This is a genomic window from Komagataeibacter xylinus NBRC 15237 (assembly GCF_001571345.1).
Taxonomy (GTDB): domain Bacteria; phylum Pseudomonadota; class Alphaproteobacteria; order Acetobacterales; family Acetobacteraceae; genus Komagataeibacter; species Komagataeibacter xylinus.
Genome location: NZ_BCTP01000026.1, coordinates 1 through 42,625, shown reverse-complemented (window position 1 = coordinate 42,625; position 42,625 = coordinate 1). Strand labels below are relative to the sequence as shown.

Sequence of the window (42,625 nt, the reverse complement as noted above, 5' to 3'; positions counted from 1 at the left end):
ACTTAGAGACCGTTTGAAAAAAGGCGACAGCCAACCGCGTGACGCATACCGACCCGGTGCAAGGCCATTGCGTGATCGTGACATAAAATTGCCGCAGGCACTCCCGCATGCGGGTCAGGTCGGGTTATAGTCGCACGACCAGTCCTGCCAGCATCCGGGTACGCCGCCAACCATGCCTTCGCCTTCCCCCTTCCTTCCATCCGGCCCGTGGCGGCTGGCCGCGCGTGCGTTCGGGCGCAACAGGTCGGCCATGGGCGCGCTGGGCGTGCTGGCGTTCATTACCTGCGCCTGCCTGCTGGCCCCGCTTTATGCCCATGACGTGGCCCATAGCGATCCGTTCGCCTCAAACGTGGCGGGCAGCATCGTGCTCGGCGGCCAGGAGGTGGACATCATGCAGCCCAATGACAACCCGCTGCATCTTGGCCTCAGTCCCATCGGGCCAACGGGGCATGCGGCCTACCTGCTGGGTGCTGACAGCCAGGGCCGTGACCTTGCCGTCCGCCTGCTCTATGGCGGGCGCAATTCCCTGCTCATTGCGGCCTGTGCCGCCGTGCTGTGCCTTGTGGCTGCAACATTGACCGGCATCGTGGCCGGTTTTTGCGGCGGGGTGGTCGATGCTGTCCTGTCCCGCATCATGGACATCATGTGGGCGGTGCCGGTCTATCTGTTTGCCATCTCGCTTTCCATCGTCATGGTCAGCCAGAATATCCATCTCGGTCCGTTTACACTGGAGGCGGACAGCCTGCTCATTCCCATCTTCATCATAGCGCTGGTCTATGTGCCCTATGCCGCCCGGCCCATACGCGGGCGGGTGCTGGCGCTGCGGCAGGCAGAATTCGTCACCGCCGCGCGCAGCCTTGGCGTGCCGGGATGGCGCATCATGCTGCTGGACATCGTGCCCAATATCAGCACCACGCTGGCAACGCTCGGCCCGCTGCTCATGGCGCTGGCCCTGCTGGCGGAGAGCGCGTTGTCCTTCCTCTCGCTGGGCGTGCAGGCGCCACAGGCCTCGTGGGGCACCATCATTCAGGATGGCGAGGGCCTGATCTATACCCGCCCGCTGGTGGCCATAGCCCCGGGGCTTGCCATCGTGGCGGTGGTGCTGGCGCTCAATATCGTGGCCGATGGCCTGCGCGATGCGCTTGACGGGCGCGAGGGCGCACGATGATCCCCGCCCTGCTCCGTCGGCTGGGCCAGACGCTGCTCGTGCTGTTTGGCGTGTCGGTGCTGGTATTCGCGGTGTTTTTTGCAACGCCGGGGGCCGACCCGACCGCGCGCATCGCAGGCCGCAACGCCTCGCCGCAGATCATGGAAAAAGTGCGCCGTGAATACGGTTTCGACCGCGCCCTGCCGGTACAGTACGCCACCATGATGAAAAAGCTGTTCATCACCCGCGACCTTGCCTCCTACGCCGACCGGGGCGAGCTTGTGGTGCCCCAGATCGAGCAGGCAGCCCCGGTCACGGCCTGCCTGGTGTGCGGGGCCGCGTTCATCTGGGTGGGCGCTTCCATCATCATGGGCACGCTGGCCGCGGCCTTCAGGGATACGTGGGTGGACCGCACGTTCATGCTGGCGGGGCTGGTGGGCATTTCCATACCCGTGTTCTGGCTGGGGCAGGTCACCAACCTGATCACGCAGAGCCGCTATCACGACACATGGCTGTTCTCATGGGTGCCGGGTCTGGGCTATGTGCCGTTCAGCGAAGACCCCGGCGGATGGTTCCGCGCGCTGGTCATTCCGTGGGTGGTGCTGGCGGTGATGTTCATCGGCATCTACAGCCGGGTGCTGCGGGCTGATCTCGTAGCCCTTGCGGGCGAGGACTTCATGCGCACCGCCCGCGCCAAGGGGCTTTCGCCCACGCGGGTCATGCTGCGCCACGGGCTGCGCACGGCCCTTGTCACGTTCGTCTCGCTGTTCGGGCTGGATTTCGCGCAGCTTGTGGGCGGCGGCGCATTGCTGACCGAGGTGGTGTTCGGCCTGCCCGGCGTGGGGCGGCTGACCTATCGGGCGCTCACCAATCTTGACCTGCCGGTCATCATGGCCACGGTCATGTATTCCGCCATTTTCGTGGTGGTGGCCAATGCGGTGGTGGACATGGTGTATTTACTTCTCGACCCAAGGGTGCGTGATGCCCGCTGATCGCATGCCCCTGCTTGATGTGCGCAACCTGTGCGTCAGCGTGCCCGCCAATGGCGGCATGATCAGGCTGGTCGAGAACGTGTCCTTTTGCGTGGATGAAGCCGAAATTGTGGGGCTGGTGGGCGAATCAGGCTCGGGCAAGTCGGTCACGGCCATGGCGCTGATGGGCCTGATCGACAGCCCCGGGGTGCAGGTCCGTGGCTCGGCGCGCTTTCGCGGGCAGGAACTGGTGGGCATGGCCCCGCGCGCCCTGCGGGCCTTGCGGGGGCGTGACATTGCCATGATCTTTCAGGACCCCATGACGGCGTTCACGCCGGTCTATACCATTGGCTGGCAGATTGATGAGCAGATCCGCGCGCATGAGCGCCTCTCGCGCCGGGCCGCGCGGGCACGCACGGTGCAACTGCTGGCCGAGATGGGCGTGCCCGACCCCGCGCGCACGGCGCAACGCTACCCGCACCAGCTTTCAGGCGGGTTGCGCCAGCGTGCCATGATCGCCATGGCGCTGTCATGCAACCCCACATTGCTGATTGCCGATGAACCAACCACCGCCCTTGACGTAACCGTGCAGGCCCAGATCCTTGAGCTGCTGCGCGGGCTACGCCACAGCCACGGCTCCTCCGTGCTGCTCATCACGCACGACATGGGCGTGGTGGCCCAGACCTGTGCGCGCACGCTCGTGCTCTATTCCGGCCGCATGGCGGAAAGCGGGCCGACATCCACCCTGTTCGCCCGGCCTGCCCACCCCTATACCGCAGCCCTGCTGGACTCCATCCCCCCGCTTGACGGCCCACGCCCGCCCCGCCTGCCCGCCATTGCGGGCCTGCCGCCCACGCCGCGGGAACGCCCGGCAGGCTGCGCCTTCGGCCCGCGCTGCGCGCATGTGCATGCCACCTGCCTGCCTGCCCCGCCAGCGCTGGCCAGCATCGGGCCGGGGCAGCAGGCAGCCTGCGTGCTGCCCGCCGAGGGCACGCCCCTGCCACCCCGCGCCACCGCACAGGCCACGCGACCATGAACCCATCCACCCCCGTGCTGGAACTGCGCGACGTGCGCAAGACCTACCGCCTGCCGCGCGGGCAGAAGCTCAAGGCGGTTGATGGCATATCGCTGCGCGTCATGCCCGGCGAGATGCTGGGGCTGGTGGGAGAGTCAGGCTGCGGCAAATCCACGCTGGGGCGGTGCATGCTGCGCCTCGATGATGTTTCATCAGGGCAGGTGCTGTTTGAAGGCCGTGACATCACCACCCTGAGCGAACGAAAACTGCGCCCGCTACGTCCGGGCATGCAGATGGTGTTCCAGAATTCCACCGCTGCGCTCAACCCGTGCCGCCGCATTGGCGACCTGCTGGCCGAGCCGCTGCGCGTGCATCCTGCGCCCGACGGGCGCAGGCGCACGTCGGCCACGATTACCGCCAGGCTGCATGAACTCATGGCGCTGGTCGGCCTGCCTGCCTCGGCGCTTGCGCGGTATCCGCATGCCTTCTCGGGCGGGCAGCGCCAGCGCATCAATATTGCCCGCGCGCTCGCGCTGTCGCCCCGGCTGGTGGTGGCCGATGAACCGGTCTCGGCGCTTGATGTTTCGGTGCAGGCCCAGATCGTCAACCTGTTTGCCGACCTGCGCGCGCGGCTGGGGCTGACCTATGTGTTCGTGGCGCATGACCTTGCGGTGGTGCGGCAGATCTCCACGCGTGTCGCGGTCATGTATCTTGGCGCGATTGTGGAATGTGGCGAGACGGACGCCGTGCTGCATGCGCCCGCCCACCCCTACACCGCTGCCCTGACCGCCGCCGTGCCGCGCCCCGTGGTGGGAGCGGCCCCTGCCATGCTGCTGCGCGGCGATGTGCCCAGCCCCGTCAACCGGCCTGCGGGCTGCCGGTTTCACACGCGCTGCCCGCAGGCGCAGGCACGGTGTGGCGTGGAAGAACCCCTGCTGCGCGCCATCCGGCCCGGCCACGAAGCTGCCTGCCACTATCCGCTTGGCGGGGAACACCGGAAGGTTTGAAACAGAACAAGGTTTTTGGTGAAGCTTTTTTCAAAAAGGCGGCGCCCAAAAACTTCTATCCGTTTTTTTCAGGATTCCGTGGGTTCCACCGCCTGCCCCAGCGTGTGCATGAGCCGGTTGGCCCAGCCAAAAATGGCGCTGGCCAGCACAAGGTCGAGCGCCTGCAACGCGGTAAAGCCCAGATCGCGCACATGGTTCATGTCAGCCTGCGTGGCCGCAACCGGCGTTTTGGAAAGGGCAACCGCAAAGTCGAACAGGCCCTGTGAATACTCATCGATTTCCGCTTTGGTGCCATCGGCAAAGATCGTGTCCATGACCTCGGGCCGCCGGGTCAGTTCGATATAACGCGCGGCATGGACCGAGCCGCAGTAAATGCAGTGGTTCACCACCGATGTCGCCACCGCCGCGAGTTCACGCTCCGCGCGCGGCAGGCCGTCCTTGCCGTACATGATCAGGTTGAACAGCGGCGAGCGGTATTTCAGGCTCTCGGGGTCATGCGCCAGCGTGAGCGTGTATTTCGAGATCTTGCGGTGCGAAGGGGTTTCCTGCAGGGCCTCGCGCTGCGCAGGGGTTGCCGTGTCATAATCCACCGGGGTGATGTACGGCTCCCAGTCAAGCGTGTCGGTGGTAAAGCGGGTGACGGGCTTCATGCGAATGTCTCCTCGACCAGACGGACGCCTGCAAGCACGCGGGCCTGGAAATTGATGCATGCCACCAGTTCCGCCAGGCTGACCACGTCGCTATCGGTCAGGCCCGCGCCCAGCAGGGCGTCAATATGCGCGCGGCTGGCCTTTGCGGGCGTGAGCGTTACCGTATCGACATAGGACAGGATGGCTGCCCCGCGCGCATCCGCACCCCCGGCACCATCCGCAATGGCCGCGACTTCGGGAGTGGGCTGCATGGTGGCGAACAGGGTGGCGTACGTCGTGGCCAGTTCTTCACTGCCATTGGCCCGCGCAATGCGGATGGCAATGGCGCAGCGCTGGGCATGGGGCAGGTTGCCGCACGCGGCGGGGGTGACGACGGCCTGCCCGCTGGCATCACACAACTGCATGATCTTCGCGCGTTCGGCCAGCGCTGCCTGTACCTCGCCTGAACGGGATTGTGCCGATAAGGAACCGAATGTCGAGAATGGGTTGGACATTGCCTTCCACTTCCTGCTGGGCCGGTTACCCGAAGGGCCGGCAGTGGGGTGTCGGCGCAGGCTATCATGCGCTTCGTGCATCGCAATACATCAAATACCCAGATATGGATATTGCGACTTCCGCCACCAGGCAGCGCAAGGCGTTTGGAGCCATCAGGCCCGCTGGCAGCAGGCGGCCCGCGTCACCGCTGCCGCCCGCATGCCGGGCAGGATGTATGGCCATGCGCAGGGTGATATGCCACCATATGGATGACACCCAATAAACTGCGCCCCGGAAAAGACCCCATGCCCCCTTCCGCCCCGACCCGCCTGGCCGACCTGTTTCTTGCGGTAAGGCAGCAGAAAACCGACCCTCTCGCCAGCGTGCATGAAGCGCTGACCCCGCGCACCCTGGCCGATGCCTATGCGGTGCAGGATGCGGTGGGGCTGCATCTCGGGCCGATACGGGGGTGGAAGGTGGGCGCCGAAACCCCGCAGTCCGAGCCTTTCGCGGCCCCCATCCATGCCGCCACGATCTTTGAGGATGGCGACACCGTGCCCGCCTATGTCTGCCGCCACCTGGGCGTGGAAGCCGAAATCGGTTACCGCTTCGCCCACGCCCTGCCCCCACGCGCGGCGGACTGGACGGCGGATGAAGTGATGGCGGCCATCGGCTCGATCCACCCCATGATTGAGATCGTGGATACGCGGTTTGAGAAACCCGGCTCGCAGCACAAGCTGCTCCACACCGCCGACCACCAGAGCCATGGGGCGCTGATCGCAGGCCCCGGCCTTGCGGACTGGCGCGGCGTCAACCCCACTGGCGAGCCGGTCAGCCTGACCATCAATGGGCGCACGGTGGTCGAGCATGTGGGCGGCAACAGCGCGGGGGATCCGCTGCGCCTGCTGGTGTGGCTGGCCAATCATGCCGCGCGCCGTGGGCCGGGCATCGAGGCAGGGTGCCTGGTCACGACCGGCTCGACAACCGGCACGATGTTCGTGGTGCACGACACGGATGTGCGCGCAAGCTTTCCCTCCATTGGCACGGTGCGCGCCCACCTTGCCTGACCCTGCTGAAGACATGACCATGAAGCCCGAAATCCTGCTGCTTGACCCCATGATGGACGCCATCGAGAAACAGCTCGAGGCCGCTTATGTCGTGCACCGAGCGGGGCCTGCCGGGGTGCCGGCGGACGTTGCCGGGCGCATACGCGGCATTGCCACCGGGGGCGGCACGGGCGTGCCCCGCGCGGTGATGGACAGCCTGCCGGGGCTTGAAATCATCGCCATCAACGGCATCGGCACCGATGCGGTCGATCTGGTTGAAGCCCGCAGGCGGGGCATCCGGGTCACCACCACGCCGGGCGTGCTGACCGATGACGTGGCGGACATGGCCATGGGGCTGCTGCTGTCGCTGCTGCGCGGCCTGCCTGAATCGGATCGCTACGTGCGCGCGGGCGCATGGGGCCACGACCCGGCCCCGCCGCTGGGCCACAGGGTATCGGGCCGCCGCATGGGCATTTTTGGCATGGGGCATGTGGGCCAGGCCATCGCCGCGCGGGCGCGGGCATTCAACATGGCCATCGCCTATACCGACCGCCACGACAAGCACCTGCCGGGCTGCCTGTTCGTGCCGGACCTGCTCACGCTTGCGCAGGGCGTGGATACGCTGGTTATTGCGGCATCAGGGGGCGTGGGGTCGCGCAATCTGGTCAATGCGCCCGTACTCGCCGCCCTCGGGCCGGAAGGCGTGCTGATCAATATCGCGCGGGGTTCGATCGTGGATGAAGCAGCGCTGGTGGCCGCCCTGGCAGCGGGCACGCTGGGCGGCGCGGGGCTGGATGTCTTTGCGCATGAACCCGACGTGCCCGAGGCCCTGCGCACATCGCCGCGCACCGTGCTGCAACCCCACCGCGCCAGCGCCACGGTCGAAACCCGGCTTGCCATGGGGCAACTGGTGGTGGCCAACCTTGCCGCCCATTTTGCCGGCGGGCCCCTGCCCAGCCCTGTTGTCTGAGAGACTTTTTGAAAAGGCGGCGTTCGTTGAAGCTTTTTGAAAAAAGCTTCACCAGGAACTTCCTTATGATTGTGGGAAGTTTTCCGGACGGACTTTCCAGTCAGTCGCCGAGCCTGTAGCGCATCAGGCATGAAGCACTGAAAAACGGAAAACGCCCCCGCGCTACCGGTAGCCGGGTGGAACCATCCATAAGGGACCACGTTGGGTCAGCAGGCATTTTGCGGAGTACATCCCATGCTGACTCTTCTTGTCATCGCACTCATCATCTTCGCCATTGGCGGGGGTGGGTATGGCTATCGCTCCGGCTGGTACGGCGGCCCCCGAAGTACGGGGTTCAACGGGCTGGGACTGTTGCCCATCGTCATCCTGATTGTAGCACTGTTCCTGCTGTTCCACACGCCAAACACGACGCCCATGCCCTGACCATCCGGCACGGACGGGGCATGTGTTACGGCATGCCTCGTCCCTGTCACGGCAGGAACTGACAACACTAATCCGCCTGACTTCCCTTACGCGGTGGCCGCCCGGCCCACAAAGCCGCCAGCGCCGAGCCGGATATGTTGTGCCATACCGAAAAGACCGCGCCGGGCAATGCCGCGAGCGGCGAGAAATAGACCCGCCCCAGTGTCGCGGCCAGGCCCGAGTTCTGCATGCCCACCTCCAGCGCCAGCGTGCGGCATACGGACCCGTCAAACCCCAGCAGCCTGCCCCCCCAGTAGCCGCCCGCAAGCCCGATGGCGTTATGCAGTATCACGCCCAGCAGCACGATGGGGCCAACACTGGCCAGAGCGGGCCGCACGCCCGCCACGATACTGCCGATGATGATCATGATCGACACCATGGCCACCAGCGGCAACGCGGGCGAGACGCGGCGGATGAGGCGCGGGCACAGCGTATTGACCGCAACACCGCCGCACACCGGCAGGGCCACCATCTCCATGATGCTGCGAAACAGGCCCCAGCTATCCACGCTCACGCCCGCCGCAACATAAAGCCGGGTCAGCAGCGGGGTCGCGATGATGCCGACCAGTGTGGACAGCGTGCTGATGCTGACCGAAAGCGCCACGTCGCCGCGTGAAAGATAGATCATGACATTCGACGCCGTGCCGCTCGAGACACAGCCCACCAGCACCATGCCCGTGGCAATCATGGGCGGCATGCGCAGCATGTGCGCAATACCCCATGCCGCGAGCGGCATGACAAGATAATGCAGCCCCACCCCTGCCAGCACCGGCGCGGGCCTGCGCGCGATGCGCGCGAAATCAGCAGGCGTGAGGGTGACCCCCATGGTGAACATGATGAAGGCCAGCAACGGGGTAATGGCAGGCGTCACGCGCAGGAAGGGGCCGGGCATGAGCACCGCCGCGAGCGAAACCAGCACCGCCCATACGGGAAAAAGCCGCGTCAGCATGCGCCTGCACCGCACATCTGTCCTGCCCTGACATCAATCGCCACCATCTTCCTGCCCCCGCCAACCGGCCAACGGGGTGTGCATAGCGGCCCGCTCTGCGCGTGAACAGCCTGTATTGCGCCTGTCCTGACGTTACGAGGTTGCCACGGCGCACGGGCGGGTAGGTTTACGCCAGCACCCCTGCGTGCAACCCTGCGCCCCGCAGGCGGTTGAAACAGGGGTATGGTCCGGGACACGATGCCATCAATACGCCGCAATGCTGTCTCGCCATGTAACCTGCCTCTTATCCCCCTGGAGACCTGCGTGCCCGATACCATCTACCGCAATGCGCTATTTTTCGATGGCACGGGCGCCAGCCCTACCCGAACCGACATCGCCGTATCAGCAGGCAGGATCTCTGCCGTAGGCCATATGCTGGTCGCCGACAGCCACACGACCGAGATCGACTGCAACGGCATGTGGCTCATGCCCGGCCTGCTCGACATTCACACCCATCTCGACCTCGAGCTTGAACTCGACCCCGCCCTGCCCGAAGTCGTGCGCCACGGCACCACCACGGTCGTGATCGGGAACTGCTCCATTGGCGTGACCTATGGCAACCAGCGCCGCGAGGGCGAAGACCCGATCGTGGACTGCTTCGCCCGCGTGGAGAACATGCCCAAGACCGTGCTGGCCAAGGTGGCCGATGCGTGTGACTGGTCGGATTCACAAAGCTATCTCGACCACCTTTCGGGCCTGAAGCTTGGCCCCAACGTGGTGCCGCTCATTCCGCATTCCATGCTGCGCATCGAGGTGATGGGCCTGCGTGATTCCATCTCGCGCCGCCCGACACGGCGCGAGCGCGCGCGCATGGAGCGCCTGGTCGATGCAGGCATGGCGCAGGGTTATGCCGGTTTTTCAACCGATGCCCTGCCCTTTCATTTCCTGGCAAACGACCCGCACAAAAAACGCAAGATCCCCACGCAATATGCAAGCTTCCGCGAGCTGAAGCAGTTGACCGGGGTCGTGCGCCGCTACGGGCGCGTGTGGCAGGCCACGCCGCCCAAGGATGACGTTGTCGATGCCGTGCGCAGCTTCCTGCTCACCAGCGGCAGGCTGTTTGGCCGCCCGCTCAAGACCACGGTGCTGGCCGCGATCGACCTGCAGACCAACCGCGCCGCCGTCTCGATGTGCCTCATGCTCTCGGCCATGCTCAACTCAAGGCTGCTCGGCGGCATGTTCCGCTTTCAGGTGCTGGCCGCCTCGTTCCGGATCTGGAGTGATGGGGCGATCAACCCCATTGCCGATGAAATACCGCAACTGCGCGCCCTGAACGAACTCGAGCTTGATGACCGCGCGGGGCGTGCGCGCATTCTCAATGACCCGGAATGGATCGCAGGCTTTCGCGAGATGTGGCTCAAGGGCAAATCGGGCTGGACATTCGACCGCCTGCGCCGCCTGATGCGCCAGGAAGAAACCGTGCTGACCCGCAGTCTGGCCGACATGAAAGTGGCCGAATGCCCGCTTGCCAACTGGCAGGGCGAGACGCTGCTTGCCCCCTATGAGCGCCTTGTGCGCTGGCAGCACACGAAGGGCCGCCAGGGCGCTGCCAATATGGCGGAGGCTGCGTTCTTCGCCACCTTCCCCGACCCCGTGGGCGATGATGCCACCTTCATCCTGCACCTGCTGCGACAGTGGGATACGGACCTGCGGTGGGAAACCACTTTTGCCAACCGCGATCCCGCGCAACTGAAAAAACTGCTGTTCAACCCGCAGACCCTGCCCGGGTTCAACGATAGCGGGGCGCATCTGGCCAATATCGCGTTTTATGATGGCAACCTGCGCTTTCTCAAGATCGCCCAGCCTGACGGGCTGGAAAAGGTGGCCCTGGCCGTCCATCGCCTGACCGGCCTGCCGGCTGATTTCTTCAACCTCAACGCAGGCAGGCTGAGGGTGGGCGCGCAGGCCGATCTGTGCGTGATCGACCCCGAGGCCCTGCGGCGGTGGAACCCGGAGGCAACCTATGAATTCGTGCACCGCTCCGAATTTGGCTGCCGCCAGATCATCAACCGCCCCACAGGGGTGGTGCGCCATGTCATGATCGCGGGCCAGCCCGTGTGGACCGAAGGCCGTTATGAGCCGGACTTTGGCACGACGCGCCACGGCAGGGTGCTGCGCGCCAATGACCACCCGCTCGAGCACCAGCAGGCCTGCGCCGTTGACGAGCGCGTGGTCAATAACAGCGCGACCATCACATAACCTTCACCCACGCGCAGGCCATCCACGCAACTTTTTGATAGATACCCCGCCCTGCCTGTCATGCTATCCCGCCCCATCGGTCATGGCTGGAGAAAGCACGCACCCTTGGCATGTAGGCTGCAAACCGGATGCCTGGCATCCCTCTCGGTAGCAATCGCGGCAGCTTGTGTGCCGGTGGCGGCTCCGCACGCCCAGAGCGTGCCCGTGGTCAGGCTGCATGGCGTTACCATCCGGCCCTATGCCACTGACCAGCTTGATACGGGCGGCTTTGTCTCGGCAGGTCCCGCCCACCCCGGCACGGGCGCGCGCGGGGCACGGCTGCGCAATGGCGTGCGCGTCAATATTCATGACCAGGTGGAAATCGGAGCGATCTGGGATTTCGGGCCTGCCCCCAATGGCCCCATGAGGCTGTTCGAGGGGCAGGTCTCCTATACGGGGCTGAAACATTTTGTCTTTACCGCCGGTATCTTCAAACCCAGCTTCGGCCTTGAATCCATGCAGGCGCAGGGCGATACGGTTTTTGTCGAGCGCTCCAGCATTTCCACCATTACCCGCAACCTCGCCACCGGCATCGAACGCCAGGCCGTGCAGGCGGAGGCCTATGGCAGGCGCTACCATTTCGCCCTTTCCGCCACGGCTGGCACCGCCGGCCCGGGCGAGGATGGCAACCAGCGCGCCATGGCCTTCCGCCTTGTGGGGTTGCCGGTGCGCAGCCATGACGTGGTGGTGCATGCCGGTATTTCGGGGGAATGGGTGTTCCGCCCGGCTTCCATGACACATGGCAGCCCGGCCATTGCGTTATCTGACAACCCTGAACTCAATACCGGCACGGTCTCGAAATACCTCAATACCGGCCGCCTTGCTGCCACATCCGCCGGGGCCTTTGGCGCGGAGGCCGCCGTGGCGTGGAAGCGGCTGCTGTTTCAGGGCGAGGGTTATGACATCATGCTCGACACCAGCCCCGCCACAGGCAGCCAGAACCTGAATTTTCATGGCTGGTATGGCATGCTGGCCTATACGATCAATGGCACGCCGCGCCAGTGGAAGGGGCGAAGCGCCGCCTTTTCTTCCCCCACATGCGCGCGGGGGCAGGATGTATTGTGCAATGGCTACGGGGTGCTGGAAGTTGCGGCCCGCTACTCCGAGGTCAATCTTGACTCCGCCACCGTGCACGGCGGCAGCCAGGAGACCGGCTCGCTGGCCCTGAACTGGTGGCCCACCGCCATCATCCGCACCACCGTGCAGTATGAATACGGACAGGAAAGCGGCGGCAGGGCGCCTGAGCATTTCCATGCCATCATGTCGCTTTTCCAGATCAAATTCTGAGTGGTAGCAGGCCGATTCCTATACCTGAATATGTGGTTTGTAACTTTTTGTTGCCAAATGCTCGCCACAATTACCGGGGCACACTGCCCGGGTCGATGCATCGGCGATAACAGGCACATAAAAGAGGAATACCGACCATGATGATCCGCTCCACTTCCATTCTCGCGACTGTCGCCGCAATTGCGCTGGCAACACCGGCCTTCGCACAGGGCCATGCCGATTACTGCAAGTCCGTGTCCAAGGAGCCTTCAGGCGAGTGGAAAGTCAATTCCGACACCACCGTCACGGTTGGCGGCGCGCGCGTGGACCTCAAGCCCCAGTCGGTCTATCGCGGAGAAATAAAAATCAACGAGCAGGACGTACATAACGAGTTTGAAAAGAGCTGCGGGAAGTAAAATCCCGTGACAGGGCCGGCATGCTATCCGGCCCTGTCTCTGCCATGAGGCGCGGCCTGGCCGAGAGAACCTGCGCGTATTAAAAACGTTTCTGGTGAACAGACGCGGCACAGGGAGAACGCCCTCATGGAATCATCCCCACCCCGCCAGCCGGTGCTGTTCGTGCCGCATGGTGGTGGTCCCTGCTTTTTCATGGACTGGCCCGACACGTGGGACCACATGGCCGCCCATCTGCGCGGCATTGCCGCCACCCTGCCTGCCCGGCCCGATGGCATCGTGGTCATGTCCGGCCACTGGCAGACAGGGGTGCCAACGGTCACATCCGCCGCGCACCCGCCGCTGATCTATGATTATGACGGCTTTCCCCCCCATACCTACCACCTGCAATACCCCGCCCCCGGCGCACCCGCGCTCGCTGCCGAGGTGCTTGACCTGCTGGCCCACGCGGGCATGCCCGGTGAGGCCGATGCCGGGCGCGGGTTTGACCATGGTGTGTTCATTCCCTTCATGCTGGCCTTCGCGCAGGCGGATATTCCCGTGGTGGAACTTTCGCTCCCGCGTGAATGCAGCGCGGCCCATACCCTGCACATGGGGGCCGCCATGCAGCCTCTCCGGGCACGCAATATCCTGATCGTGGGCACGGGCATGAGCTATCACAACGTGCGCCACCTGATGGGGCGCGACCCGCAATCCGATGCCCCGTCGCGCGCGTTTGACACATGGCTTGCGCGGGCGGTGGAATCCCCGCCCCCCATCCGCGCCGAGGCCCTGACCCACTGGGCGCAGGCACCCGGCGCGCGTATCTGCCACCCCACGCCAGAGCATCTTCTGCCGCTGGTCTTCGCCGCCGGAGCCGCGGGAAATGACCTTGGCAGGCGTGATTACAGTGATACGATCATGGGCAAGGCACTGTCCGGCTTCCGCTTTGGCTAAGGCGTGCTTCCCCATTCGCCTGTAAGGACAGGATGCCCATGACCCTGAAATTCCCCCTCTGCATGCTCACGGCGCTGGCCATCACCCTGCCCCTTGCCCCGCTTGCCGCCGCAACCCCTGCGGCCGATGTGCGTCCGGGCCAGTACAGGGTCGAGCCAGGCCACACGCAGGTTACTTTCTCGCTGCTGCACATGGGCTTTACGCCTTATGCGGGCCTGCTCGCGGGTGCATCAGGCACATTGAGGCTTGACCCCGCCTTGCCCGCCGCCTCACGCCTGAACGTAACCGTGCCGATAGACAGCATCACCACCACCAGCCCCGTGCTGACCACCGAACTCAAGGGACCGGACTGGTTCGATACCGCCCGCTACCCCACCGCCACCTTTGTTTCCAGCCGTGTCGTGCCGGTCGGCGCCGACCATGCCAGCGTTACGGGCGACCTGACTCTGCATGGCGTCACCCGCCCCGTGGTGTTGCAGGTGCAGTATGTAGGCGCGGGCATCAACCCGCTCGACAAGGCCTATACGGTCGGCTTTCAGGCTACAGCCACCATCCAGCGCAGCGCGTTCGGCATGAAGACCTACCTGCCCATGGTGGGCGACGAGGTCACGCTGTCCATCGCTGGCGCATTTGAAAAGCAGGACTGATCATGCCCCTGCCCGCTCGCCCAGACCGTGCAGGAAAAACCGCCACGTTTCATCAACATAAGTCGTGCGCGCAGCCGTATCGGGCAGCGGATTGCGCCCGAGCAGGCGCTGCTGTATGGCCCAGCCGGTCATGAGGCCGGTCAGCAGGCGGGCGGTGTGTTCGGTGTCATGGCCGGGCGGGATCTGCCCCGCCTCCCCCGCCGCGCGCAGCAGGTTGATGATGCGGCGGTGAAAGGGCGCCACGATTTCATCCATCGCATGGTCGATCAGGGTAGGGTAGCGGTAGCCATCGGCAATCATCATGCGGTAGGTCGCGATCACGTCTTCCTGCATGATGAAGTCGAGCAGCATGCGGCAGACCGCATGCAGGGCCTGAAGCGGATCACGCAGCGAAACCTGCGTGTCGTGCTCCAGAAGCTGCGCGCATAAATGGGTAATCACCGCCTTGAACAGTGCCTCCTTCGAGGCATAGCGATGGTACAGCGTCTGTTTGCTTGCCCCTGCCGCGCGCGCGATCTGCCCCATTGACGTGCCCGCATAGCCATGGGCAATGAACAGGCCGCCTGCCACCTCAAGCAGGTAACGGTCAAGCTGGGCTGAATCCGCGGGCGTGGGGCGGCCTGAGCGGCGCGGTCGGGTCATGGCGTTCGACATCGTGAAACTTCCGGTCTGCGGCGGTCAGGGCACAGGCCCCGCGCTTTATGTGGCTTGACCGGAGCGTATTGTCCATCCTAACAAAACCGTACCGACCCGTTCCATAAATGGTGGCGCATGCCTGATACCCCCCCGACCGACCCTTCCCCCGCAGGCCAGCCTGCCACGCCCAAAAAACCGGCAGACCCGCGCAAGGCCACCATCCGCAAGATGGTGCTCGCCGGTATTGGCGGCGTGGCGCTCATCGCCTTTGCCATATGGCTGGTGCATTGGTGGACGCATGGGCGCTTCATCCAGTCCACCAATGATGCCTACCTGCAGGCGGATCAGGTCACGGTTTCCACCCGTGTGGCGGGATTCGTGGATGAAGTACTGGTGGCCGAGAACCAGAAAGTGACCAAGGGCCAGGTCCTGCTGCGCCTTGATGAGCGCGACCCCCGCGCGCGCTTCGAGCAGGCCCGCGCGCTCGCCGATCAGGGACAGGCCGCCATTACCCAGACCAAGGCCCAGATCGATGCGCAGGATGCCCAGATCGCGCAGGCGCAGGCCCGCGTGCAGGCGGCACAGGCACAGGTCGATTTTGCCGACCGCGAGGTAGCCCGCTACCGCGCCCTTGCCGCAACCGGGGCCGAAACCAGCGAGCATTACGACCAGTTGCGCAACAGCAGCGCGCAGGCGCATGCCCAGCTTGCCCAGGCCACCGCAGGCCTGCAATCGGCCCAGCGCCAGCTTGCCACCTACAGCGCCGAGATCCTGCAGGCGCAGGCCCGCATCGAGCAGGCCATCGCCCAGCAGCGCACGGCACAGGTTGACCTTGACGCCACCACCATCCGCGCGGCCATCGATGGCCGGGTGGGCGACAAGACCGCCCGCGTGGGGCAGTACGCCACCGTGGGCACGCGCATGATGACCATCGTGCCGGTGCAGGACCTCTACCTCGTGGCCAACTTCAAGGAAACGCAGATCCGCCGCATGCGCCCCGGCCAGCCGGCTGAAGTCTCGGTCGATGCGCTGGGTGGCGCGAAAATCAAGGGCACGGTCGAGAGCTTCGCCCCCGGCACCGGCGCGCAGTTCGCGCTGCTGCCGCCTGATAACGCCACCGGCAACTTCACCAAGGTGGTGCAGCGCGTGCCGGTGCGCATCCGCATCCAGCCTGAAGGCAGCGAACGCGCCGTGCTGGTGCCCGGCCTGTCGGTTACCGCCGCGGTTGATACGCTGGTCGAGCCTGCGGCGGATGGCGGGCCATGACCGCCGCCCCGGCTGAAGGGCAGGCCCCGCCCGAAAAGGCGGATGCCGCCGCCTGGCTGGCGGTTGCGGCCGGCACCATCGGCGCGCTCATGGCAACGCTCGACACCTCCATCGTCAACTCCGCGCTGCCCACCATCCAGGGCGAGATCGGGGCCAGCAGCAGCGAGGGCACATGGGTCACCACCGCCTATCTGGTGGCCGAGATTGTCATGATTCCGCTGGCGGGCTGGTTCGAGCGCATTTTCAAGCTGCGCAACTTCCTGCTCATCGCCGCCGTGCTGTTCACCATCTTTTCCATGTGGTGCGGGCTGTCGCCCAACCTTTTGCACATGATCATCGGCCGCGTGGGCCAGGGCTTTACGGGGGGCGCGATGATCCCCACCGCCATGACCATCGTGGCCACCCGCCTGCCGCCCGCCCAGCGCCCGGTGGGCATTGCGCTGTTTGGCATGACCGCCGTGCTCGGCCCCGTGATCGGGCCGGTGATTGGCGGCTGGCTGACCGAGAACCTGAGCTGGCATTATGCCTTCTTCCTCAACCTGCCCATCAGCATCGGGCTTGGCGTGCTGCTGTTCGTGGGCCTGCCCGCGGGCAAGGTCGACTGGGGCGCGTTTCGCGAGACGGATTATTACGGGCTGGCGGGCCTGATCATGGGCCTCGGCGGCCTGACCGTAGTGCTGGAGGAAGGGCAGCGCGAACGCTGGTTTGAATCCGACATGATCCGTGAACTCAGCGTCATGTGCGCGATTGGCATGGCGCTGCTGGTCATTGGGCAGTTCCGCTCGCCCCGTCCGGTCATTCATCTTAAGATACTGCTGCAAAAAAGCTTTTTTGGCGTTTTCATCCTCAGTCTGGGCGTGGGCGGGGCGCTTTATGGTATCCTGTATCTCATACCGCAGTTCCTTGCCGCCGTGCCGGACTACAATTCCGAGCAGTCGGGCATGGTCGCGGCCATTAGCGGCGTGCCCACGCTGCTCATGCTGGCAGTGTTTCCCATTCTGGTGCGCAAGCTCGACATCCGCTTCGCCATCGGCTTTGGCATGTTCCTGTATGTGGTGAGCTGTTTCATGAATGCCCATCTCTCGCCAGACAGCGCGGGCGAGCACTTTTTCTGGTCACAGATCGTGCGCGGGTTTGCGCAGTTTTTCTCGCTGCTGTTCCTCAACCAGGCCGCGACCAGCGCCGTGCCCATGCAGTATGCCGAGGATGCATCGGGCCTGTTCAACGCCGCGCGCAACCTTGGCGGCTCGTTCGGGCTGGCGGCGGTCGCCACCCTGCATGACCGCAGGCTGGATCTGCACACCGCCCGCCTGGAGGAAACGGTCACCGCCAACTCCCTGGCCGGGCAGGACTTCGTGCAGCATTTTGGCCTTGCCCGCCTCAGCGCGCTCATTACCCGGCAGGCCACGGTCATGACCTATAGCGACCTGTTCTGGATATTTGGCATCGCATTGCTGGCCATGCTGCCGCTGGTCATGCTGATCAAACCTCTCCCCAAAGACGCCGGCATGACGGTGGGATGATAGATATGACGCGCCTTTTCCCCTCCCTGTGCCGCACGCCACGCTGCCTCGCGCTGGGTATTGCTGCCAGCCTCCCCCTTGCCGCCTGCTCGATCGGGCCGGACTACAAGGGGCCGCCCCATGTGGCCCCCGTGGCAGAACATGCACGGGCCTTCAACCGCGCTGATCCCGCGCGCACCACGGCGCAGGAGCCGCTGGCGCAGTGGTGGACCGGACTCAATGACCCGACCCTGAACACGCTCGTCACCACCGCGCTGCAAAACAGCCCGGACGTGAAGCAGGCCGCAGCCCGCCTGCATACCGCCCGCGCCACCCAGCGCGAGCGCTTTGCGGGCTTCTTCCCCGGTGGTGGGGCAGCCGCCTTCTGGGACCGCACGCGCATCCCCACCGGTGATATTACGTCCGTGCTTGGCGGCAGCGGGGCCGAGCAGGCCCTGACGTTGCCGCCAGCCATCAAGTCCGATTCCTATGGCGCGGGTTTTGACGCAAGCTGGGAAATCGACCCCTTTGGCGGCAACCGGCGCGGCTATGAAGGCGCGCGCGCGCAAAGCGAGGCGCAACTGGCCCAGATGGCCGATACAAGGCTGCGCCTCGTGGCCGATGTGGCGCGCAACTATGTCAGCCTGCGCGATGTGCAGAACCGCCTGGCGCTGATGGAGCGCACGATCACGATCGAGCGCCAGATGCTCGACCTGACCCGCCAGCGCCGTGCCCAGGGCACCGTATCACAGGAGGACGTGGCCCGCTTTGCAGGCCAGCTTGCGCAGGTCGAGGGCGCCATTGCCCCGATGAAGGCCCAGCAGGCCAGCTACATGGATGCGCTCGCCACCCTTGTGGGCCGCGAACCCGGCCAGCTTGACGCCATGCTGGCCAGCCCCGCCCCCGTGCCCGTGCCGCCTGCGGTCGTGCCCGTGGGCAACCCTGCCGACATGATTCGCAGGCGGCCCGACATTCGCGTAGCCGAGCGTGACATCGCGGCGAATAATGCCCAGATCGGTCAGGCCATTGGCCAGTATTTCCCCAAGATCAGCCTGTTTGGCACGGTGGGCTTTACCGGAGCCAACGGGCAGCGATTTTTTTCGGGTGACAGTTTTTCCTACATGGGTGGACCAACGCTGGAATGGAGCATCCTGAACTTTGCCCGCACCAATGCGCGCGTGGGGCAGGCCAGGGGTGGGCGTGACGCAGCACTGGCGCACTACCAGAGCGTCGTGCTCGCGGCCCTGCAGGATGCGGAAGGCAGCCTGTCGCGCTTTGGCCACCAGCGCGAATACGTGCTCAAGCTCGATGAAGCCCGCACCGCCTCCGACCAGTCATGGACACTGGCCCAGCAGCGCCAGCGCGCGGGCACGCTCTCGGTCATTGACGCGCTGGATGTTGAACGCCAGCGCATCCAGATCGAACAGCAGCAGGGGCAGGCGCGTGCCAGCATGACCACGGATTACATCGCCGTGCAGAAGGCGCTCGGCCTGGGCTGGCAGGCAGCAGCCACCGCCCCGGCCACCACGCATTGACGTATGCGCCTGTTGCGTGCTCCATGCCGGGGCATGCATGAAGCGCGTGGCAAGACGTTACAATTTGCAATGCAACTCCGGCGCCCAAAGTCATGCCCGCATCTTGCCATCATGCCTGATCTGAATTCATAACGGCATGAGCATCTGGCAGGAGACCGGGCTTTGCGATTTACCCACATGCGGGGCTATGCAGGCATAGCCCTCTCGGTAGTGCTGTGCTGCACGTCCGCGCCACCCGTATGGGCCGCAACACCGGCAGTCCCCGCACAGACCGCAGCCGCCGCGCCTGTCAGGGCCAGTGCCGCCGACACCATCATGGTCAATGACCTTGAACGCCGCACCTTCCAGTGGTTCTGGGATGCGGGCGACCCGCGCACCGGCCTCATACCCGACCGCTACCCCTCGCCCCAGACCCTGAGCAGTGTCGCGTCCGTGGGGTTTGGGCTGACGGCTTACGGCATCGGGGCCGAGCGTGGCTATATCACCCGCACGCAGGCGGTGCAGCGCACGCTTGCCACCCTGCGCTACCTGATGCAGAGCCCGCAGAATGACAGCCCGGACAAAGCCGCTGGCTATCACGGCTTTTATTACCACTTTCTCGACCGCACGACCGGGCTGCGCTTCAACCGCGATATCGAACTCTCCAGCATCGATACATCGCTGCTTATGCAGGGCGTGCTGTTCGCACAGGCCTATTACACGCGCGATACGGCGCCCGAGCGCGAAATCCGCGCCCTGGCGGACAAACTGTACGGGCGCGTGGACTGGCAGTGGATGCGCAGGCCCGATAACCGGCTGAGCATGGGCTGGAGCCCCGAGCACCAGTTCATCCTCAATTACTGGGAAGGCTACAGCGAGGGCATGATGGCCTACATCCTTGCCCTCGGCGCGCCGCCCCACGGGCTGGAACCCGCCTCGTGGCAGGCCTGGCTTGCCACCAACAACCAGCGCTGGGGCGATTATTACGGCCAGACCTTTCTCAACTTCGCCCCGCTGTTCGGCCACCAGTACACCCATGCATGGATCGACTTTCGCGGGTTGCATGATGCGTGGACGCGCGAAAAGCAGATCGACTATTTCGAGAACAGCCGCCGTGCGGTTTATGCCCAGCAGGCCTATGCCGTTGCCAACCCCGGCAAATGGCAGGGCTACAGCGCCACGATGTGGGGCCTGACCGCATGTGATGGCCCGGGTGACGCCACGCAGCAGATTGACGGGCAGCCACGGCATTTCCTGGCCTATTCCGCCCGTGGCGCAGGGCGTGACTACACGCTCGATGACGGCACCATTGCACCGACTGCCGCTGCCGGTTCCATAGCCTTCGCACCCGAGATCGTGCTGCCCACCCTGCACGACATGAAGGCGCGGTATGGCCAGCAGATTTACGGCAAATACGGTTTTGTGGATGCGTTCAACCCCAGCTTTCACGATGGAAAGACATTCTGGACCGACCATGAATATCTTGGCATCGACCAGGGGCCGATCCTGCTCATGATTGAAAACTGGCGCAGCGGGCTGGTGTGGAACGTGATGAGGCGCAGCCCCTATATCCGTACAGGGCTTGAACGCGCGGGCTTCGAGGGCGGCTGGCTGCCAGCGGCTGCGCGCACCGCAACCGCCCCGCAGCCTGCGGCACAGCCCGCGGCGATGGACGGCGCGCATGCCAGTGCGGCGCTGCCTGCCGCACCCCATCCCTCGTAAAGGCGGGTTTGCCGGTAACGCCGCCTTTCCGGACAAAGGCGGCATCCGCAGCTTTTATCAGGAAATCAAGGGGCAGCGTCGATCGGCACCACGTCAATCAGCTTCTTGTTGACGAATTCCTGAATGCCGAGCGAGGACAGTTCGCGGCCGAACCCCGAGCGCTTGACCCCGCCAAAGGGCAGGTCGCATGTGGTCCATGTCGGGTGGTTGATATAGACCATGCCGGTCTCGATCTGCTCGGCCACCCGCACGCCGCGCGCGGTATCGCTGGTGAAGACCGAGCCGCCCAGCCCGTACGGGTTGTCATTGGCAAGCGCTATGGCCTCCTCATCATCGCCCACGCGGAAGAACATGGCCACGGGGCCGAACAGTTCCTGATGGAAGATCGGGTTTTCTGCCGTGACGCCGGTCAGGATGGTTGTCTGCACGAAAGCGCCGGTCTCGGGCGGGGCCTCGCCCACGCGGATGGCGATGGCACCATGCTTGACGGCAAGGGCGACCTGATCGTTCAACTGGTCGGCCGCCGCCTGGGATGACAGGGGCGGCACGCCGCTTTTCTCATCCATCGGGTCGCCGGGCACGAGTTTGGCCAGGGCGGTCTCGAAGCGGTCAAGAAATTCATCGGCAATCGCGTCCGCCACGATAATGCGCTTGGAAGCAACGCAGCACTGCCCGCCATTGTTCATCCGCCCCCACACCGCCCATTTGACGGCTTTTTCCATATCGGCATCATCCAGCACGATAAAGGCGTCGCTCCCGCCAAGTTCCATGGTGGTTTTTTTCAGCGCCTTGCCCGCCTGCGCCGCCACAATGGCCCCTGCCCCCTCGCTGCCGGTCAGCGCCACGCCAATCACCCGGTCATCGGCAATGATCTCGCCAAGCTGGTCGCGCGTGGCATACAGGTTGGTGTAAAGCCCTTCCGGCGCGCCAGCATCGCGGAAAAGCTGCTCGAAAGCGGCAGCCGATTGCGGCACGTTGGAGGCATGCTTGACCACCACCACGTTGCCCGCCATGAACTGCGGCCCGACCACGCGGGCAAGCTGGTAATACGGGAAGTTCCACGGCTCGATGGCAAACACGATGCCCAGCGGCTGGCTGACCAGCATGGCATTGTCACCCCGGCCACTTTTTTCGGTCAGTTTCTGGGGGGCGAGGAATTCCTCGGCATGATCGGCGTAGTATTGCAAGATATCGGCCGAGAGTTCGACTTCCGCCAGGCTCTCGCGGTACAGCTTGCCCATCTCGAGTGTCAGCAGGCGGGCGTAATGCTCGTTGTTCTGGCGCAGGAGCTGCGCTGCGCGCCCCACAATGGCCGCCCGTGCGCTGAAGGGCTGTTTCGACCACTGTTTATAGGTTGCCTGGGCGCAATCGAGCTTCTGCGCCAGTTCGGCATCTGTCAGGTCAGGGAATGTAGCGAGGGTCTCGTTGGTAAACGGATTGATGGTCCTGTAGGCCATTGCTCTGCCTCCGTACGAAATGATGCAGGCTCTTTCGTGCAGTAGCGACCCGATTGACCCCTCATAGGGTATGAGCTGGCCCCTGCATGCTGCCTGTTCTGGCCCAACGGCAGGCAGCAGCACGGGTTGCCTGCCATATGGCAGGCAACAGGATAATAAGGGTTTTGGAGGCCGCCTTTTTTCACAAAGGCGGCGTTATCCGAAGCTTGGGGAACAGACCCTGTTCAGGCCGGCACCTTCTTCTCCACCGCGGCGGGTACGCGGATGAGGTAATCAAATGCCGACAGCGCCGCCTTGGCACCTTCGCCAATGGCAATGACAATCTGCTTGTAGGGCGTGGTGGTGGCATCGCCTGCGGCAAACACGCCGGGCACCGAGGTCGCGCCATGGTCATTGACCACGATCTCGCCAAACGCGTTGCGCTCCACCGTGTCCTTCAGCCAGTCCGTATTGGGCAGCAGCCCGATCTGGACGAACACGCCCTCAAGATCGACATGATGGTCCGCCCCGTCGCCACCGCGATAGGTCAGGCCGGTTACGTTGCGGCCATTGCCCTCGATGCGGGTTGTCAGCGCCTCGGTCAGTACGGTCACGTTGGGCAGGGTGGCGAGCTTGTCACACAGCACCTTGTCGGCCTTGAGGTGGGAGCCGCGCTGGAGCAGCGTGACATGCGCCACGATACCGGCAAGGTCGATGGCCGCCTCCACCCCGCTATTGCCGCCGCCTGCCACCGCCACGCGCTTGCCCTTGTAGAACGGGCCATCGCAATGCGGACAGTAGGCAACACCCTTGTTGCGGTATTCCTCCTCGCCCGGCACGCCGAGGTGGCGCCAGTGCGCGCCGGTGGCCACGATAATGGTGCGGGCGTGCAGGATCGCGCCACTTTCCAGCGCCACGCCATGCAGGCCACCGGGATGGACGGCGGGGAAGAGTTCGGTCGCGATCTCGCCCGGTATCACATCCACATCATAGGCCCGGACATGGGCTTCGAGTGCCGCCGAGAGCCTGGGGCCGGTGGTCTCGGGCACGGAGATGAAGTTCTCGATGCCTTCGGTATCCATCATCTGGCCGCCAAAACGCTCGGCCACAAGCCCGGTACGTACGCCCTTGCGCGCCGCGTAGACCGCAGCCGAGGCCCCTGCCGGGCCACTGCCGATGATCAGCACGTCAAAGGGCGCGATATCCTTCAGTTTTGCTGCGGCACGTTTTGGCGCCTCCGCATCGAGCTTTGCGAGAATCTGCCCCGCATCGGCGCGGCCGGTCTCGAACAGCCTGCCATTGAGGTAGACCTGCGGCACCGACATGATGTTGCGCGCCGTCACCTCATCGGGAAACAGGGCGCCATCGATGGTCACGTTGCGGATATTGGGGTTGATGACGCTCATGGCGTTGAGCGCCTGCACCACGTCCGGGCAGTTCTGGCATGACAGCGCCACATAGGTTTCGAAATCATACTGCCCCGGCAGGGCGCGGATCTGGGTCACCATGTCATCGGAGAATTTGGGCGCATGTCCCCCCACCTGCAGCATGGCGAGCACGAAGGAGGTGAATTCGTGGCCCATGGGGATGGCGGCAAAGCTCACGCTCCCCGTCTTCGCCCCGGCCTGCTTGATGACAAAGGAGGGCCTGCGCGTGGCCTCGCCCTGTTCACTGACCTGCACCCGGTCGGAAAGGGCGGCGACCTCGTGCAGCAGTTCATGCATCTCACGCGCGGGCGGGGTGTCATCCAGCGAGGCTTCGAGCACGATGGGGTGCGCGAGGCTGGCGAGGTAACCCTTGAGCTGCGTCTTGATGGCATCTTGCAACATGGCACGTCTCTCCACTTTTTCAGGCAGGGTGTGCGGGGTTCTGGCCCGGCCCGCACCAGAAGGCGGGGCCGGGCCAGAAGGCCGGGATCAGATCTTGCCGACGAGGTCGAGCGAGGGGGTCAGCGTTTCGCTGCCTTCCTTCCACTTCGCGGGGCAGACTTCACCGGGGTGGGAGGCGACATACTGCGCCGCCTCGATCTTGGAGAGCAGTTCGGCTGCGCTGCGGCCAACGCTGCCTGCCGTGATCTCGATGTACTGGATCTTGCCTTCGGGGTCGAGCAGGAAGGCGCCACGATCGGCTACGCCGGCTTCCTCGATATACACATCAAAATTACGTGCGATATGGCCCGTCGGGTCGCCAAGCATGACATACTTGATCTTGCTGATGGCGGGCGACGTGTCATGCCATGCCTTGTGGGTGAAATGCTTGTCGGTCGAGACCGAGTAGATTTCCACGCCCAGCTTCTGGAAGGCCGCGTAATTATCAGCGAGGTCCTCGAGTTCCGTCGGGCAGACAAAGGTGAAATCCGCCGGATAGAAGAAGAAAACGGACCATTTGCCCTTCACGTCGGCATCGGTCACCTTGATGAACTGGCCGTTATGGAAAGCGTCGGTTGCGAACGGTTTCAGCGAGTCATTGATGCGTGCCATTGGAATGCTCCTTGGTTTCGCGTGTCAGTTATCGACGGGTTCTTATCCCACGCTCACGAAATGCGCAGAAACAGTTTCTGTCAATGTCTGTGATAGGAGAAACCTTTTTACAAATGATCCAAAATAGGTTCTATCTATATGCATGACCTACATTCCTCTCTCCGGCCTCTCCCTGCGTGATATCGAATATGTTGTGGCGGTGGACGACCTGCGCAACTTTTCACGCGCTGCCGAGCGGTGCGGCGTGAGCCAGGGCGGCCTGTCGGAGCAGGTGCGCAAGCTCGAGGCCCTGCTGGGCGTGGTCCTGTTTGAACGCTCGCGCCGCCATGTCGCCCCCACGCCCGATGGCGCGCGGCTGATCGGCATGGGGCGCGAAGTGCTGGCTGCCGCCCGCGCCATGATCGAGGCCGCGCGCGTGCGCACCGGCCCGCTTGAGGGACTGCTGCGCATTGGCGTGATTGCAACGCTTGGCCCCTATTACGTGCCCAACCTGCTGCCGCTGCTGCGCCGCAACTACCCGCAGTTGCAACTGCGCCTGACCGACAGCCTGACCGACATCATGCTGCGCATGCTGCGCCATGATGAACTCGATATCGTGCTCGCGGCCCTGCCGGTCAGTGGTGAGGGCTTTCACAGCGTGCCGCTATTCAGCGAGCCGTTCCTCGCCGCCTTCCCCGCCGAGCATGCTCTGGCCGAGCGCAAGAACCTGACCATGCCCGACCTGAAGGGACCGGACCTGCTCCTGCTCGAGGACGGCCACTGCCTGCGCGACCAGGCGCTGGCCCTGTGCGGCATGTCATCAACACACCACGAGCCCGAACGCCTTGCCGCAAGCCTTGAAATGTTGTGGCACATGATTGGCGCGGGCGAAGGCTACTCGCTCATTCCCCGCCTCGCCCTGCGCAACCGTGGCGAGTGGGAAGGACTGATCACCGTCCAGCCCATTCCCGCCGCAAGCCGCACGATCGGGCTGGTCTGGCGAGCGTCCGACCCGCGCGGGGCCGCCTTTGCCGACTTCGCCACATGCCTGCGCAACAACACGCCCGAAGGGTGTACCGCGCTGCCGCATTTCCCCGCCAAAACCTGCCAGCCTCCTGAGCCTGACATGTTGCACATGGACTGACGGACCATGAACCAGGCCATGCAAGGACAGGCCGCATGGCTTTGCCGCCAGCGCGTTGGACAATCAGGGAATTCCGTTTAGAGTAGGCTCTATTACGTGGATGAGCGCCGCCTGCTGGCGTTCGGTTCACCCCTTTCTTGCAACACAAGCCCGGAACCTGATATGCGCCGCACTGTTGTCTCATGGGGCAAGATATTTACATCATCATTCATCATTCCTGGTTCCCTTCTCTGTGGTTTTTCAAGCCCGGGCCATGCGGGCACTGATAATGACACCAGTCTGGTTATTAAATACTCCGCACCGAACTACACGACTACTGTAGATGACGGATCCGATATTACGCTCAAGGGCACAATAGAGTTTGTTGAAACCAGGGATAAACACTCAGGTTCTTACTATAAATACGCTGTATTGAAAACGGATACGCCTTACCGGCTCAAGGAAGTTGAAAATACGGGAGAAGGTGACTTCATTGACGACAGTAACGTAACGCCTACGACGTTCCTCCCGATCACCGAACATGACCCGAAGAATTCAATCAGCGAGTTCACGTCTTATCTGGGGCAGTCCGTCACGCTGACGGACAAGATAAAATCAACCCGTCACGACGGTCCGGTGCTGGAGTATCAATCCATCACCCTGCCCCAAAAAGATAACTGACGCCTGCGGGCAGGCCCGCTACCCGTTCAGGCGGGTCACGAGAAGCTGGTTGATGCGAAAGCCTTCCACGTCCACCACTTCAAAGCGGAAGCCCATCGTCTCGACCCGGTCCGCCTTGCGCGCCATGCGCCGCAGGCGGTGCATGATGAAGCCGCCGATCGTATCGAACGGCCCTGCTTCATCAAGGTCGCTGGCGTCGAGTTCGCGCCGCACATCCCCGATCGAGGCCGCGCCGTCAATCAGCCACGAATTGGTGTCGCGCCGCACGATCAACTGCTCCTCGAACGGATTGGCCACGCCCCCCATCAGTGCCCCCATGATGTCCTTGAAGGTGATCAGCCCCACCACCAGCCCGTATTCATTCACCACCAGCGCAAAACCTACGCCATGGATGTCGAACTGGGCCAGCGTGTCCCACAGGTTGATGGTTTCGGGCACCGAGAGCACGTCGCGGCGCACCTGAAAGATCGGGCTTTCAGCCGAAGGACCACCCTTGCGCATGGGCGGCTCAGGGCTGGCGGGGTCGCGGTCCACCACGGCGGCCAGCACGTCTTCCGCCCGGATGGAGCCCACCACGTTGTCCAGCCCGCCATTGCATAAAGGGTAGCGGGAATAAGGCTTGGCGCGCACCTTGACCTTCTGCATCTCGGTGGTTTCCTGCAGGTCGAGGAACACGATCTCGTCACGCGGGGTCATGGCGGAGGTGATGGAGCGGTCCTGCAACCCCAGCACGTTCTGGATCATCTGGTGCTCCTGCTCGAGCAGTACGCCCGAGGCGGTACCGGCAGCCAGAATGGCCCGCAGGTCCTCGGGCGTTACGGGTTCCACCGCCGAGGCCGCTGGAATACGCAGCGCGTGCAGGATGGCATCCGATACCTTGGAAAACACCCACACGATGGGAAAGAGCAGCCGCAACGCCAGGGCGGGAAACCACCCCACGGCCAGCGCGATCTTGTCAGGCGCGTTCATGGCGATGCGCTTGGGCAACAGATCGGCAAACAGCACGAACAGGCCGGTAACCAGCATGAACCCCAGCACGGAGGCCAGCGTCCCGGCCGTAGCCTCGCTCAGGCCCCACTGCGTAAAGCCATGCGTGAGCGAGGGGGAGAGCATCTGCGAACTGATCATGCCGCCCAGCACGCCCACGCCGTTGAGGCATATCTGCAACACGGTCATGACCTGCCCGCTGTTGCGCCGCAATTTCAGGAAGGCCACGGCCCGCTCATCCCCCGCCTCGGCGCGGGAACGCAGGCGGGCATCACGGGCGGCAGCAAATGATATTTCCGATAGCGAAATAAATATATTGAGCGCGACCAGAAGCACAAGCGCAATCAGGCCGGAGAAAAACAGGACCACCAGAACACCCACAAAATAAATGCAGCATTGTATAACACGCACCCCGCCCTATCGGCAGAACCATATGCGCGCAACGGATATTTTTTTACTTGCCTTATCATATCGTTAAAGCAACAAACAGGAAGCCTGCCGCAGCTTCCGCCCTGATGATCCGGCGGCCGGAAAAGTGACCGGAACATAAGCGTTTTCGGGCTGCAGTCGTTTTGGGCGTAAAATCTTTTTTCCGCTTTGCAGCCCCCCGGCCTGCCCGCATACTTCCGTGCTTTCAGCCCGACCGGGCCAGAATGGTCCTTATGGAACTATTAATTATGGTGAAACCATAAAATCACTATTGATAGCGTTATAATTCTGCCGTATCTGTCAGATACGACATTTGGTACCATCTGCGTGCTTTCACCCACACGCAGGCATGAACAGCCGTAGCAAGGAAACAGGTGATCCATGAACGCAACGCCCTCCCCCGCCCCGGCACAGAGCAAAGCCGCCCTGACGGACATGGCAGCCCGTTTTGCGCAGCGCGCGGCGGCTTATGACCGATCGGGGGAGATTGCAACCGACAACCTTGATGACGTGCGCGAAGCTGGCCTGCTGGGCCTGACCATAGCCCGCGCGGATGGTGGACAGGGGGGCGGCCTGCGGCAGATTGTCGAGGTGATCGGCACGCTGGCAAAAGGCGACCCCACCACGGCGCTGATTGTGGGCATGCATTACCTGCAGCACGCCGTCATTGCCAAGGCCGCCAACTGGCCGCAGGCCGCGCGCAGGCAGGTAATCGAGACCGCCCTGCGCGAGGGCGCGCTGATCAACGCGCTGCGGGTCGAGCCTGAACTGGGCACGCCCTCACGCGGGGGGCTGCCCGGCACGCGCATCACCTGGGTTGATGGAAAGCCCCGGCTGAACGGGCGCAAGATCTATTCCACCGGGTCCACCGCCCTGCGCTGGGGCACGGTCTGGGCCGCGACCGATGAGCCGGAGCCACGCGTGGGGCAGGTGCTCGTGGACCTGACCCAGCCCGGCGTGAGCATAGAGCGTAGCTGGAACCAGATGGGCATGCGCGCCACCGGCAGCCATACGGTCGTGTTCGATAACGTGGAACTGCCCGACACGGCGCTGGTGGACCTGCGCGCGCCTGAAGAATGGCACAACCGCGACGGCTCGCTGGTGCTTGGGCATGTACTGGCCATTGCCAGCCTGTATGATGGCGTCGCCCGCGCGGCGCGGGACTGGCTGATTACTTTCCTGCATGAGCGCGTGCCAACCGCGCTGGGCAAGCCGCTGGCCACGCTGCCGCGTTTCCAGACCCTGCTGGGCGAGATCGATGCCCTGCTGATGGTCAATGAAAGCCTGATTGAAACCGCGCTGACCAGGGCCGAAAGCGGCAATTACCCCGCGCATGAGGCCAATCTGGCCAAGCATGTAGTCACGGAAAACGCCATCAGGTCGGTCGAACTCGGCCTTGCCGCCATTGGCAACCCGGGGCTGAGCCAGGATAACCCGCTCGAGCGGCATTACCGCAACGTGCTCTGCGCGCGTATTCATACCCCGCAGGCCGATGTGGCGCTGGCCGCCGCCGGGCGGATCGCGCTTGACACGGGGCGATAAGAAGGCTTTGCGCGGGTTTCATTTCAGTCGCGTATGATAATAGCAGACATACCTTATTACGGAACTTATTGAAATTGCCATATTCCAGATATGAATATGCCTGTATATGTATTGGCGCAACGGCAACGGATTGAGCGAATAATGCTGATTATTTTATTCCTCGGGCTGGCCGTGATGTCTGCATGGGGCTGCACAAAACAGCAGGCGGCATCATTATGACCAGATATTCACGATCATAGGAATATGCGGTCTGGTAGTCTGCCCTCTGATTTCGTGACCACAATGGACCGGACGGAACCCTGTGCTTTCTGATTTCCGCGCGCGGCATGGCGTCATGCCGTGCGGGAATAATCATCATTTTTTAACCCTGCCTGCAGCGCGCGGGATCAGGGTTGACCCAACACTCAGGATCAGGCCTGTAAACATAATGAAAAAACACTCTTTTCTGGCGCTTGGCGCAGCATGTCTTATGGGCTTTGCCACATCTGCCCAGGCCCAGCCTTTTGGGGGGCCGCAGGCACCCGGTCCGGGTGGCATGGGTGGCCCCGCTGGCCATGAAGGCCCGCATGAAGATCGCCATGCAGCCCCCGATCATCGTGGCCCGGCCCCCGGCCCCGCGCACCGCCCGGCCCCGCATGGCGCCCCCGACCACCGCATGGCAGGACCCGGTAGCAACCGCGATGGCGGCTGGCATGACAATAACCCGGACATGAACCGCGTGTGGCATCAGGGCGAGCGTTATGATGGCCCGCGCAACAGCCGCTGGATTGTCAATGACTGGCAGAGCCACCGTGGCCTTTCCGCCCCGCCCTCAGGCTATCAGTGGATGCGCTATGGCAACCAGTACCTGCTGACCGCTGTCACCACCGGCGTCATCGCAGGCGTGGTCAGCGCCACGCTTGGCAGTGCTATACGCTAACGGCGACAGGACGCGCGCATATGGCCATGCGGCAGACCCATGCCCCGTGGCCATATGAATGCCTGCCCGTACAGGCTGGCGGCACCCTAAAGCGCTGATTGCGGAATAATCGCAAACACAGCTATTTTTGGGGGCCTATATACCTAGTTAGAGTAATTCCATTGAACTCTGGCTCAGTGGAATCACTCTAACTCATTTTTACACAGCATCTTCACCAGTTCGAATTTATCCGTTCAAACTGGTTCTGATCGAGACAGCAACCATGTTTTGCAAGGGACGTTTCGCCTGCTCCCGAACATACCATAGCCTGATAATATTTTCTTGTGCTATCTAATATAGCGTATTGCATATTTCAGGCAAATACGATGTAACTCATACCATGATGCCAGACCGCCCTGCCCCGCCCCGCGCTACCCGGAATGCCGCCTGGCGGTTTGAAAAAACATCCGGGCCTGACCAGAACAGCCTGCCCGAAGTGTTTGCCTCCGTGCAGGTGCCGCAGGCCGGGGCCTCATGGCTGCGGCGGCTGCTTGCCTTCATGGGGCCGGGCTATATGGTCTCGGTCGGCTACATGGACCCTGGAAACTGGGCCACCGACCTGCAGGGCGGCGCGCAGTTTGGCTATACGCTGCTGGCCGTTATCGGGCTGTCAAACTTCATGGCCGTGCTGCTGCAATCGCTCTCGGCCAGGCTGGGCATCGCCACCGGGCGCGATCTGGCGCAGGCATGCCGCGACCACTTCCCCCCTGCCGTGAACATCGTGCTGTGGCTGGCCTGCGAACTGGCCATCACGGCGTGCGACCTGGCGGAAGTCATCGGCACGGCGGTGGCGCTGCAACTGCTGTTTGGCATATCCCTGCTCATGGGGGCGATCATATCGGTGCTCGATGTCTTTATCGTGCTCTTTCTCATGAACCGGGGCTTCCGTTACCTCGAGGCCTTCGTGATCGGGCTGCTCAGCATCATTGCCCTGTGCTTTGCGGTACAGGTTATTGCAGCCCATCCGCCTGTCGCCGCCATGCTGGCAGGGTTCATCCCCCGCACCACGATCGTGACCAACAGCCAGATGCTCTATATCGCCATCGGCATCATCGGGGCGACGGTCATGCCGCATAACCTCTACCTGCATTCCTCCATCGTGCAGACCCGCGCCTTTCCCCGCACTGAACCCGGGCGGCGCGACGCAATCCGCTGGGCCACATGGGACAGCACGATCGCGCTCATGCTGGCGCTGTTCATCAACGCCGCCATCCTGATCGTGGCGGCAGCGGCCTTTCACACAAGCGGCCATCAGGACGTGGCCGAGATCGAGGATGCCTACCGCCTTCTCTCCCCCATTCTGGGGCTGGGCATCGCGTCCACGCTGTTTGCGGTGGCCCTGCTGGCGGCAGGCACCAACTCCACCATTACCGGCACGCTCGCAGGCCAGATCATCATGGAAGGCTTTCTGCGCCTTCACATGCCGCCCTGGGCGCGGCGGCTGCTCACGCGCGGGCTGGCCATCGTCCCGGTGGTGGCGGTAACCGCCCTTTATGGCGACCAGGGCGTGGGGCGGCTGCTCATGCTCAGCCAGGTCATCCTGTCCATGCAACTGCCCTTTGCCGTCGTGCCACTGGTCATGTTCGTGTCAGACCGGCGCAAGATGGGGCCTTTTGCCATATCGCGGCCCGTGGCCCTCCTGTCATGGATCGTGACGGCGGTGATCCTCGTGCTCAATTTCAAGCTGCTGTTCGATACGGTTTCCTGAATGCGGCACGGACCCGTGCAGGGCAGTATTGCAACAATGAACCACCCCCGCCCCTTCTGTGCCGGGCCAGACAGGCTATAACGCTCGCAGCCCGTTATAACATGCGGGAACGTGTCAATATCTGCCAGAATGGAAAACAGCCATGTCCGTTGAAAACATGCTTCGTGATGCCATCAGCAAGAAAACCGTTGTCGGTTTTACTTTCGATGCCAAGAACTACATCTGCTCCCCCCACGCGCTCGGCGAGCGCGACGGCAAGCCGCAGGTGCTGATCTATCGTGGCGAGGATGCCCACGAAAAGCGCGTGCCCCCCATGGGTGAATGGAGCATCCTGCCGCTCGACACCATCACCGACCTCAAGCTGCTGCCCGCTGAAGCCTTCCATGTCGGCCACCCCGATGCGAAGGTGGAAAAGGAACTGCACAAGGTAACGCTGCGCGTCGCGTAACGCAGTACACCTTGCAAGGCCCCTGCCCGGTTCGTGGCAGGGGCTTTTTTTGTCAGCCCTGCCCCTGCTGTGGGGGCGCCTTGGGTGCGGCATCGATCTTGAGTTCGTTGCCTGCCCAGTTATCAACGAAGTTGAGATAGCTTGGCACGGGGAACTTGATGCCCTCGGCATTCATGCGCACCGCAACGCGGCTGTAATACTGGCGGTACACGGTCCATTTCGACCCCGGCGCCGTGCGGATGGAGCCAAGAAAGCGCGCGCCATTGCCATCAGCCTGTTCAATGCCCAGAAATGTGAAGTCCGACAGGATCAGGTGCGTAAAACGCGGGATCTTGCGCAGGGCGGCCAGTTCTTCTTGCAGTATTCTGGTCAGCTGCTCCGTATCTTGGCTGAGGTCGATCATGACATCGACCACGACAAGGTTGTAATCACGCGAAGTATTGGCAATCGACGACACCCCGGAGAACGGGATGATATGCAGGTCGCCATTAACCGAGCGCAGCCGCAGGGTGCGGATGGACAGATGCTCCACCGTGCCAGACACGCCGCCCGCCGTGACCCAGTCACCCACCTGTATGGCGTTTTCCACCAGCATGAAGAAGCCGGTGATGAAATCCTTGACCAGGCTCTGCGCGCCAAAGGCGATGGCCGCACCCATGATGCCCGCACCCGTCAGCAGGGGGGCCACGTTGATGCCGATCTGTGACAGCGTGGTTACCGCGACGATGATGATGATCAGTGCGAGCAGCACGGTCTTGATGATGGGCAGCACGGTGCGCAGGCGGCTCGCGCGGCCTTCCTGCGATGAATTCTCGAAGCGCGCGATCTGGCTCTGCAACACCGCATTGGCGGCCTCCCAGATGAACACCGCCACCGTATAGGCAACGATGACCGAACTGATCGTGCCCATCACCTTCTGCCCCAGCTTGCCGTGGAACAGGAAATTAATGGCGGGCAGCCCGAGTGCCTGCAGGAACACGATGGCGGTGGCGAATGACAGCAGGAAGGACAGGATCTTGCGCGCGGCCGGATAATAATAACTTACCCGCGCCTGCAGGCCGGGATAACGCGCCTCCATGGCGGGCGAGATCTGGAACAGCCGGTTCTGCACATTATAGGCCAGCACCGAGAACAGCCGCGACAGGATCACGACCGCCGTGGTCAGGATGACCGTGCGGATGATCCACGCATACCCACCCTGGATGTGGGTGGCCCAGATCAACCACAACGCGAAGTTGAAGAACATGGCTGGCACCCACCACAGGTACACAAGCCGGCCCACGAACGCCCAGAACGGCTGCTGGAGCAGGTGTGCCGAAGGTTGCAGCGCCGAGGCGACATGCCTGCGCACCCGCCACGTAAAGATGGCCACCAGCACATGCTCGATCAGCACGACCGAGCGGATGATGGCCTCCGTGCCGCGGCCTGGCATGTCAAACACGCCGCCCAGCGTGGACAGGCACACCACGACCGAGGGAGCGGCAACCAGAAAGTTGAGCCAGCGCGTAACCATGAAGGCCGTCTGGTCACTGGCGCCGCACAGCCGGATGGCAGGCGAATGCGGCACGAACAGCGTTTCCATGAGCAGGTAGACCACCCGCGCCACCACATAGGCGTTGGTCAGCGTCAGCGTGACCAGCATGGCCTGGTGGGTGGTGGTCAGCATATAGGCAAAACCGGTGCCCAGGCCAAAGAACAGCCCTACCGGCACCAGCTTGATAAGCAGGTGCATGAGCGAATAGGGCACGCGCGCCAAAAGGCGCAGGGTGGCGTGCTGGGCCTGCATGTCCTGCTCGGTAGCGGCCTGCTGGCCGGTGCCTTCCGCGTCGGGCGCGGCTGTTGCGGCGGGGGCTGGCGCAGCCGTTGCGGCATCGGGCAGGTTGAGGCGCTTTTCAGTTGCCAGCGCGCGTGCGGTCACCCCGCGCAGGGGCTTGCGCAGCAGCAGCGAGACGCCATGCTCGGCCGCCAGCGCCAGCAGCAGGATCAGCGTCGCCCTTCCTACCGCATCAAGCAGGATGCCCCGTGATTGCGGATCGGCGAAGATGGTATGGGTCCAGTGAACAACGAACGCCAGATCCCCGAACAGGGCGACAAAATGCTGCGCCTGCACGATCAGGCTGGCCCGCAGGGCTTCGGTGTCCTGCACCAGGTCGCTGCCCAGGCTATCAGGCTGCACGGTCAGTGCCTGCGCCGGGGCCGCCGCGTGCGCAGGTGCCGCGGGGGCCGGGGCGGGTGCTGACGGAAGCTGGGAGGCAATGGCGGCAAGCGTATTTTCAAACTCGGCGCGACGGGCGGGATCATTGATCACCGCCAGTACCTGCCGCGCCTGATCGGCGGTCATGCCATGGGTGAGCGCAGGGGCCGCAGCATCATCCGCCGCACGGGCCCCGTGTGGCCCATAGCCCCCCATCACGACCAGCAGCCCCAGAACAGCCGCGCGCAACAGGGTGGCAAAGGTCTCGCGCCACCGGCCCGCTGCGCAAAAATGCCCCGCCTCGCCCCGCTGGCCGGTCTGTGTTGAATGGCGCATTTTACAATTCCGTCCCGACTGCTCGATCCTGCCGATCCGCCCGGGCAGACATGGCGAGGAAGGCGCCGTTACCCGGACAGATGGCGCGATTTATCGCAGAGATGGGTGCAAAAGCGCAGGCTCGGGGAAGCTGGGCAGATATGCAATAAATTGCCCTACCCTTTTGTCCTATACTTTGTATCAGTTAAAATTACTTGCCGTGCTTAATTTTTATTTACATAATAGTTATATGATAATTCTATATCAATGTATCTTATATCCGCAAAATAAATCAATCTGCCCCATATCCGTTTACAGCTTGCCCACATGCTTGCGAATAAGCGGTATGGCATCGGGGTCATGCTGCACGGCTCGCGCCAGCAGGTCCTGCCCCAGCGCCTTGAGCGCCAGCGGGTGCATGGTCTCAACCGCACGGTCAAGGCTGTGCCGCTCCGTATCAGACAGGTCGGGATCATCGACAATACGCTGACGCAACGCTTTTATTGTTGCGGGCCCCGATAGTGTGACGTGCATGTCATCAGGCCGGTCGAGGTAAGCGCGTCCGGCAGGCGTCAGGCTGGTTTCGCCCGTAATGCCAAGCCCCGTGGGCCGTATGCCCACCCCGCCCTTGCACAGGCCCTGCAATTCAAGGTCCATCAGGTTGCGGGCGTATTTTTCCTCATCAGCCGCCTGCACGGGCCGCAGGGTGGTCGTGCCGCCCTGATCGGCCATGTGGCGTAGCAACTGCCCCTGCAATTCACGGTCAATCACGTCCTGCCTCCATTCCTCATGCCTACACGCGCCATGATGGTCCGGCAGGCTCAGGCAGACAACAGCCGCGTGAATACATACGGTTATGCAGCATCAGTCACAATCGGGCACATCGCGGCACCATTGGGGCACATGTGCGCGGGGCACCTGCTCGCGTGCGGCCTGCGTCACTTCGGCCAGTACGGCGAGCGCATGGTCGCGCACGGCGCGGGCGTTGACACGGCTGGCCCCCTCGCGGCCCTGTGTCATGACCTGCCCGAACCGCCCGAGCCGCCGCAGCAGCGCCGCCCGCCCGGCTTCATCAAGGTCAAGCACAGCCGCGCGGAAGGCATTCTGCCAGATCTGCACGGCCAGACGCTCCTGCTCGAGCGTGGACAGCGGGTCGTGGCCCTGGGTCATGTCGGTTTCATATCCTGATCTGTAAAGCTTTTTTCAAAAAAGCAATGCCTGCCAAAGCTTTTTGAAAAAAGCTTCATCAGGAACCTTTACAATTCCAGGGTATTATTGAAAAGGCCGGTGCCCCTCATGGCTGGGCCACAGGCCATGTGGCGGGCATGCCCATCAGGCAGGGTACATCATAGCTCAGGTGGTCGGGCTGGATATCGCGCAGGATTTCCATGTTGCGAAACAGTTCGCGCCGGTCGGGCCGCAGCGCCTGGCGCGACAGGAACGCCCGCGCCTCGGCCTTGGCCGCCTGCATGGGGTAGTCCTGCCCCGCGGGCTTGAGGTGCTCTATGGCCGTATAATCCACAATGCCGACATTATGGTGGTTGTGGCGTGCCGCGTTGCAGAACGCGATGTCCGTCGCCCACGCCCAGCGCAATTCGGGGAAAGGATAGACATAGGCCATGGCATCGCGATGGAAGGCGGTCACCGGCCCATCTTCCACATACCGGGTAATACGCCCGAGGCTGTTCCATTTGCGGTAATTGAACGTAAAGGATGTATAGGAATGGTAACGATGGGCGGGCTGGGATATTTTCAGCCCCATGACCTCGCAGAGCGATATGAACCCATCAAGAAAACGCGGCGGCAGGGCAACATCATCATCAGTAATGACCACCCAGTCATAATCCTGCAGTTTTACTGTTGCGAGGGCTGTATTGATATTGCCAAACTTGCCCCTGTCGCGCATCTGGGCTGTAACGAAATCCACCTTATGCTTTGTATTTCTCAGGCGCCTGAACACATCATGCAGCATGCGCTCGCGTTTTGGCACCCGCACGGATGTAACGAGGATTCTGCGCACCGGCTGCCTGCGGGCAATATTCCTGACATGGCGGGAATACTTCCGGTTATGGAAATCAAACACCATATCCGTCAGGACGGAAACCTTACGTTTTTGCCAGAAATTCTTGTGCTGGCAGAAATCGGAATCAAAGAAATCCGCTTTTTCCTGTTCTGATATTGTCATGTCTTGCTCTCCATTACCATTTCAGGGGTGGCAGGCGATGGATGACATACGTTGCCACCAAGGCGTGGATATGGCAGCACAAACATGATCACGTTCATGAAGTTTCAAACTATTTCAGGGAAAATCATATTCCATAATATTCAGGCAGCAACCGGAACTGTGCCCGCGCCCGCACGATACGACCAGCAGGGCGCCTGCCCCGAAGCCATTTTTACCCATGCGTGCTTCTTTACACGGAAAGAGGACAACATGCGTATTATTTCTGCCCTTGCAGTAACGGGCGTACTGCTCATGGCCAGCGCGCCGGTCGCCCTGGCCCAGAAACACCCGACCGACAAAAGCGTGGACCTGCCGGGCGATAATTCCCCCTCATCCATCGAGCGGGCGCATCCCCAGGACCGCAAGACCGTGCCACTGCCTGAAAAGAGCGAACGGCCCGCCCCCGCGGACCAGCCCGACCAGCCTTTGACCCGTCAACCCGCCGCCAATAAAGGCCCGGAAAGTCCCGGTATGTCTTCCAACCACCAGAACCTGCACAGTCCGTCCGCCCTGCAATAGGGCAGACGTGTCACGGCATGCTTTTTGCGGGGCTGCTACACGCAGCCCCGCTTTGTCTGATATTGTTACGCTTCAACCAGGAACAGGAAGCAGTTCGCTCTGCCCCGGCTTCACGCGCAGCTTTTCGCGTGCGACATGGTCATGGCATGGGTGGCGAGGTAGCGGAACTGCGCCTGTTCTTCAGGAAAGGCGGGCATGCCCTGCAGGGCATGCGTGGTCCTGCGGTAGCGATGCAGGTTGCTCAACCGCCGCCACGGGCGGTCAGGGTGCTGTTTGTTCCACAGGCTGATCGCCCGCAGTTCAACTTCCTGAATGTTTACATCATGATCTGACTTCGGCATGTCCATCTCCCTTGCATCTGCGTTGTGGGTATTGGAACTGTCACGAGGTTTATATGGGTGCGGTGGGGCATGCCCGCCACGCGCATCCAACGTCGCAGCATAGCACGGGTTCCGGCCCGGGGCTGCAATCTCTCTGTACCGTGATGCAGCACCCTTTTACATGACGCAATCAAACATCACGTTTCGTTACGGCTGTTGCGCAGCCGCACCGGTTAAGATCGTGTCAGTCTTGGGCAATGACGTGGAGCGTGCATGTTTTTCCTGGTTCACTGGGCACCAGAGACAATAGATGTATCGAACAGCCAGATCAGCGGGCCGGGTTGAATGCGGGCTGCCGCCATGCTGGCCTGTTTCATGATGGTAGCAGGCTGTACTGCCCGCTCCGTTCCGCTTGATGATGACGGGCTGCCCGTTACAAACGGCCGGGAACTGGACACCCCGGCCGAAGGCGGGACGCCAGGCGGCAGGAGCGGCCTGTGGTCTGACATGCTACATACCGCCATGCAGGCGGGCATGGGCATGCTCCACCATTAGCCGCGCCCTGCCCTCATTTTACTTCACGGTGGCGAACGTCATTTTAGGAAACATCATGGTTTTCAACCCCTCGGGGGTAAGATCACGGCTGCCTGCGGGCGCGCCGTTTTCACGCAGCATGAACGCCAGCAGATCCGCATTCTGCTCAGGTGTCAGCGTGCCGGGGGCAAAAAGCGGCATGGCTTTTGACATGTAGTCAAACAGTGCGCCCAATGGCGCCCCTGCCCAGTTGGCGGCAAAACGCCCCACAAGCGGCGGCACGTCAAAGGCTCCGCCCAGATCCGCCCCATGGCACACCGCGCAGAACTGCTGGTAGGCCGTAGCCCCCCGCCCGGCCTGCGCGGCGGTGTAGTAGGACGTACCAGCCCGCGCCGGTGCCGCATGGGCCACCTGCACGCTCAGCGCCAGCAGCCCCGCCCCCAGCGCGGCATCACGCAGCCTTGCCTGCAGGCCGCGCATCAGCCCTGCCCCGCGGGAAAACGGGCAAAAAGATTTTCAAATATGCCAATCGCCTTTTCCGCCTCGCTGCGGTCGGCATGTTCAAAACTGTTGCCCACGCCGTCCATTTCACCCAAGCCCGACATGTCAAACCCCTGTATCATCAAGCCATCACTTTTCGAAAGCGCCGAGGCCCCCTTGTAGCGCACCCCATAAGCCACATCGGGTTGCGGCGGCAGCCACGCGGTCTGGCCACGCACGGGAATGAGCGAGCGGTCCCCCCACAGGTCACGCGCCGCATAGCCGGGGCAATTGATGATGACCGGCTCGGGCAATGTCTTCATGTCGGCCGGTGTATGGAACTCGCGGATGACGATCCGCCCTCCCGCCTGATAAAACTCGGACAGCAGGAGATGACCATATGCCCCGAAATTGAAGATCATCAGCGGCTCGCGCCGGGCATAGGGCACCGCAAACGGATTTTCCTGTGCGGAAAGCAGTTCGGATGCTGGAATGATATCGCGTATCCGTTCGCCATAGCTGGCAAACTCGCTCGATTGCTGCGGCATGCCGGTCGTGGCGTAGTCGCCCTTGTGGTCCGGATTTTCCGGCTCGGGTTCCGGCGCGTCAAAAGGCGTGTCGGACAGGACATAACTGTCCCGGAAGTCGATCGGGTTGCCAGGCAAGCCGAGGTAATCGCGATAGCTTTTCCATGAATAGCGGGCCATCCGCTCCCATGTATCGGCAAATTGCGGGCCTGCGGGGGCGGTCAGCGCCACGCGTGAATCCGGTGTCCAGCTTCCATTGGCGCGGACCGAGCGGGTGTGGGGCAGCAGGTCGCGCGTATAGATCGTGACATCAAGCCCCGCGCGCTGCGCCGTCAGCGCCGTGGTCAGGCCAATGACGCCACACCCCACTACTGCCACGCGCCGGGGCGACAGGGCCGCCGCCTTGCCCACTGCCATCTCGGCCGACCCCCATGAAAGCGACCACCCGCTGCCGCCATGACCGTAATTATGGATGACCACCTTCCCGCCCACCCGCTCGACATCGAGCCGGGGGCCAGCGGCGCGGAACGGGCGTAGGCAGACCTTGATATCGGCTATCTGGTCGGCATGGGGGCGCATGGGCACAAGCCGGGGCACCGTGCCGGGCACCGCCGTGCGCCGCAGGGCGGCGGCTGCTGCAGGCACGGATGCCCACCGGCCACCGGCGAGCGCGCCAAAGGCCAGGGAGCCGGCAAACAGCCCCCTCCGGCCCAGGCGGGTGGGCATGTTTTTCGGGTCGTCAGGAAAACCGTTCACGTTCAAACCTCTGCTTGCCGGGTGCCTGTCACGAAAAATCCACCAGTTTCATGACAGGATCATTCATGCAAATGCGTTTTGGAAATATTCTGTATGCCGCTTTTTCAAATCCGCCATCATGGCTAATACATAAATGACCCGGCAGAATAAATTTTTTCTATCCCCCCGTCAAACCAGAGGCGGACAAAACCATGCCATACTCCCAGATAAAAACGCGCCCGGCCAATCATTACATCATGCAGGCACAGGTAATGGGCATGGTTGCGTGATTATTAATATTATGGCATTTTTATATATATGTTGAATATAATATTCAGGATTTAAGTAATGGGTTTTAATGCATCCTATCTGGCGTTCCATGGCGTGCGCCGTGAAGAAATACTCGCCCTTATGGAATTTGAGGATACCGGGATCGAGGATGAGGCACGCGAGGCCGATTTTTCCATCGCCGACATGCCTACGGGGTGGACCATCCTGTGGTCCAGCCAGTGTGAATACCTGCCAGACAGCGAGCCGCTTCACCTGCCTTTCAGATGCCGGCATAGCATTGTGGGCTGCTGCGTGCTGGAAACAACCATGATGAGCATAGGCTTCGGGTATGACTATGACGACCAGGGGAAAATGTACAATAGGTGGAACATTTCCCACGAGGCCGCCAAGGGGCACGATAACCTTGAGTGCATCGGCACCCTTCCGCCTGAAAGCAGGACCATCATCGAAGCCGCCCGCGCCGAGGCGGGCACGCGCACGAACGTGGATGTGTTTTTTGACATACCGGTCAGCGTGATCGAGAGCCTGACCGGCTTCCGCTATGACCGGCCGGTTTATGATGGCGAGGAAATCGTTTTTACCGGACTGCGTTCCCTCGCCACCGCCTGATTCAGGGCAGGCCCCGCCCACCCGCATCATGCACGAGGCAGACAAGGGGCACCTGCCCGCGCGCAAACGGCACGGTGGCCTGCACCGGTAAGGCACCCAGCAGGCTATGCCATGGCCCGACGGGCTGCGGCAGGGTCACGCGCAGCGCCATATCGCGCCCCGGCGCCAGCGTATCGGCCTGTATTTCCATGCCCAGTGGCAGGCGCGGGGCCACTACCAGCAGGCTGAACCCGTCATGCTGCCGCAGGAAGGCGATGGCATGGTCGCGGTCCGCCCCTTCCACCTCCAGCGGCTGGTAGTGCCCTTTGGCAAACAGGTCGGGATAGCGTGCCCGAAACGACAGGATGCGCCGGATCAGGTCGAACTTGACCTGGCCCGTGCGCCATGTGGCGGCGGAGGCATCAAAACTGCCAGCGTGTTCGAGCAGCGCATGGCGCAGGCCGAAATCAACCGGGCGGCGGTTATCGGGGTCAACGAGGCTGAAGTCCCACAGGTCACAGCCCTGATACAGGTCAGGCACGCCGGGCGTGGTCAGCCGCAGCAGGGTCTGCGCCAGCCCGTTGAGCGCGCCTGCCGGGGCCATCCGGGCCACCACCTGGTCCATCCGCGCCATGAACGCGCCGTTGGCGGCAAGGCGGCGCGCAAAGGCCGTGCAGGCGTCTTCATATGCCGTATCGGGGGTGAGCCAGTTCGTATGGCGCTTGGCCTCGCGCAGGGCCTTGGTCTGCCATTGCACGATGCGTTCGCACCACGCCTCACGCGTAGTTACGCTGGCGAAGGGAGTGAGTGGCCACGCGCCGAGCATGGTCTGGTACAGCATCAGCTCATCAATGCGGTCCGGCCCGATCGCTGTTTCCGCGCCGTTGCGGGCAAACCATTCGCTGGCCTGCGCGTGCCACCGGGGCGCCATCTCGCTCAGCACGGCAAGGCGGGCGCGGCTGTCCTCGCCACGCTTGTGGTCGTGGGTCGCGGTCGTGAGCATGGCGGCGGGGCGCGCGTGCGCGCGTGCGGTGCAACCGGCATGGAACCCGGCAACCGCAAGGCCGAGCCGTGCCGGGTCGGACCCTACCTCGTTGCGCGAGATCAGGCGCCCGTAGCGGTAAAAGGCCGTATCTTCCGTTGATTTGGCGGCCAGCGGCGCGGTCAGGTGCTCGAAGGCCTGTTCGGCACGGCGCACGCAGGCCGCAGGCGCATGCTCCGGCCGGGCTGACAGTATGCTCACTACCGTATCATACC

The 42,625-nt window shown here is 63.0% G+C and carries 41 protein-coding genes and 1 pseudogene; 26 read left to right on the top strand and 16 right to left on the bottom strand.

What is annotated here, in order from left to right; genetic code table 11:
- The first annotated feature begins 172 nt into the window (after nt 1-172).
- Genes GXY01S_RS10955 through GXY01S_RS10940 form a run of 4 tightly spaced genes read left to right on the top strand, consistent with a single transcriptional unit; the run spans nt 173 to nt 4,140 of the window.
- Nucleotides 173-1,168, top strand: coding sequence for an ABC transporter permease (locus GXY01S_RS10955; protein WP_061275007.1), 996 nt, complete (start codon nt 173-175; stop codon nt 1,166-1,168).
- The gene (locus GXY01S_RS10950) at nt 1,165-2,139 is read left to right on the top strand and encodes an ABC transporter permease (RefSeq protein WP_061275005.1); all 975 of its coding nucleotides are present in this window, start codon (nt 1,165-1,167) and stop codon (nt 2,137-2,139) included. Before GXY01S_RS10955 ends, GXY01S_RS10950 begins: the two co-directional genes overlap by 4 nt.
- Nucleotides 2,129-3,154: an ABC transporter ATP-binding protein gene (locus GXY01S_RS10945; RefSeq protein WP_061275003.1), complete on the top strand. Its 1,026-nt coding sequence runs from the start codon at nt 2,129-2,131 to the stop codon at nt 3,152-3,154. Before GXY01S_RS10950 ends, GXY01S_RS10945 begins: the two co-directional genes overlap by 11 nt.
- Complete coding sequence (locus GXY01S_RS10940; protein WP_061275001.1) at nt 3,151-4,140, top strand: ABC transporter ATP-binding protein; 990 nt, start codon at nt 3,151-3,153, stop codon at nt 4,138-4,140. Before GXY01S_RS10945 ends, GXY01S_RS10940 begins: the two co-directional genes overlap by 4 nt.
- Before the next feature lie 68 nt (nt 4,141-4,208).
- On the opposite strand, the gene GXY01S_RS10935 is transcribed toward GXY01S_RS10940, so the two are convergent.
- Complete coding sequence (locus GXY01S_RS10935; RefSeq protein WP_061274999.1) at nt 4,209-4,790, bottom strand: peroxidase-related enzyme; 582 nt, start codon at nt 4,788-4,790, stop codon at nt 4,209-4,211.
- Entirely contained in the window at nt 4,787-5,284 is a 498-nt protein-coding gene (locus GXY01S_RS10930) for a hypothetical protein (protein WP_061274997.1), read from the bottom strand. The genes GXY01S_RS10935 and GXY01S_RS10930 overlap by 4 nt, the downstream gene beginning before the upstream one ends.
- A 285-nt stretch (nt 5,285-5,569) precedes the next feature.
- Between GXY01S_RS10930 and GXY01S_RS10925 the strand changes: the two genes are divergently transcribed.
- From GXY01S_RS10925 to GXY01S_RS10915, 3 genes are all read left to right on the top strand, one after another.
- On the top strand, nt 5,570-6,331 hold the full coding sequence (locus GXY01S_RS10925; RefSeq protein WP_061275023.1) for a 2-keto-4-pentenoate hydratase: 762 nt from the start codon (nt 5,570-5,572) through the stop codon (nt 6,329-6,331).
- A gap of 19 nt (nt 6,332-6,350) precedes the next feature.
- Nucleotides 6,351-7,280 carry a 2-hydroxyacid dehydrogenase gene (locus tag GXY01S_RS10920; RefSeq protein WP_061275021.1) on the top strand — a complete coding sequence of 310 codons (930 nt, stop codon included), beginning with the start codon at nt 6,351-6,353 and terminating at the stop codon, nt 7,278-7,280.
- 234 nt (nt 7,281-7,514) lie between these two features.
- The gene (locus GXY01S_RS10915; protein ID WP_061274996.1) at nt 7,515-7,703 is read left to right on the top strand and encodes a hypothetical protein; all 189 of its coding nucleotides are present in this window, start codon (nt 7,515-7,517) and stop codon (nt 7,701-7,703) included.
- 67 nt (nt 7,704-7,770) lie between these two features.
- Here the strand turns inward: GXY01S_RS10915 and panS are convergent, their stop codons facing one another.
- The gene (gene panS / locus GXY01S_RS10910; protein WP_061274994.1) at nt 7,771-8,691 is read right to left on the bottom strand and encodes a ketopantoate/pantoate/pantothenate transporter PanS; all 921 of its coding nucleotides are present in this window, start codon (nt 8,689-8,691) and stop codon (nt 7,771-7,773) included.
- Between the two features lie 303 nt (nt 8,692-8,994).
- Here panS and GXY01S_RS10905 point away from each other — a divergent pair, with 303 nt between their 5' ends.
- From GXY01S_RS10905 to GXY01S_RS10885, 5 genes are all read left to right on the top strand, one after another.
- The gene (locus tag GXY01S_RS10905; protein WP_061275019.1) at nt 8,995-10,929 is read left to right on the top strand and encodes an N-acyl-D-amino-acid deacylase family protein; all 1,935 of its coding nucleotides are present in this window, start codon (nt 8,995-8,997) and stop codon (nt 10,927-10,929) included.
- Between the two features lie 174 nt (nt 10,930-11,103).
- Nucleotides 11,104-12,255 carry an OprO/OprP family phosphate-selective porin gene (locus tag GXY01S_RS10900; protein ID WP_242501295.1) on the top strand — a complete coding sequence of 384 codons (1,152 nt, stop codon included), beginning with the start codon at nt 11,104-11,106 and terminating at the stop codon, nt 12,253-12,255.
- A 137-nt stretch (nt 12,256-12,392) separates the two neighbouring features.
- Nucleotides 12,393-12,650, top strand: a complete 258-nt coding sequence (locus GXY01S_RS10895; protein ID WP_242501294.1) for a hypothetical protein — start codon at nt 12,393-12,395, stop codon at nt 12,648-12,650.
- Between the two features lie 126 nt (nt 12,651-12,776).
- Nucleotides 12,777-13,583 carry a DODA-type extradiol aromatic ring-opening family dioxygenase gene (locus GXY01S_RS10890; RefSeq protein WP_061274992.1) on the top strand — a complete coding sequence of 269 codons (807 nt, stop codon included), beginning with the start codon at nt 12,777-12,779 and terminating at the stop codon, nt 13,581-13,583.
- Between the two features lie 38 nt (nt 13,584-13,621).
- Complete coding sequence (locus GXY01S_RS10885; RefSeq protein ID WP_061274990.1) at nt 13,622-14,230, top strand: YceI family protein; 609 nt, start codon at nt 13,622-13,624, stop codon at nt 14,228-14,230.
- Here GXY01S_RS10885 and GXY01S_RS10880 read toward each other — a convergent pair whose 3' ends face one another.
- Nucleotides 14,231-14,884, bottom strand: a complete 654-nt coding sequence (locus GXY01S_RS10880) for a TetR/AcrR family transcriptional regulator (RefSeq protein WP_061274988.1) — start codon at nt 14,882-14,884, stop codon at nt 14,231-14,233.
- A 117-nt stretch (nt 14,885-15,001) separates the two neighbouring features.
- Between GXY01S_RS10880 and GXY01S_RS10875 the strand changes: the two genes are divergently transcribed.
- The 4 genes from GXY01S_RS10875 to GXY01S_RS10860 all read left to right on the top strand — a co-directional run bounded on the left by GXY01S_RS10875 (nt 15,002) and on the right by GXY01S_RS10860 (nt 20,870).
- Complete coding sequence (locus GXY01S_RS10875; RefSeq protein ID WP_061274986.1) at nt 15,002-16,132, top strand: HlyD family secretion protein; 1,131 nt, start codon at nt 15,002-15,004, stop codon at nt 16,130-16,132.
- Nucleotides 16,129-17,655 (top strand): MDR family MFS transporter, encoded by a 1,527-nt coding sequence (locus GXY01S_RS10870; RefSeq protein WP_061274984.1) that lies wholly within the window; start codon nt 16,129-16,131, stop codon nt 17,653-17,655. Before GXY01S_RS10875 ends, GXY01S_RS10870 begins: the two co-directional genes overlap by 4 nt.
- Before the next feature lie 5 nt (nt 17,656-17,660).
- Entirely contained in the window at nt 17,661-19,169 is a 1,509-nt protein-coding gene (locus GXY01S_RS10865) for an efflux transporter outer membrane subunit (protein WP_110570423.1), read from the top strand.
- Between the two features lie 315 nt (nt 19,170-19,484).
- The gene (locus GXY01S_RS10860; protein WP_255210425.1) at nt 19,485-20,870 is read left to right on the top strand and encodes a glucoamylase family protein; all 1,386 of its coding nucleotides are present in this window, start codon (nt 19,485-19,487) and stop codon (nt 20,868-20,870) included.
- Between the two features lie 65 nt (nt 20,871-20,935).
- Here the strand turns inward: GXY01S_RS10860 and GXY01S_RS10855 are convergent, their stop codons facing one another.
- From GXY01S_RS10855 to ahpC, 3 genes are all read right to left on the bottom strand, one after another.
- A complete protein-coding gene (locus GXY01S_RS10855; RefSeq protein ID WP_061274978.1) occupies nt 20,936-22,327 on the bottom strand; it encodes an NAD-dependent succinate-semialdehyde dehydrogenase in 1,392 nt (463 codons plus the stop codon).
- A 224-nt stretch (nt 22,328-22,551) separates the two neighbouring features.
- Nucleotides 22,552-24,135, bottom strand: coding sequence for an alkyl hydroperoxide reductase subunit F (gene ahpF / locus GXY01S_RS10850; RefSeq protein WP_061274976.1), 1,584 nt, complete (start codon nt 24,133-24,135; stop codon nt 22,552-22,554).
- A gap of 87 nt (nt 24,136-24,222) precedes the next feature.
- A complete protein-coding gene (gene ahpC / locus GXY01S_RS10845; protein WP_061274974.1) occupies nt 24,223-24,786 on the bottom strand; it encodes an alkyl hydroperoxide reductase subunit C in 564 nt (187 codons plus the stop codon).
- 142 nt (nt 24,787-24,928) lie between these two features.
- Here ahpC and GXY01S_RS10840 point away from each other — a divergent pair, with 142 nt between their 5' ends.
- Complete coding sequence (locus tag GXY01S_RS10840) at nt 24,929-25,909, top strand: hydrogen peroxide-inducible genes activator (protein WP_061274972.1); 981 nt, start codon at nt 24,929-24,931, stop codon at nt 25,907-25,909.
- Nucleotides 25,910-26,005: 96 nt separating this feature from the next.
- Nucleotides 26,006-26,569 (top strand): hypothetical protein, encoded by a 564-nt coding sequence (locus GXY01S_RS10835; protein ID WP_207207894.1) that lies wholly within the window; start codon nt 26,006-26,008, stop codon nt 26,567-26,569.
- An 18-nt stretch (nt 26,570-26,587) separates the two neighbouring features.
- Here the strand turns inward: GXY01S_RS10835 and GXY01S_RS10830 are convergent, their stop codons facing one another.
- On the bottom strand, nt 26,588-27,925 hold the full coding sequence (locus GXY01S_RS10830) for a hemolysin family protein (protein WP_174520951.1): 1,338 nt from the start codon (nt 27,923-27,925) through the stop codon (nt 26,588-26,590).
- Nucleotides 27,926-28,366: 441 nt separating this feature from the next.
- Here GXY01S_RS10830 and GXY01S_RS10825 point away from each other — a divergent pair, with 441 nt between their 5' ends.
- From GXY01S_RS10825 to GXY01S_RS10810, 4 genes are all read left to right on the top strand, one after another.
- On the top strand, nt 28,367-29,527 hold the full coding sequence (locus GXY01S_RS10825; RefSeq protein ID WP_061274966.1) for an acyl-CoA dehydrogenase family protein: 1,161 nt from the start codon (nt 28,367-28,369) through the stop codon (nt 29,525-29,527).
- Between the two features lie 427 nt (nt 29,528-29,954).
- Nucleotides 29,955-30,446, top strand: a complete 492-nt coding sequence (locus GXY01S_RS17200; RefSeq protein ID WP_242501293.1) for an RcnB family protein — start codon at nt 29,955-29,957, stop codon at nt 30,444-30,446.
- A 379-nt stretch (nt 30,447-30,825) separates the two neighbouring features.
- Nucleotides 30,826-32,193 carry an Nramp family divalent metal transporter gene (locus GXY01S_RS10815; RefSeq protein WP_061274964.1) on the top strand — a complete coding sequence of 456 codons (1,368 nt, stop codon included), beginning with the start codon at nt 30,826-30,828 and terminating at the stop codon, nt 32,191-32,193.
- Nucleotides 32,194-32,335: 142 nt separating this feature from the next.
- Nucleotides 32,336-32,641, top strand: coding sequence for a hypothetical protein (locus tag GXY01S_RS10810; RefSeq protein ID WP_061274962.1), 306 nt, complete (start codon nt 32,336-32,338; stop codon nt 32,639-32,641).
- Nucleotides 32,642-32,693: 52 nt separating this feature from the next.
- Here GXY01S_RS10810 and GXY01S_RS10805 read toward each other — a convergent pair whose 3' ends face one another.
- From GXY01S_RS10805 to GXY01S_RS10790, 4 genes are all read right to left on the bottom strand, one after another.
- Nucleotides 32,694-35,171 (bottom strand): mechanosensitive ion channel family protein, encoded by a 2,478-nt coding sequence (locus GXY01S_RS10805; RefSeq protein ID WP_082770841.1) that lies wholly within the window; start codon nt 35,169-35,171, stop codon nt 32,694-32,696.
- A gap of 291 nt (nt 35,172-35,462) precedes the next feature.
- Nucleotides 35,463-35,921, bottom strand: coding sequence for a hypothetical protein (locus GXY01S_RS10800; protein ID WP_061274960.1), 459 nt, complete (start codon nt 35,919-35,921; stop codon nt 35,463-35,465).
- Nucleotides 35,922-36,014: 93 nt separating this feature from the next.
- Entirely contained in the window at nt 36,015-36,320 is a 306-nt protein-coding gene (locus GXY01S_RS10795) for a hypothetical protein (RefSeq protein ID WP_061274958.1), read from the bottom strand.
- A 124-nt stretch (nt 36,321-36,444) separates the two neighbouring features.
- Nucleotides 36,445-37,077 carry a glycosyltransferase gene (locus tag GXY01S_RS10790; RefSeq protein WP_242501292.1) on the bottom strand — a complete coding sequence of 211 codons (633 nt, stop codon included), beginning with the start codon at nt 37,075-37,077 and terminating at the stop codon, nt 36,445-36,447.
- A gap of 36 nt (nt 37,078-37,113) precedes the next feature.
- On the opposite strand from GXY01S_RS10790, the gene GXY01S_RS18985 reads away from it, so the two are divergent.
- Both GXY01S_RS18985 and GXY01S_RS10785 read left to right on the top strand, forming a co-directional pair.
- Nucleotides 37,114-37,326: a hypothetical protein gene (locus GXY01S_RS18985; protein WP_242501291.1), complete on the top strand. Its 213-nt coding sequence runs from the start codon at nt 37,114-37,116 to the stop codon at nt 37,324-37,326.
- Nucleotides 37,327-37,584: 258 nt separating this feature from the next.
- Nucleotides 37,585-37,893, top strand: a complete 309-nt coding sequence (locus GXY01S_RS10785) for a hypothetical protein (RefSeq protein WP_061275011.1) — start codon at nt 37,585-37,587, stop codon at nt 37,891-37,893.
- A gap of 110 nt (nt 37,894-38,003) precedes the next feature.
- Here the strand turns inward: GXY01S_RS10785 and GXY01S_RS10780 are convergent, their stop codons facing one another.
- Nucleotides 38,004-38,234, bottom strand: a complete 231-nt coding sequence (locus tag GXY01S_RS10780; protein ID WP_242501290.1) for a hypothetical protein — start codon at nt 38,232-38,234, stop codon at nt 38,004-38,006.
- Between the two features lie 354 nt (nt 38,235-38,588).
- On the opposite strand from GXY01S_RS10780, the gene GXY01S_RS10775 reads away from it, so the two are divergent.
- Nucleotides 38,589-38,768 (top strand): hypothetical protein, encoded by a 180-nt coding sequence (locus GXY01S_RS10775; protein WP_156470309.1) that lies wholly within the window; start codon nt 38,589-38,591, stop codon nt 38,766-38,768.
- Between the two features lie 18 nt (nt 38,769-38,786).
- Here GXY01S_RS10775 and GXY01S_RS10770 read toward each other — a convergent pair whose 3' ends face one another.
- Nucleotides 38,787-39,227: a c-type cytochrome gene (locus GXY01S_RS10770; RefSeq protein WP_061274948.1), complete on the bottom strand. Its 441-nt coding sequence runs from the start codon at nt 39,225-39,227 to the stop codon at nt 38,787-38,789.
- Nucleotides 39,227-40,468 carry an FAD-dependent oxidoreductase gene (locus tag GXY01S_RS10765; RefSeq protein WP_174520950.1) on the bottom strand — a complete coding sequence of 414 codons (1,242 nt, stop codon included), beginning with the start codon at nt 40,466-40,468 and terminating at the stop codon, nt 39,227-39,229. The genes GXY01S_RS10770 and GXY01S_RS10765 overlap by 1 nt, the downstream gene beginning before the upstream one ends.
- Nucleotides 40,469-40,837: 369 nt before the next feature.
- Between GXY01S_RS10765 and GXY01S_RS10760 the strand changes: the two genes are divergently transcribed.
- Complete coding sequence (locus tag GXY01S_RS10760; protein WP_061274946.1) at nt 40,838-41,389, top strand: hypothetical protein; 552 nt, start codon at nt 40,838-40,840, stop codon at nt 41,387-41,389.
- 1 nt (nt 41,390) lies between these two features.
- Here GXY01S_RS10760 and GXY01S_RS10755 read toward each other — a convergent pair.
- Nucleotides 41,391-42,625: pseudogene (locus tag GXY01S_RS10755) on the bottom strand (malto-oligosyltrehalose synthase); the annotation flags it as partial.

What these genes read in the sequence shown, in the direction of transcription:
- GXY01S_RS10955 (WP_061275007.1), top strand. Translation starts at nt 173, where the DNA reads ATGCCTTCGCCTTCCCCCTTCCTTCCATCCGGCCCGTGGCGGCTGGCC.
- GXY01S_RS10950 (WP_061275005.1), top strand. Translation starts at nt 1,165, where the DNA reads ATGATCCCCGCCCTGCTCCGTCGGCTGGGCCAGACGCTGCTCGTGCTG.
- GXY01S_RS10945 (WP_061275003.1), top strand. Translation starts at nt 2,129, where the DNA reads ATGCCCGCTGATCGCATGCCCCTGCTTGATGTGCGCAACCTGTGCGTC.
- GXY01S_RS10940 (WP_061275001.1), top strand. Translation starts at nt 3,151, where the DNA reads ATGAACCCATCCACCCCCGTGCTGGAACTGCGCGACGTGCGCAAGACC.
- GXY01S_RS10935 (WP_061274999.1), bottom strand. Translation starts at nt 4,790, where the DNA reads ATGAAGCCCGTCACCCGCTTTACCACCGACACGCTTGACTGGGAGCCG.
- GXY01S_RS10930 (WP_061274997.1), bottom strand. Translation starts at nt 5,284, where the DNA reads ATGTCCAACCCATTCTCGACATTCGGTTCCTTATCGGCACAATCCCGT.
- GXY01S_RS10925 (WP_061275023.1), top strand. Translation starts at nt 5,570, where the DNA reads ATGCCCCCTTCCGCCCCGACCCGCCTGGCCGACCTGTTTCTTGCGGTA.
- GXY01S_RS10920 (WP_061275021.1), top strand. Translation starts at nt 6,351, where the DNA reads ATGAAGCCCGAAATCCTGCTGCTTGACCCCATGATGGACGCCATCGAG.
- GXY01S_RS10915 (WP_061274996.1), top strand. Translation starts at nt 7,515, where the DNA reads ATGCTGACTCTTCTTGTCATCGCACTCATCATCTTCGCCATTGGCGGG.
- panS (WP_061274994.1), bottom strand. Translation starts at nt 8,691, where the DNA reads ATGCTGACGCGGCTTTTTCCCGTATGGGCGGTGCTGGTTTCGCTCGCG.
- GXY01S_RS10895 (WP_242501294.1), top strand. Translation starts at nt 12,393, where the DNA reads ATGATGATCCGCTCCACTTCCATTCTCGCGACTGTCGCCGCAATTGCG.
- GXY01S_RS10890 (WP_061274992.1), top strand. Translation starts at nt 12,777, where the DNA reads ATGGAATCATCCCCACCCCGCCAGCCGGTGCTGTTCGTGCCGCATGGT.
- GXY01S_RS10885 (WP_061274990.1), top strand. Translation starts at nt 13,622, where the DNA reads ATGACCCTGAAATTCCCCCTCTGCATGCTCACGGCGCTGGCCATCACC.
- GXY01S_RS10880 (WP_061274988.1), bottom strand. Translation starts at nt 14,884, where the DNA reads ATGTCGAACGCCATGACCCGACCGCGCCGCTCAGGCCGCCCCACGCCC.
- GXY01S_RS10875 (WP_061274986.1), top strand. Translation starts at nt 15,002, where the DNA reads ATGCCTGATACCCCCCCGACCGACCCTTCCCCCGCAGGCCAGCCTGCC.
- GXY01S_RS10870 (WP_061274984.1), top strand. Translation starts at nt 16,129, where the DNA reads ATGACCGCCGCCCCGGCTGAAGGGCAGGCCCCGCCCGAAAAGGCGGAT.
- GXY01S_RS10865 (WP_110570423.1), top strand. Translation starts at nt 17,661, where the DNA reads ATGACGCGCCTTTTCCCCTCCCTGTGCCGCACGCCACGCTGCCTCGCG.
- GXY01S_RS10860 (WP_255210425.1), top strand. Translation starts at nt 19,485, where the DNA reads ATGGTCAATGACCTTGAACGCCGCACCTTCCAGTGGTTCTGGGATGCG.
- GXY01S_RS10855 (WP_061274978.1), bottom strand. Translation starts at nt 22,327, where the DNA reads ATGGCCTACAGGACCATCAATCCGTTTACCAACGAGACCCTCGCTACA.
- ahpF (WP_061274976.1), bottom strand. Translation starts at nt 24,135, where the DNA reads ATGTTGCAAGATGCCATCAAGACGCAGCTCAAGGGTTACCTCGCCAGC.
- ahpC (WP_061274974.1), bottom strand. Translation starts at nt 24,786, where the DNA reads ATGGCACGCATCAATGACTCGCTGAAACCGTTCGCAACCGACGCTTTC.
- GXY01S_RS10840 (WP_061274972.1), top strand. Translation starts at nt 24,929, where the DNA reads ATGACCTACATTCCTCTCTCCGGCCTCTCCCTGCGTGATATCGAATAT.
- GXY01S_RS10825 (WP_061274966.1), top strand. Translation starts at nt 28,367, where the DNA reads ATGAACGCAACGCCCTCCCCCGCCCCGGCACAGAGCAAAGCCGCCCTG.
- GXY01S_RS17200 (WP_242501293.1), top strand. Translation starts at nt 29,955, where the DNA reads ATGAAAAAACACTCTTTTCTGGCGCTTGGCGCAGCATGTCTTATGGGC.
- GXY01S_RS10815 (WP_061274964.1), top strand. Translation starts at nt 30,826, where the DNA reads ATGATGCCAGACCGCCCTGCCCCGCCCCGCGCTACCCGGAATGCCGCC.
- GXY01S_RS10810 (WP_061274962.1), top strand. Translation starts at nt 32,336, where the DNA reads ATGTCCGTTGAAAACATGCTTCGTGATGCCATCAGCAAGAAAACCGTT.
- GXY01S_RS10805 (WP_082770841.1), bottom strand. Translation starts at nt 35,171, where the DNA reads ATGCGCCATTCAACACAGACCGGCCAGCGGGGCGAGGCGGGGCATTTT.
- GXY01S_RS10795 (WP_061274958.1), bottom strand. Translation starts at nt 36,320, where the DNA reads ATGACCCAGGGCCACGACCCGCTGTCCACGCTCGAGCAGGAGCGTCTG.
- GXY01S_RS18985 (WP_242501291.1), top strand. Translation starts at nt 37,114, where the DNA reads ATGCAGCATGCGCTCGCGTTTTGGCACCCGCACGGATGTAACGAGGAT.
- GXY01S_RS10785 (WP_061275011.1), top strand. Translation starts at nt 37,585, where the DNA reads ATGCGTATTATTTCTGCCCTTGCAGTAACGGGCGTACTGCTCATGGCC.
- GXY01S_RS10780 (WP_242501290.1), bottom strand. Translation starts at nt 38,234, where the DNA reads ATGCCGAAGTCAGATCATGATGTAAACATTCAGGAAGTTGAACTGCGG.
- GXY01S_RS10775 (WP_156470309.1), top strand. Translation starts at nt 38,589, where the DNA reads ATGATGGTAGCAGGCTGTACTGCCCGCTCCGTTCCGCTTGATGATGAC.
- GXY01S_RS10770 (WP_061274948.1), bottom strand. Translation starts at nt 39,227, where the DNA reads ATGCGCGGCCTGCAGGCAAGGCTGCGTGATGCCGCGCTGGGGGCGGGG.
- GXY01S_RS10760 (WP_061274946.1), top strand. Translation starts at nt 40,838, where the DNA reads ATGGGTTTTAATGCATCCTATCTGGCGTTCCATGGCGTGCGCCGTGAA.